The sequence below is a fragment of the Microbulbifer okhotskensis genome (assembly GCF_023895975.1).
GTDB classification, from domain to species: Bacteria; Pseudomonadota; Gammaproteobacteria; order Pseudomonadales; family Cellvibrionaceae; genus Microbulbifer; species Microbulbifer okhotskensis.
Genome location: NZ_JALBWM010000028.1, coordinates 1 through 47,504 on the forward strand (window position 1 = coordinate 1; position 47,504 = coordinate 47,504).

General features: G+C 50.4%; 41 protein-coding genes and 1 other RNA gene. 20 read left to right on the forward strand and 22 right to left on the reverse strand.

Features of this window, described 5'->3' with window-relative positions:
• Positions 1–89: 89 nt before the first annotated feature.
• Positions 90–1,316: a hypothetical protein gene (locus tag MO867_RS08740; RefSeq protein ID WP_252465967.1), complete on the reverse strand. Its 1,227-nt coding sequence runs from the start codon at positions 1,314–1,316 to the stop codon at positions 90–92.
• A gap of 1,363 nt (positions 1,317–2,679) precedes the next feature.
• Here MO867_RS08740 and csrA point away from each other — a divergent pair.
• On the forward strand, positions 2,680–2,868 hold the full coding sequence (csrA, locus tag MO867_RS08745; protein ID WP_252465968.1) for a carbon storage regulator CsrA: 189 nt from the start codon (positions 2,680–2,682) through the stop codon (positions 2,866–2,868).
• A 137-nt stretch (positions 2,869–3,005) separates the two neighbouring features.
• Here csrA and MO867_RS08750 read toward each other — a convergent pair whose 3' ends face one another.
• From MO867_RS08750 to MO867_RS08765, 4 genes are all read right to left on the reverse strand, one after another.
• Positions 3,006–3,416 carry a DUF6746 family protein gene (locus MO867_RS08750; protein ID WP_252465969.1) on the reverse strand — a complete coding sequence of 137 codons (411 nt, stop codon included), beginning with the start codon at positions 3,414–3,416 and terminating at the stop codon, positions 3,006–3,008.
• A gap of 407 nt (positions 3,417–3,823) precedes the next feature.
• A complete protein-coding gene (bioA, locus tag MO867_RS08755; RefSeq protein WP_252465970.1) occupies positions 3,824–5,095 on the reverse strand; it encodes an adenosylmethionine--8-amino-7-oxononanoate transaminase in 1,272 nt (423 codons plus the stop codon).
• Between the two features lie 40 nt (positions 5,096–5,135).
• Positions 5,136–7,586, reverse strand: coding sequence for an ABC transporter permease (locus MO867_RS08760; protein WP_252465971.1), 2,451 nt, complete (start codon positions 7,584–7,586; stop codon positions 5,136–5,138).
• On the reverse strand, positions 7,586–8,308 hold the full coding sequence (locus tag MO867_RS08765; protein ID WP_252465972.1) for an ABC transporter ATP-binding protein: 723 nt from the start codon (positions 8,306–8,308) through the stop codon (positions 7,586–7,588). Before MO867_RS08765 ends, MO867_RS08760 begins: the two co-directional genes overlap by 1 nt.
• 45 nt (positions 8,309–8,353) lie before the next feature.
• On the opposite strand from MO867_RS08765, the gene MO867_RS08770 reads away from it, so the two are divergent.
• Together MO867_RS08770 and ttcA are read left to right on the forward strand one after the other, a co-directional pair.
• Entirely contained in the window at positions 8,354–9,022 is a 669-nt protein-coding gene (locus tag MO867_RS08770; protein ID WP_252465973.1) for an arylesterase, read from the forward strand.
• A gap of 121 nt (positions 9,023–9,143) precedes the next feature.
• Positions 9,144–10,061 carry a tRNA 2-thiocytidine(32) synthetase TtcA gene (gene ttcA, locus MO867_RS08775; RefSeq protein WP_252465974.1) on the forward strand — a complete coding sequence of 306 codons (918 nt, stop codon included), beginning with the start codon at positions 9,144–9,146 and terminating at the stop codon, positions 10,059–10,061.
• Here ttcA and MO867_RS08780 read toward each other — a convergent pair.
• Entirely contained in the window at positions 9,946–10,551 is a 606-nt protein-coding gene (locus MO867_RS08780; protein WP_252465975.1) for a hypothetical protein, read from the reverse strand. The genes ttcA and MO867_RS08780 overlap by 116 nt on opposite strands.
• Before the next feature lie 210 nt (positions 10,552–10,761).
• Here MO867_RS08780 and putP point away from each other — a divergent pair, with 210 nt between their 5' ends.
• The 3 genes from putP to MO867_RS08795 all read left to right on the forward strand — a co-directional run bounded on the left by putP (position 10,762) and on the right by MO867_RS08795 (position 13,465).
• On the forward strand, positions 10,762–12,228 hold the full coding sequence (putP, locus tag MO867_RS08785) for a sodium/proline symporter PutP (RefSeq protein ID WP_252465976.1): 1,467 nt from the start codon (positions 10,762–10,764) through the stop codon (positions 12,226–12,228).
• Between the two features lie 151 nt (positions 12,229–12,379).
• Positions 12,380–12,892, forward strand: coding sequence for a macro domain-containing protein (locus MO867_RS08790; protein ID WP_252465977.1), 513 nt, complete (start codon positions 12,380–12,382; stop codon positions 12,890–12,892).
• Between the two features lie 108 nt (positions 12,893–13,000).
• Entirely contained in the window at positions 13,001–13,465 is a 465-nt protein-coding gene (locus tag MO867_RS08795) for an Mpo1 family 2-hydroxy fatty acid dioxygenase (protein ID WP_252465978.1), read from the forward strand.
• A gap of 63 nt (positions 13,466–13,528) precedes the next feature.
• On the opposite strand, the gene MO867_RS08800 is transcribed toward MO867_RS08795, so the two are convergent.
• A complete protein-coding gene (locus MO867_RS08800) occupies positions 13,529–14,014 on the reverse strand; it encodes an Lrp/AsnC ligand binding domain-containing protein (RefSeq protein WP_252465979.1) in 486 nt (161 codons plus the stop codon).
• 194 nt (positions 14,015–14,208) lie between these two features.
• Here MO867_RS08800 and ald point away from each other — a divergent pair, with 194 nt between their 5' ends.
• Complete coding sequence (gene ald, locus MO867_RS08805) at positions 14,209–15,354, forward strand: alanine dehydrogenase (protein ID WP_252465980.1); 1,146 nt, start codon at positions 14,209–14,211, stop codon at positions 15,352–15,354.
• A gap of 290 nt (positions 15,355–15,644) precedes the next feature.
• Here ald and MO867_RS08810 read toward each other — a convergent pair whose 3' ends face one another.
• The 3 genes from MO867_RS08810 to MO867_RS08820 all read right to left on the reverse strand — a co-directional run bounded on the left by MO867_RS08810 (position 15,645) and on the right by MO867_RS08820 (position 19,085).
• Positions 15,645–16,997, reverse strand: a complete 1,353-nt coding sequence (locus MO867_RS08810; protein ID WP_252465981.1) for a phosphate ABC transporter substrate-binding/OmpA family protein — start codon at positions 16,995–16,997, stop codon at positions 15,645–15,647.
• Between the two features lie 338 nt (positions 16,998–17,335).
• Positions 17,336–18,052: a 16S rRNA (uracil(1498)-N(3))-methyltransferase gene (locus tag MO867_RS08815; RefSeq protein WP_252465982.1), complete on the reverse strand. Its 717-nt coding sequence runs from the start codon at positions 18,050–18,052 to the stop codon at positions 17,336–17,338.
• Between the two features lie 175 nt (positions 18,053–18,227).
• The gene (locus MO867_RS08820) at positions 18,228–19,085 is read right to left on the reverse strand and encodes a 6-carboxytetrahydropterin synthase (RefSeq protein ID WP_252465983.1); all 858 of its coding nucleotides are present in this window, start codon (positions 19,083–19,085) and stop codon (positions 18,228–18,230) included.
• Between the two features lie 133 nt (positions 19,086–19,218).
• Here MO867_RS08820 and ffs point away from each other — a divergent pair.
• Together ffs and MO867_RS08830 are read left to right on the forward strand one after the other, a co-directional pair.
• An RNA gene (gene ffs / locus MO867_RS08825) (signal recognition particle sRNA small type) lies at positions 19,219–19,315 on the forward strand.
• Between the two features lie 250 nt (positions 19,316–19,565).
• Positions 19,566–21,428, forward strand: a complete 1,863-nt coding sequence (locus MO867_RS08830) for a M2 family metallopeptidase (protein WP_252465984.1) — start codon at positions 19,566–19,568, stop codon at positions 21,426–21,428.
• A gap of 77 nt (positions 21,429–21,505) precedes the next feature.
• Here MO867_RS08830 and MO867_RS08835 read toward each other — a convergent pair whose 3' ends face one another.
• From MO867_RS08835 to purM, 6 genes are all read right to left on the reverse strand, one after another.
• On the reverse strand, positions 21,506–22,822 hold the full coding sequence (locus MO867_RS08835) for a YlbE family protein (RefSeq protein WP_252465985.1): 1,317 nt from the start codon (positions 22,820–22,822) through the stop codon (positions 21,506–21,508).
• A 2-nt stretch (positions 22,823–22,824) separates the two neighbouring features.
• Positions 22,825–23,598, reverse strand: a complete 774-nt coding sequence (locus MO867_RS08840) for a type IV pili methyl-accepting chemotaxis transducer N-terminal domain-containing protein (protein WP_252465986.1) — start codon at positions 23,596–23,598, stop codon at positions 22,825–22,827.
• Positions 23,599–24,160: 562 nt separating this feature from the next.
• Positions 24,161–25,564 (reverse strand): OmpP1/FadL family transporter, encoded by a 1,404-nt coding sequence (locus MO867_RS08845; RefSeq protein WP_252465987.1) that lies wholly within the window; start codon positions 25,562–25,564, stop codon positions 24,161–24,163.
• A gap of 244 nt (positions 25,565–25,808) precedes the next feature.
• The gene (locus MO867_RS08850) at positions 25,809–26,513 is read right to left on the reverse strand and encodes a DUF3108 domain-containing protein (protein ID WP_252465988.1); all 705 of its coding nucleotides are present in this window, start codon (positions 26,511–26,513) and stop codon (positions 25,809–25,811) included.
• Between the two features lie 103 nt (positions 26,514–26,616).
• Complete coding sequence (gene purN / locus MO867_RS08855) at positions 26,617–27,261, reverse strand: phosphoribosylglycinamide formyltransferase (protein ID WP_252465989.1); 645 nt, start codon at positions 27,259–27,261, stop codon at positions 26,617–26,619.
• The gene (gene purM, locus MO867_RS08860) at positions 27,261–28,322 is read right to left on the reverse strand and encodes a phosphoribosylformylglycinamidine cyclo-ligase (protein ID WP_252465990.1); all 1,062 of its coding nucleotides are present in this window, start codon (positions 28,320–28,322) and stop codon (positions 27,261–27,263) included. Before purM ends, purN begins: the two co-directional genes overlap by 1 nt.
• Before the next feature lie 275 nt (positions 28,323–28,597).
• On the opposite strand from purM, the gene MO867_RS08865 reads away from it, so the two are divergent.
• The 4 genes from MO867_RS08865 to MO867_RS08880 all read left to right on the forward strand — a co-directional run bounded on the left by MO867_RS08865 (position 28,598) and on the right by MO867_RS08880 (position 33,579).
• Complete coding sequence (locus tag MO867_RS08865) at positions 28,598–29,695, forward strand: DUF2066 domain-containing protein (RefSeq protein WP_252465991.1); 1,098 nt, start codon at positions 28,598–28,600, stop codon at positions 29,693–29,695.
• A gap of 1 nt (position 29,696) precedes the next feature.
• Positions 29,697–30,410 (forward strand): DnaA regulatory inactivator Hda, encoded by a 714-nt coding sequence (hda, locus tag MO867_RS08870; RefSeq protein WP_252465992.1) that lies wholly within the window; start codon positions 29,697–29,699, stop codon positions 30,408–30,410.
• Positions 30,411–30,699: 289 nt separating this feature from the next.
• Positions 30,700–31,635, forward strand: coding sequence for a universal stress protein (locus MO867_RS08875; RefSeq protein WP_252465993.1), 936 nt, complete (start codon positions 30,700–30,702; stop codon positions 31,633–31,635).
• Positions 31,636–31,761: 126 nt separating this feature from the next.
• Positions 31,762–33,579, forward strand: coding sequence for a DUF885 domain-containing protein (locus MO867_RS08880; protein ID WP_252465994.1), 1,818 nt, complete (start codon positions 31,762–31,764; stop codon positions 33,577–33,579).
• Between the two features lie 76 nt (positions 33,580–33,655).
• On the opposite strand, the gene MO867_RS08885 is transcribed toward MO867_RS08880, so the two are convergent.
• Both MO867_RS08885 and MO867_RS08890 read right to left on the reverse strand, forming a co-directional pair.
• Positions 33,656–35,533: a DUF885 domain-containing protein gene (locus MO867_RS08885; protein ID WP_252465995.1), complete on the reverse strand. Its 1,878-nt coding sequence runs from the start codon at positions 35,531–35,533 to the stop codon at positions 33,656–33,658.
• 242 nt (positions 35,534–35,775) lie between these two features.
• A complete protein-coding gene (locus MO867_RS08890) occupies positions 35,776–36,357 on the reverse strand; it encodes a superoxide dismutase (RefSeq protein WP_252465996.1) in 582 nt (193 codons plus the stop codon).
• Positions 36,358–36,690: 333 nt separating this feature from the next.
• Between MO867_RS08890 and MO867_RS08895 the strand changes: the two genes are divergently transcribed.
• Positions 36,691–37,446, forward strand: coding sequence for a hypothetical protein (locus tag MO867_RS08895; protein ID WP_252465997.1), 756 nt, complete (start codon positions 36,691–36,693; stop codon positions 37,444–37,446).
• Between the two features lie 158 nt (positions 37,447–37,604).
• Entirely contained in the window at positions 37,605–39,113 is a 1,509-nt protein-coding gene (locus tag MO867_RS08900; protein WP_252465998.1) for a fumarate hydratase, read from the forward strand.
• Positions 39,114–39,174: 61 nt separating this feature from the next.
• Here MO867_RS08900 and MO867_RS23955 read toward each other — a convergent pair whose 3' ends face one another.
• Positions 39,175–39,366, reverse strand: a complete 192-nt coding sequence (locus MO867_RS23955) for a DUF3955 domain-containing protein (RefSeq protein WP_373565876.1) — start codon at positions 39,364–39,366, stop codon at positions 39,175–39,177.
• Positions 39,367–39,435: 69 nt separating this feature from the next.
• On the reverse strand, positions 39,436–40,347 hold the full coding sequence (locus tag MO867_RS08905) for a LysR substrate-binding domain-containing protein (protein WP_252465999.1): 912 nt from the start codon (positions 40,345–40,347) through the stop codon (positions 39,436–39,438).
• 126 nt (positions 40,348–40,473) lie between these two features.
• Here MO867_RS08905 and MO867_RS08910 point away from each other — a divergent pair, with 126 nt between their 5' ends.
• Positions 40,474–41,160, forward strand: coding sequence for a sterol desaturase family protein (locus tag MO867_RS08910; protein WP_252466000.1), 687 nt, complete (start codon positions 40,474–40,476; stop codon positions 41,158–41,160).
• Between the two features lie 40 nt (positions 41,161–41,200).
• On the opposite strand, the gene MO867_RS08915 is transcribed toward MO867_RS08910, so the two are convergent.
• On the reverse strand, positions 41,201–43,018 hold the full coding sequence (locus MO867_RS08915; protein WP_252466001.1) for a DUF885 domain-containing protein: 1,818 nt from the start codon (positions 43,016–43,018) through the stop codon (positions 41,201–41,203).
• Positions 43,019–43,264: 246 nt separating this feature from the next.
• Between MO867_RS08915 and MO867_RS08920 the strand changes: the two genes are divergently transcribed.
• From MO867_RS08920 to MO867_RS08930, 3 genes are all read left to right on the forward strand, one after another.
• A complete protein-coding gene (locus MO867_RS08920) occupies positions 43,265–43,609 on the forward strand; it encodes a 4a-hydroxytetrahydrobiopterin dehydratase (protein ID WP_252466002.1) in 345 nt (114 codons plus the stop codon).
• 193 nt (positions 43,610–43,802) lie between these two features.
• Positions 43,803–44,270, forward strand: a complete 468-nt coding sequence (locus tag MO867_RS08925) for an OsmC family protein (protein WP_252466004.1) — start codon at positions 43,803–43,805, stop codon at positions 44,268–44,270.
• 293 nt (positions 44,271–44,563) lie between these two features.
• Positions 44,564–45,304 carry an NUDIX hydrolase gene (locus MO867_RS08930; protein ID WP_252466006.1) on the forward strand — a complete coding sequence of 247 codons (741 nt, stop codon included), beginning with the start codon at positions 44,564–44,566 and terminating at the stop codon, positions 45,302–45,304.
• A gap of 265 nt (positions 45,305–45,569) precedes the next feature.
• Here MO867_RS08930 and MO867_RS08935 read toward each other — a convergent pair whose 3' ends face one another.
• The gene (locus MO867_RS08935; RefSeq protein ID WP_252466008.1) at positions 45,570–46,259 is read right to left on the reverse strand and encodes a pirin family protein; all 690 of its coding nucleotides are present in this window, start codon (positions 46,257–46,259) and stop codon (positions 45,570–45,572) included.
• A 141-nt stretch (positions 46,260–46,400) separates the two neighbouring features.
• On the opposite strand from MO867_RS08935, the gene MO867_RS08940 reads away from it, so the two are divergent.
• A complete protein-coding gene (locus tag MO867_RS08940; RefSeq protein WP_252466010.1) occupies positions 46,401–47,303 on the forward strand; it encodes a LysR family transcriptional regulator in 903 nt (300 codons plus the stop codon).
• Positions 47,304–47,504: the final 201 nt, after the last annotated feature.

Here is a 47,504-nt window from a genome sequence, read left to right on the forward strand (position 1 = left end):
GCATGATGGGTGGTGTGGGGGCCGGTAGCTAGAAACTACCGGCTACCCGATTTATGTGCTGGGCATATACCGCTATGCATACATCTTGTTTATATCTTATTGAATAAGTACATCGCATTTAGGGTGTCATAATCAATAATTATATATTTTTCACCAAGATCTTGCGCCTTATTAAGCATTCTTGATGCTTCCTCTATTTCATCTCTTTTGTAGTTTTCATGATTCCCTACTATTAAATAGAGCTTTGGTTCACTTACCTGAATATTGTGTTTTTCTAATGCATGGCTTTTGTTTTTTTCAAAATTAAAATAATCTTCATAGTTCGCCAGCTGGCACACACCTTCGTACACATAGTCATAAAATCTTCTTCGTTTATGCTTTCCTTTTGTCAATTTTTTATCCAGTCTTGGAAGCTTTAAATCACAAATATCATATAAATCTTCGTTTTTTCTCTTCAAAAATAAATCAGGGATTATACTTTTTTCACTAGGGTCGGAATTCCCTTCTGCCCATTCAAGTTCTTTCTCATACAAAAAGCTTTCACAGCGAAGTCCGTCCTTTACTATTTGAGGGTGTTTGTTTAGATACTCCCCGATGGCTGTTTCTCGAAAACTTGACAAATAAATATTTGCAAACTGGCTTGATATTATTCTTTTTTTTGCTTCTTCACCATCACAAACAATTAATCCGTAAAATTTTTTGTTCGACAAAGATTTGTTAAGCTCTTCTTCCAAGTGCTTCTTATATTCATTTTGTGAAGTACGTTTATTTGTCATCGACAAATTTATTATATATTTAAATCTGTAAAAATTATCTTTTGTGTTGATAAGCAGGAAGTTGCTCATTAATCCGTGTTGGAAATCCTCTCCAAGAGCAAAAGGGATTTCTGTATTAGTAGAATTTATTCCGTCAGTGCTAAAATCCATGAAATTAAAATGAGGAAATCTTTTCTTAACCTTGTTCTCATTGAAGTCGATGGAAATACGAATGTCATGGAGTTGTAGTGATCCACTTTTAGCTGTAATAAACGCCTTTTTTTCATGATCATCTGATAGGGTGAACTGGTAAAAATACTTATCTGATGATTTTTCTTTATTATCTTTTGGGCTCAAACCGCAATATTCTTCGTTCGCCCCAAAAAATTCGGCAATGTAATGTTCGCTTGTCTTTGTAAATATTATTGTGCTTGGGAATAGGAATTTATTATCTTTCTGGTTTTCAAAGTATAACTGACCATTTTCAATGAATTTCCACAAGTGCTCAAAGTATTGATGCCATATATCAACAGTAGTAGTTTTAAACTCTTTAAAATTCATGACTTCCGTTTGCTCTCGGTAGTTATTGCCACATAACAGTTAATTCAAAAGGAGCATCTATATATCACGCTTCTCTATAATTCCAAAGCCCATTCACTCCAATGATCAAAAAAGCATTTAAAATAAATGAGTTATAACCATGTGGTACAAAGGCGCAAGTATAGATATAGAGCAGCTGCTTTATAATTCTGTGCTCTCACTGCTATATATATTTTAGGGGGGCGTTGTAAATCAATGAGTTAGCCATTTTCTTCCAGAAATAGGAGAAGCTGCTTCTGAATTCTGATGTAAAGAGCAAGATTTAACTGTCGAAGCTGCCTAAACTCACACCTAGCAGGTGGCTTAACCACAAAGTAAGGCTGCTGAAAAATCTTGGATATCCACAAGTTGATTATAAGTTAACGTCCATTTTTCTGTGGATATGTGCGGCTGATCTGGATCTTTGATATTTGTGGCACAGAAAAACAACAAGCTGTATATAAAAGCAGCAAAATCAGAGTGTCATGGATAATATTTGCCCAAAACCATCTACAAAACCAGAGCGCTTGGTGGACATTCTGGGATAGTATATTTCCAGATTGGGGTTATCGTACCAGTTGGCCCTGGCCTTAAATACTGGGTGAGAGTAGTGCACTCACCACTCTTAGGGTGGTCACCTAAATTCCACAGTAATACCTTCAAAGCCTGTAAGATACTTAAGTTGTCGAGAGATCTTTTTTATCAATACAAGGAAGACGTTTCTAATAGTGGTATTAATAATTTACTATTTTGAACTCTAGCGTGAGAACCGATGAAGAGTACCAATCTAAACGGCCATTTTTACACTCAAGTGCAATTTCTCTAATCAATAACAAAAAATATAGGCACAAAAATAATCTTATTAGATTTTATTAGGTTTGTTTTAGTGTCAAAGCCACGTAAAATCGATAGATATTTATTGGTATTTTGGTCGTCATTGAGCAGCCTTCTGAAGGCCGATGACCAAAGCAATTCGAGAGAATCAAGAGACCCAAGGATTTTCTAAAAACCACCCCCTCAAAGGAGAACGGTAGCGTGAAGTAAGAATCAGTAAAAGGCGCTGGCCCTAGGTGCTGGAACACCTGGGGCCAGCTAACCAAATTGATAACAGTCCTATCAAGATGGCTATATGCATAGTACGCTAGAAACCCGCTCGTCTTCAATAAAGTGGAGCACAATCAGCGGCTTGGAGAGATTCCCCAAGCTCTGGGAGCGTTGCGTCTGCCTTTTCTTTTTCTATGCCTACCGTTCTCGCGCGCCACCCTCATTTCCTCAAACCGTTACTTTCCAAACTTTCCCATCGTGGAAGGCTTACCCATGGTTTGAATACCCGTAGGAAAAAAATATGTTGATCTTAAAGCGCCGCAAAGGCGAGAACTTACGGATTGGAGCGAATGTCTCAATCACAGTATTGGAAGTTAAGGGCAATCAGGTAAAGATAGGAATACTTGCTCCCAAATCCCTGTCCGTACACCGCGAGGAGATTTATGTGCGGATCAAACAGGAAGGAAATCTGGGCAGTGGGAATCGTTGAAAATCTGATCGAGGCTGTGGCGCTTAGCCATGAACGAGTGGTGTTGACATGAAAGCGCTAGCTACTGTGAGTTAGCGCTTTCAGTCGAGCCAATTGCGGCGAATAGGGCCGCTGATTGGGCTCGGGAATGAGCTTTATTAGTGATGCTTAAATCCGGCAGAAAACTTGTCGGCTAATTTGAAGTATTGGTTTAGATCCTTGCGGGTCTTTTCTGTACGGTTGTTTTCGGAGTTAAGATGGATACTTTCCACAACAACGGCAATGTCTTTTGCCAGCTTCTTTCTTTCACCCTTCAGGTTCTCAGCGAAATACTCAACACTTTTTTCGAGGCTGTAGGTGATGACATGTATCTGGTGAAGCTCAGCAGGATTCAGCTTTTTCTTGTTCTTAATTTCTTCTGTTTTCTCAATAAAAATCTTTCTCGCATCCTTTAACGAAGTAACTTTCGCTACTTTAAAGTGCTGGATGGGCTTTTCGCCTGATGCAGGGCTAGCTTGAGCCGCGGTAGCAAAAGTAACCGCAAAAAGTAATGCAATTAAAGTTCTCATTTTTCCTCTCTAACGCCCAAACTCTTAGGGTTGATAAGGCATTGACCGGGCGAAGTGAATGCCTAACATTTAACAGTGATCATTTTGGCTATTTTGATCGCTATCGCAAATAAGAATATCTATCATTACCATTCATGATGCAAGAATTTTTAGGTGCTCAAAACACTTCTTGCAAAAATTCCGATCGGGCTGATCGAAGTTTGCAAAGATTAAGGAAATTGAATCTGAGAGGGGGGCGTGCGGGAGGGGACAACGGAGGTCTTTAGCCGGGAAGAGGCGACCTCCGTGTTAAGGAGTTTGATCTGTTAACCCTCTATTTGCCGTAGCAACACTGTAGGTTATTGGCAGAAAGAACTGGTTAATCCGGCATTATTGAGACCGGCATCACCAATCAATTAGTGCAGAAGTTAGGAAAGCTCTCCCAATACCTCAACCATGGCCGAAGTTAACTGGCTAAGGTCTTCTTTAGAAATGACATAGGGCGGCATGGCGTAAACCAGTTTGCCAAAGGGGCGCAGCCAAACGCCGCGTTCGATGAGTGCTTCCTGCAGTTTGGCCATTTTTACTGGCTCGCGCATTTCCACTACGCCGATAGCACCAAGCGTTCGCACATCGGCGACATTCTGTGCGGATTTTAATGGGGCCAGCTGTTCTGTCATCTGCTGCTCAATCGCAGTTACTCGCTCCTGCCAGGGGCCGCTCAATAGCAGTTGAATACTGGCATCGGCGACAGCGCATGCCAGGGGGTTACCCATAAAAGTAGGGCCGTGCATAAAAACACCAGCTTCTCCCTGGCAGATTCCTTCGGCGACTTTATCGGTGCAGAGGGTGGCGGCGAGGGTCATGGTGCCGCCAGTCAGGGCTTTGCCGAGGGTGAGAATATCCGGGGTAATATCGGCGTGTTCACAGGCAAACAGTTTGCCGCTGCGGCCAAAGCCGGTGGCAATTTCGTCGGCGATTAGCAGCAGGTCGTGTTCGTCGCAGAGTTCGCGTACCCGGCGCAAATAGTCCGCTGAGTAAAAACGCATACCCCCGGCGCCCTGGACGATGGGCTCTAAAATAATCGCGGCCAGTTGATCGCGGTTCTCTTCTACTTGCTGGCGCAGTTCGGCGATATCGCGATCGCTACAGGTACTGCCAAAGGGGACCTGTGGGGCTGGGGCAAACAGGTGCTGGCTCAGTTGCCCGGTAAACAAGTGGTGCATGCCGGTGATGGGATCACAGGTGGCCATGGCTCCAAAAGTGTCGCCGTGATAGCCATTGCGCAGGGCGAGCAGTTTGCTCTTTTGGGGCTTGCCCTGGGAGTGCCAGTATTGGATGGCCATTTTGATGGCCACCTCTACCGATACAGAACCGGAATCGGCGAGAAAGACCCGGTTGAGGCCGGGAGGAGTGATTTCCACCAGCTTTTTGCACAGTTCGATGGCCGGTTCGTGGGTGAGGCCGCCGAACATGACGTGGGACATTTTGTCCATCTGTTCGCGCATGGCCTGGTTTAACTCGGGCACATTGTAGCCGTGCAGGGCACTCCACCAGGAAGACATACCATCGATCAGGCCGCGTCCGTCTTCCAGGTAGAGTCGCACTCCCTCGGCCCGGGCCACCGGGTAAACCGGGGGCGGGTCGATCAGGGAGGAGTAGGGGTGCCAAATATGTTTGCGATCGAAATCCAGGTCCATAAAAACGACATCTTTATTTTCTAGAGCCGGCAATCGCCGGTTAAGCCAGTTCCCGCAGTACTTTGAGCGGGGGTTGGCTGACGGAACTGTAACAGGCCAGGGTGCCGGCGGTGCCAACCAGTGCAGCACCGGTAAGAGGCCCTGTGAGCCAAAGGGCTGGATGTAATACCAGCGGCAGCTTGAATACCCACTGCGATAGCACCGCCAGGGTGGCTTCGGCACCGATGGCGGCGAGCAATCCGGCGGCAAAGCCCAACAGTCCGAATTCCACGATCAGGCTTTTCAGCAGCAGGCGTCTGCGCCCTCCCAGTGTGCGGATAATTGCCGCCTCCTGCAATCGCTCGGCGATACTGGCGCGCACGCCGGCTATCAACACCAAAACCCCAGCGATTAACATCAGAGCCATAACGGACTCTATGGCGAAGGAGACTTGGTTAATGGTGTCGCGAATGCGTTGGATAATCTTGTCCAGCTCGATCACGCTGACACTGGGGAAAGCGCGCACCAGATCGTTAACCAGCAGCTTGTCCTCCGGTGGCAGGTAAAAGCTGGTGATATAGGTGGCCGGGAGGTCGTCAATGGTGCCCGGCGCGAACAGCATATAGAAGTTCGGCCGCATGCTGTTCCAATCGAGTGAGCGGAAGCTGGCCACCGGGGCCTCCATTTCGAGCCCGCCGATGGAAAAGCGCAATTGGTCTCCCAGCGACAGTTCCAGTTGTGCTGCCAGTTCCACTTCCACCGAGACGCCCTCGCTGGCCTTATCCCACCATTCGCCTTCCAGGATACGGTTATCTGGTGCCAGGGTATTGGTGTAACTCAGGTTCAGCTCGCGGCGAACGCCGCCGGGGCGGTTTTTTTTCTCTTTGATCGAGGTGCCATTAATGGCCACCAGGCGGCCCCGCACCATGGGGTAAAACTCGGTGCTGCTCACCTGTCCCTGTGCCAGCATATTTTCCATAGCTGGTACATCGTGAGGTGCGATATTCAGGAGGAAGTGGTTGGGCGCTTTCTCTGGCAGTTGCATATGCCATTCATCAATCAGGGCGGTGCGGGCAAATACCAGGGCCAGCATGGCCAGTAATCCGGTGCCAAAAGCGGCGATCAGCAGGGTATTGAACGCGGCGCGGCGCTGTAGGCTGCCCAGGGCAATACGCCAGGCGCCTCCCAGTGAGGCCAGCTTGCCGCGCACCAGGAGCCGGTTGACCAGGGCGCTGCCGGCCACCAACAGCATCATGCCGACGAACAGCGCCAGGGTCATCAACAGGTTGCCGGACAGCCACCAGACCAATAGCAGCATGGCGCTGGGGCCGAGGACCAGTCCCAGCCATTCGCGCTTGTCCGGGTTACTCCAGTCGTGCCGTAGGGTTTGCATCGGGTCGGTGCGGGCCAGACGGAAAAGTGGCGGCAGGGCGAAACCCAGGGCGCAGGCGAGGCCGGTGGCGAAGCCAATCAGCAGTGGGCTCCAGCTGGTGGCTGGAGGTTGTACCGGAAAGAACCCTTGCATCAGGTTGACGGCCTGTGCCTGGATAAAGGTGCCCAGTGTCAGCCCGATGGCGGTGGCGATCAGGGTCAGGGCGGCCAGTTGTCCCAGGTAAATACCGAGGATTTTGTTGCGTCCGGCGCCGAGGCTTTTCATTACGGCCACATAAGCACCGTGGCGCAGTCCATAGCGGCGCGCGGCGAGGCCGACAGCGACACTGGCCAGGAGTACCGCCAGGCTGGCGGCGAGAAACAGGAAGGATTCGGCCCGGTCCAGGGCGGAGGCGACACGGGGCTGGCCTTCGCTTAGATTCAGTACCCGTTGGTGTTCGGTTAACTGGGGTTTGAGCCAGTCAAAGTATTCTTTCAGTGCCTGGTCATCACCGGCGAATAGATAGCGGTAGCGTACCCGGCTGCCGGGCTGGATTACGCCGGCGGCGGGGAGGTCGGCGGTATTGGCAAAAACCCGCGCGCCCATATCAAACAGGCTGGTGCCCCGGTCTGGCTCCCGCTCCAGCAGCGCGGTTACTGCCAGTTGGGTGTCGCCGAGGGCGAGGTTGTCACCGAGTTGGATTTCCATCAGCGGTAACAGGCGGGATTCAACCCAGGCTTCGCCGGGGGGCGGGCCCTGGGGCGCAACTTCCGTGGGGCCATCTACGGTGGTGCGGATCTCCAGTTGCCCCACCAGCGGATAGCCTTTATCGACGGCTTTGACCGAGACAAACTGGAATTGGTCGTTGGCGGACACCATGGACGAAAACTGGATTATCTGGCCCTGTTCCAGCCCCCTTCTATTGGCTTCTTCCAACCAGTCGCTATCCACCGGCTTGCTGCTGCGCAGTACCCGCTCTGCCGCCAGGAAGGTGAGGGACTGTTGCTCCATGGCGCGGGTGAGGCGGTCGGTAAAGTGAGCGATTGCGGTGACACAGGTAACCGCCAGAATCAGGGCCGAGGCAATTAGCGCCAGCTCACCGCCACGCCAATCCCTCAATAGTAATCGAAGAGGTAGCATCAGGCGGATACCTCCGACAGGCTGTCTCCATCGGACAGGGGGGCGTAGGATTCTACTGCGCCGGCGGCCATATGTAGGTGAGATGTGCAGCGTTGTGCGAGTCGCTGCTCGTGGGTGACCAATATCAGGGTGGTGTTGGATTCCCCGTTGAGCTTAAACAGCAGGTCGATAATTTTGGCGCCATTGCCCGCATCCAGGCTGCCGGTGGGTTCATCGGCAAAGAGAATAGCGTCTTCGCTGCTGAAGCTGGCAAAGGCCCGGGCGATGGCAACCCGCTGCTGCTCACCACCGGACAATTGGCGCGGATAGTGGCGCAGCCGTGGTTCCAGGCCAACTCGGGCCAAAAAGTCCTCTGCCCGCTTGGCCGCTCCGCGCTCGCCGCGCAATTCGCTGGGCAGCATCACATTTTCCAGAGCTGTAAGTCCCGGTAGCAGTTGAAAAGTCTGGAATACGAACCCCACACAGCGGGCGCGTACTGCGGCGCGCTGTTCCTCGTCCATAGCGTTGATTTCATCCCCGGCCAGCCAGATTTTGCCTGCGCTGGGTCTGTCCAGCCCTGCCAGCAGGCCGAGTAGAGTGGACTTACCGGAACCCGAGGCGCCTGTTACCGCGAGGCTCTCGCCGCGGGCGACTTCGAGGGAGATATTGTTTAACAGGGTCAGTGGTCCCTCACTGGTGGAGACTTGGTGAAAGAGGTTTTCTGCGGTGAGAATGGCGGACATACTGTATTCCCTGTGCGAATGCGCGAGATTTTTGGAGAGTATGACATGACGACAGCTTTTTTTCGGCGGCTACTATTTCCATTTGGCTTGGCGTTATTACTGTCGATCCCAAATGTGGCATTGAGTGCTGGCGGTACTGGGACGCTGCTGATCTTGGGTGACAGCATCAGTGCCGCCTACGGCATTGATGAAGAGTTGGGTTGGGTCAACCTGCTTCAAGTACGTTTGCAGGAAAACGGACGCCCGGTAAAAGTAGTCAATGCCAGTATCAGCGGAGAGACCTCAGCGGGAGGTCTGGCTCGGCTGCCGCGTTTAATGAAAGAGCACAGTCCACAATGGTTGATTGTGGAGCTGGGTGGCAACGATGGTCTACGGGGTTATCCACCACAGAGCCTCCAGCGCAATCTGCAGCAGATGGTAAAGCTGGCCAAAAACTCCGGTGCCGAGGTGTTGCTGTTGGGTATACGTATCCCTCCCAACTATGGCCGCGCTTATACCGAGGCCTTTGCCGCTGTCTTTCCCAAAGTGGCCCAGGCCGAAGCGGTAGCACTGGTGCCCTTTTTCCTAGAGACCGTTGCTCTTGAGCAGGGCGCCATGCAATCCGACGGTATTCATCCCACCGCAAAAGCGCAGCCCGCACTATTGAAGCATGTCTGGCCCTGCGTGGAATCGTTGTTGGCGGGAAGGGGAGATGGCGAACCCTGTACTCCGTGATCGAAATGCGTACAATCGCGCCCCCAGGAACAGGAAAGCCTGGCTCTGGTCCCGCTGTTAATGGTTTTTGTGCCGATGTTGTGGGCCTGGTTACTGGTTGCGAATGAGTTAGAGAGACACCATGCCCGAATTGGAAAACCGCCGCGAGCGGCTCGAATTTAATAAGCTGCAGAAGCGCTTGCGCCGCCATGTGGGCCGCGCTATCGCCGACTTCAATATGATTGAAGAGGGCGACAAGATTATGGTCTGTTTGTCCGGTGGTAAGGATTCCTATGCCATGCTGGATATACTGCTGAACCTGCAGAAAACAGCACCGGTTAACTTTGAGCTGGTGGCGGTCAATATGGACCAGAAGCAGCCGGGTTTCCCCGAACATATTTTGCCGGAATACCTTCAGTCCCTGGGCGTTCCCCATCATGTTGTCGAGAAAGATACTTACTCGGTGGTTAAAGAGGTGGTGCCCGAAGGCAAGACTACCTGCAGTCTTTGTTCGCGCTTACGTCGCGGTACCTTGTACGGGTTTGCCGAAGAGATTGGCGCCACCAAGGTGGCCTTGGGTCATCATAAGGACGATATCGTCGAGACCCTGTTCCTGAATATGTTCTACGGTGGCCGTCTCAAGGCAATGCCGCCGAAGCTGCGCGCCGATGATGGGCGCAATATCGTGATTCGCCCGCTGGCTTACTGCCGCGAGTCCGATATTGCCCGGTACGCTGAGTATAAACAGTTCCCGATTATCCCCTGTAACCTGTGTGGCAGTCAGGAAAACCTGCAACGTCAGGCGATCAAACAAATGCTGCAGGAGTGGGATAAGAAATTCCCTGGGCGCAGTGAGAACATTTTTGCTGCCACCACCCGCATATCCCCGTCACAGCTGGCTGACAGGGATATGTACGACTTTGAAAACCTGCTATTGGATCGCTCTACGCCGTCGGCTGCCGGGCGTCCTGACCATTCAATCCAGCGCCAGGTGAATTCTTGGACGCCGGAGGATGCTCAGGAAGCGGCGCCCCAGTATATCGAGGCGCGGAATCTGTAGGGTCGGCTCCACTGACCAGCTGTGCATAGCTGCACTCAAAATCCCGGGTACTCGCACTCGGCCCATGGTGGAAGTGTTGGTGCCACAAGCGTGCCATATTGGCCACGTCCGGTGCTTCCGTTTCCCGAAGTTTGTGTACATCGGCTGACCGATAAATCAACCAGGCAATGGCGGTGGCATAGCGCAGGTTGGTGGTCAGTTCGCTGTGGGGGTGGTCGAGAAAGTCCCGTTGACTGGCCAGCCCCCGCACTTTTGAGGCGAGGGTGGGGTGATCGATCAAGTATTGGTCCCAGATCTCCCGGTGGGTGTGAGGCTGGATTTGGTAAATGCCCAGCCCGTGTCGCCGTCCCTGCTTGAGGTGGAAGCCCAGTTGTGACTCCTGGGCAGCAGTTCCCAGAAGTAGATTCTCCATGCCCTGGCTCCAGGCTCTCAAGTGTTTGAGGGTTGGACGGATAACCTGGAGTCGGAGTTCATCCAGACAAATGCCCATAGTGTTGTCTTTTTTTCTGTAAGTGTGCCCAACATATATTTAGTTTGCAGATTGAGTCGGCGCCACCTAATGGGTAGATTTACGCGTAATAAACATAACAATTGCAACGTGGTGCCCATCCTATAGCTCATTTTGGCCAGAAATTGAGCAGGGATACGCAGGGTTTTCCAGCGCTGAGCGCCACTCCACATTGATCAGAAGGAATCCCCTATGTCCGCCGAGTGGCTGATCGCCCTTACTTTTGTCGCCTATTTGGCTTTGATTGTTGTCATTGGTATATACGCTTACCGGCGGACTAAAAATGCCAGTGACTATTTCCTTGGCGGCCGTTCCCTGCCGCCGGCGGTGGCAGCCCTTTCTGCTGGTGCATCAGATATGAGTGGCTGGTTGCTGCTGGGGTTGCCCGGAGCGGCTTATGCAGCGGGACTCTCCGCTGGTTGGATCGCCATCGGTCTTTTTTCGGGCATCGTCTTGAGCTGGGTGACGATGGGGCGGCGCCTGCGTATCTATACTTACAAGTTGGACGACTCGTTAACGATTCCGGCTTATCTACATCGCCGTTTTAAAATGGGGCACCCCTATCTGCGCACGGTCTGCGCGATTTTCATCTTGCTGTTCTTTCTTTTTTATGTGGCCTCGGGCCTGATTGCCGGCGGCAAGTTGTTTGAAACCGTATTTGGCTGGGACTACCGCTGGGCGGTGATTATCGGTGCTATAGCGGTGATTTCTTACACCCTGTTCGGCGGTTTTCTGGCCGTGTCCTGGACGGATGTGTTTCAGGGGTTACTAATGAGTGCCGCTCTGATCGCGGTGCCGCTGGTTGTTATCTCTGATCAGGGAGGATTTACTACCAGTTGGAGCCGTTTGCAGGCTGAGATGCCGCAACTGACCCATTGGCTGACGGATAACACCGGACAGACATTGAGCCTAGTGGCGATTCTCAGTTCCCTCGCATGGGGCCTTGGATACTTTGGGCAGCCACATATTTTGGCGCGATTTATGGCGGTGCGCAGCCCGAATGATATTCCCGCAGCGGCGACAGTGGCGGCGGTGTGGTCACTGGCGGGTTTCCTTGGTGCAATGGCGGTGGGTCTTTTTGCCCACCTGGAAATTCAGCAGGGCCTGCCGGATGGGGAGACTGTCTTTATGGAGATGGTGCAGGTGTTGTTTCACCCGGTAGTGGCCGGTGTTCTGTTAGCGGCAATTCTGTCTGCCATTATGAGCACGGCAGATTCTCAGCTATTGGTGTCATCGGCGGCACTGGCGGAAGATATATACCATGTTTGGTTTGGGCGAGAGATCAGCCCGGAGGCCATGGTTAAAGTCGGGCGCTGGGCTGTTGTCGCCCTATCGTTGATTGCGGTGTGGATCGCGATGGACCCGGACTCCAAAGTACTGGATGTGGTGAGCTATGCGTGGGCGGGATTGGGCGCTGCTTTTGGGCCGGCACTGTTGATTAGCCTCTATTGGTCTCGTATGACGGGCACCGGCGCGATTGTCGGGGTCGTGGTTGGCGGCGTGACGGTGGTGATTTGGGAGAAACTGTCCGGGGGCATTTTTGATGTTTATGAGTTGCTTCCGGGGTTCGTTTTTTCTTCAGCTGCTATCGTGTTAGTTAGCGCGCTGACGAAATGCCCGGAAGCCGTTGCCTCACAGCACCGAAAGTTGCTTGGTTGAGGGGGCAGGGCAGACTGGAAACCGAGCAATCTGCTTGGGCCTGAACGGACTGGTCGCGCTGGGAGCGCACCTCTGGCAAAGGTGCGACTGTTGTGAAGCGAAAGGGATTTCCATCCGCAGCAATTATTCAAATAGCGGTTGGAGATGCTGAGTGATTAAAGTTCATCTCGGTGATATCACTCGATTACATGTCGATGTAATCGTCAACGCTGCCAACAGCCGCCTCCAGGGAGGCGGTGGTGTCGATGGGGCCGTCCACCGCGCAGCGGGGCCCACCCTGCAAGAGGCTTGCCGTAAATTGGGCGCCTGTCCTGTTGGCGAGGTACGCGCTACCGGCGCTTACTCCATTCCTGTAAAGCGTATTTATCACACCGCCGGCCCGGTTTGGCGCGGTGGTAACTTGGGCGAGCCCGAGTTGCTTTCCAGTTGTTACCGGCAGTGTCTGGCTTTGGCTCGACGGGAAAACATGCGTTCAATTGCCTTTCCCGCCATTAGTTGCGGTGTCTACGATTATCCACCAGAGTTGGCGGTGGAAGTGGCTGTCGAGCAAGTACAACAGTACCAAGAGAGGGAGGGGGCGCTGCAGCAGGTTATATTTTGCTGTCTTAACGAGCAGATGGCCGATCTCTATCTTGCCCAGCTGGAAGCCTACATTAGGCGCTAAAAACCACGCTTTAGTTATTCGGTGATATTTTAGGCCATTGATTGATATCGGCAGGTTGGGGATTATTATTGTCCTGACAATAACAATATAAGAAAAGAGGAGACTGTCATGCGCAGTGCCCAGCAGTGGTTTTCAGAGTATGGTGAAAGTCACCAGAACCCGATTAACAAATCCATTCACTGGATTGCCGTCCCCGTTATTTACGCTACCGTAGCTGGACTCCTGTGGGCTATACCACAGCCGGAGTTTATGGCGGCTATTCCTTGGCTGAACTGGGCGGTGGTCATCACGGTACCCATTCTGCTGTTCTACTTTGCTCTGTCTTTCCCCATTGCCTTGGGAATGACAGCTCTGACAGTCGTTTGCTTCTGGGGTTGGTCGCTGTTGGAGCGCTTGGGAGTTCCCATTTGGCAGACGGCGCTGGGACTTTTTGTGGTGATGTGGGTATTTCAATTTATTGGCCACCACATTGAAGGTAAAAAGCCCTCTTTCTTTAAAGACCTTCAATTCCTATTGATCGGGCCTGCCTGGGTGATTGGTTTTATCTACCGTAAGCTGGGAATTCAGTACTGATTCGCAGCTGAGAGGCACTTTTCTACCGGTGAGTGGTGTGAGTCTCTCACCGGTCATGATTTATTATCGGTTGTAGTGAACCGGTACTTCCAAGGTTTCCTTTACTTCCTCCATGACCACATAACTGGTGCATTCCTGCACTTCCGGTAGGGTCAGCAGAGTCTCGCCGTAGAACTTGCGATAGGCGTTCATATCTGCAACGCGGGCTTTAATCAGGTAGTCAAAATTACCCGAGACTAGATAGCACTCCTGTACTTCTGGCAGAGCGGCCGCTGCGTGGCGGAACTCCTCGAAAGCGTCCTGAGCGGAGCGGTTTAAGCGGATCTGTACAAATACAACCAGGGCTGCATCTAAGAACTCCGGGTTTATGAGTGCGGTATAGCCCTGGATAATCCCATCATTCTCCAGACGCTTGACCCGTTCAACACATGGGGTCGCGGTCAGCCCCACTTGTCGGGCAAGTTCAGCGTAACTGGTCCGCCCATTCTTTTGTAATACTCGCAGTATGTTCCGGTCTATCGTACTGAGTTCTCCCGCACGCTTGCGCATAACACCTGTCTCCGAAGTGGTCGATACGATTAAAAACTAATCGTATCCATAGTTTAACTAGTGGATTCCACTAGTTTTATTTAAATTTTAGTAAATATCCACTCGTTATCTGTCCTTATACTGGGGAAAACATAGAAATTAGGTACTTTCTGTTGAATATGAAGTACCAAGCGCAGAGAGCGAGGAGAAGGAAAATGTTGATTGGCGTCCCTAAAGAGATTAAGAACCACGAGTATCGTATTGGCCTGACGCCGTCGAGTGTGCGTGAACTGATCGGCCACGGTCATCAGGTTATCGTGCAAAAGGAAGGTGGTGCTGCTATCGGTTTTCCCGACGAAATGTACGTTCAGGCCGGCGCGAAGATTATCGATACTCCGGAAGACATTTTTGCCACTGCCGATATGATCGTCAAGGTAAAAGAACCTCAGCCCCACGAGTGTGAAATGCTGCGCCCCGGACAGGTTTTATACACCTACCTGCACCTGGCTCCAGATCCCAAGCAAACCGAGTTACTGGTGAAGTCTGGCGCTACCTGCATTGCCTATGAAACCGTCACCGACCGCTTTGGTGGTTTGCCTTTGCTGGCTCCCATGTCCGAAGTCGCGGGCCGTATGTCGGTACAGTGTGGCGCGCACCACCTGGAGAAAGCTCAAGGTGGTCTAGGTGTCTTGCTCGGTGGTGTGCCCGGTGTTGCTCCTGCCAGAGTTCTTATTATTGGCGGCGGTGTTGTCGGTACCAACGCAGCAAAAATGGCGCTGGGTATGGGTGCAGATGTCACTATTCTGGATCGCTCGCTGCCGCGTCTGCGCCAGCTGGACGACATCTTTGGTGGCGCAGTACGCACCGAGTACTCAACCAACGATGCCATTGAAAAACACGCTCTCCAAGCTGATTTAGTGGTCGGTGCGGTATTGATTCCCGGCGCCGCAGCGCCAAAATTGCTGACTCGCGATATTATCAGCCGTATGAAGAAAGGTGCGGTTGTCGCAGACGTAGCTATTGACCAGGGCGGTTGCTTTGAAACCTCTAAAGCTACCACCCACCAAGAGCCAACATATGTGGTTGATGGTGTCGTTCACTACTGTGTCGCTAATATGCCCGGTGGTGTAGCCCGTACCTCTACTATGGCCTTGAACAATGCCACTTTGCCTTACGCCGTAGCTCTTGCAAACAAGGGCGCGAAGCAAGCGCTGCTCGACGATGCCAACTTATTAGAAGGTCTGAATGTTCACGCCGGTATGGTGACTTACCAGGCGGTAGCAGATGTACTCGGCTATGAATTTGTCGACCCGAAGCTGGCGCTGCAGAAAAAAGCGGTCGCTGAAGACGCGGTAGCCTGATGATTATGTGGCCGCTTCAGGCGGCCACAACTTGAATAGATAGAGATAAGCGGTAACGCGCTTGTTTTGGGAAGTTTCCCCCGGAGCGCTCATTGGCGTTCCTCTCTGTGAGACCTGGTGGCGGATGCCACTATATTGATAGCCGCGTTATTACGCGGTTTTTTTATGCGGGGAAAAAATTTCAGGTGGGGAGTGTTCAGCTTGCGGAAAGCTAAATACGGACGCTGAGGGACATCCTTGTACCTCGCCAACCTTTGCTTGCTGGTATTTAGCTCATCCGATGGGTCCGTTTAGATAACCCAGATTTCCACTCGGCGATTTTTAATCTTTGAGCTGGAAGTGTTAGAGGCAACGGGCAAGTAGGCACCGAACCCCTGCACCGGGGCAGTGTTAATCTGGTGATCCCTCAGGGCCGAGCGAACGGTGGCTGCACGTAGTTTTGAAAGTACGACGGAGCGTTCCCTGCTGACTTTTTTATCGCCAAAGCCAATTAGCAGTAGACGCCTATCGCGGTTCTCCGGCTTCTGCATAAAATGCACCAGGCGCTGGATGTCCTGCTGAGCTTTATTATCCAGAGAGGCGCTGCCCTCTGAAAAGCGGACATTAATACTCAGGCGTTCCGCATTTTTCGTAAGTTCTAGATATTCGCTGGGGCCATCGCGGTTTGCCTCTGCTTTTACTCCGATCGGTGTTTGTGCGACAAACCCGGTCGTTTTGACTTGCTCTTGGCCCTGCTCACTTTGCACGAATTGTAGGAACTCTTGTGCTGCGGGTTTTACAGCATAGGCGGCTGTGTATAAAAACAGGCGGCGAGAGAGGGGATAATCTTCAGTTGCAATGGTGAGATGTTCAGGAGCTTGTGGTTGGGTGTTTCCATCAGAAACTGCGATTGCTTTGGCCTGCCTGATTGAGGCCAGCCCGACAAAACCAATACTGTTGGCGTCCGCCGATACGCGGTCAGACAGTTGATCATTGGATTCAAAGCGTGCGGCACTCGGCGTGAGGGAGTAGTTCTTGCCGAGGATTAAGCTCTTGAAGGTATCCCAGGTACCGGATTGATTGTCCCGCGCCAGAACCTTGATACGGCCGTTCTGGCCGCCAAGTTGAGACCAGTTGGTGATTTTTCCAGCAAAAATTGCTGCAATTTGCTGTAGTGTCAATTTGTGAACAGGATTCTTTCGATGGACAATAATTGCTAAGCCGTCGATGGCAATAACATGCTCTGCACGATTGCTGCGCATATCACCGAAATGGCTCAAGGCTTGCTGCTCTTTGCTTTTTATTGGCCTTGATGCCATAGCGATATCGGCCTGTGATCGCTCCAGTGCTCTAAAGCCAGTGCTTGAACCATGAGCGGCAATGTCAACATGAACACTTCTACCATCTAGGGTTGCTTGCACTCGTATTTCATTCTCTCTTTCCAGAGGAATGATTTTGATATTACTGCCTCCCTTCGCGTTCAGATAGTCATTAATTAGATTGGGTGCCAGCTTCGCACCAATCGTATTTGAGCCATGCATAGTAAAAAGTAGGCTCGATGTTGCGGGATTGAAGCTGGGCAGCGCTGCTGAAACAGCCGTTGTCAGTGTCATTCCCGTAAGGAGAATGAATGCTTGCTTTAACCGACTAAAGAATACGCTCATAGTAACTCGACCGTAGGGTGGTAAAACGAGGGCGCAAAGTATGGCTTTTTTATTACAAAATAATGAAATCTTGATTAGTAAAGCGTGCAAATGTCTCATTGCCATGAAATCGTAAACTGTACTGGATTTTATTTGAACAAATAAAGTACATAGGGTGAAGAATTTATAAAATTACACGCCGATGCATGTCACCTAAAGGAGGGTATAACCGGCGCTCAATCTGCTAGAGGGGGAGCTTACGGTTTACACGGTAGGAAGGTTCAATGAAGGCCTATAGACAGGCCTTCATTCGTTGCTGAATATTTCAGTCGCTTTCCGGGAATCTTAGGGTTTGAGTTTTATGTAGCAGGAAATAGCCGGCTCACCAGCACTGGTAGTGCGGTTTCAACGCGTAAAATACGTGGCCCGAGATGTACAGATTTGAAGCCTGCCTCTTGGAGCTTTTTTACCTCATAGTCGATAAAGCCACCCTCGGGGCCTATCGCCAGAGTGGTGGGCTCGTCGATATTCACTGGACAGGCCTCTCCTCCCACCGGGTGTGCGACCAGTTTACGGGTTTGGCTTGCCATGTCCGGCAGTTCGTCCTCGACAAATGGCTTAAACCGTTTGCGCAATAGGATTTCGGGCATCTGAGTATCGACTGCCTGCTCCAGTCCCAGCAGACATTGATCGAACAATTTGTCCTCTTTTAGCCAGGGAGTTTGCCAGTACGATTTTTCCACGCGATAGCTATTGAGCAGGATCAGCTTTTTAACTCCGAGCGAGGTGAGGTGTTGAATCACTCGCTTAAGCATTTTCGGGCGGGGCAGGGCCAATATCAGTGTGAGTGGCAGCGGCTCTGGTGGGGGGGTTAGGAGTTCTACCTGAATTTCGATATGGCTATCGCTAAGAGAGACGACTTTGCCATGGCCTATCTTCCCGTTGAGCATTCCGATACGGAGTTGTTGTCCGATCGTCGCTTTGTGTACCTGGGAAATATGCTCAAGCTGGCGGCCGGACAGCCGCACAAGGTCGGGGCCGATAAAATCGTGCTCTTGTAAAACAATCAGGTTCAAAATCAGGTCGCCTTGAGAGGTCGGTTTACTATCGGGCTATTGGAAAGGCCTTTTGTGTCTTTTTCAAGCCGGGGTTGCCCGTTGCCCCGCCCACAACAAATCAAGCGCTCAGTAGTTTGATTTACGGCCCGAGCATCTCTGTTCGGGCTCGTAGGTTTTTATTGCGGCATCGTGTTTAATATTTGGCAGAGGCGATAGCGCCTTTGCCAATACCCTCATAGGCGCGCACAGTAATCTCTTGGCCCGGTTCTTCTGTACCCAGGGTGTTTGCAATATATTGAGCAAGTTGCTCCACCGTAGTGTCGCAGTCGATAATTTCGCAGAGAGCTGCAGGTATGGAAAGAGTGAAGTCTCCCTGCTGTGCCTGATAGGCAAAATTCAGAATTTCTTCGCCGTGTTTTCCCGGGCGGGTTGAGCTCAAATCTTCACGGGTTCCCACGTAGATATCTTCCCAGCGTTTGGCCCAGTCCTTTTCTTTCTCTGCACTGCGTCGACCGTTGATAAAGACCTGGATACGCGAGCGGTGGCCGTGGGCGATGCGCTGGCAATTGCCGAGATGTTTTTTCAGGCCGTGGCTATAGTGGTAAAAGGCGTCTTCAATGCATTCACTATGAAAAGAGAGCTTTAATTGTTCAACACTGGCGGGGAATGAGTTGGCCAGCTGTTGAACGCTCCAGATGGCGACGCTGTCTGTTTTGATTTCCTCAGTCTCCACTAGAGCGAAAGCCTGCTCGGGGCCTGATACAGAAATGGATTCCCCGCTGCCTAGTAACCAGTCCAGATTGACATGCCCTTCACTGTGATTAATCGACAGGTGAGGGGACAGTGTGGGAACAAGTAGGCGATGGTCAAGCTGGTCATCGAGCCAATGGCGAAGGGTCTTTTTCACCACACCAAAATCGCAAACCATGCCCTGTTCATCCAGGGCGCCATCAAGAGCAGCGTCCGCTAACCAGGTCTCTCCGACCAGGCCGCGCGAGTGGTCGAGGTAGCTGAAGTCAACGTTGGTTAAATTATCGACAAACAAGTGCATGGGTAACTCTTTGCAGGGATGAGATAGTGGTCGATTATTATAACCTGTTAATAGGACTGGAACTTATGCGTTTATACCTCTATAATCGCGCCCTCTTCGGATGCACCTGTACTGAAGATCGTTATGGCGGCCCTCCCGGTCTCCTCGCAATGAACAGCTGTGAACTCCGCCAGGCCCGGAAGGGAGCAACGGTAGCAGTGGTATCATGTGCCGAGGGTGTGCTGGTTGGGCTGCCTCCAATCTCTCTCTTTCATTCCCTTATTTTCATCCTGAAAAATCAAGCTAAGAGTTTTCTCTGTAGTTCTGCCTGAATGTTTTTAAGCTTAGCGCGGCCAAATTTTCCCCCAGAAAGGCGATCTTTAAGGGGATTTTGTGTCGATCTGCGTTCAACAGCCGGCTTTTCATCGCTGAATATATCGCCCTTATGCTATAAACGGCGTCAACTATAAGCAGATCTAATATTGATTATTTGAGGGGACGATGAAAAAAGTTGCTCTAGCGATTGCAGTGACGGTAGCGCTCTCAGCTTGTGATAGCGAACAGCAGGCTGCGAAGTCAGTCGGTGTGGCGCAGGCTGTCGCAGAAAGCCCTGCGGCGGATAACGCTCAACTGACAGCCAAGGATGCCGAAGCGTTTTTGCAAGGTGCGCAGGCGCGCCTGGAAAAAATGGCTCAAGAAGCAAGCCACGCTGCCTGGCTCGCTTCTACCTATATCAATCTTGATTCCCAGTATGTAGAAGCTTTGGCCTCCGAGCGTTATACCACTCTGGCTGTAGAGCTGGCATCGGAAGCGGCGAAATTTAATCATCTGGATCTGGCTCCAGATACCCGCCGCAAATTGACCATGCTCAAGCAGGGGCTGGTGTTCCCAGCACCCAAAGACCCTGCTGTGACCACCGAATTGGCTCAGATTGGTTCCAAGATGCAGGGCATGTACGGCGCGGGCAAATACTGCCGCGAAGATGCCGGTGCCGAGAAGTGCTACACCCTGACTGAGATGGGCCAGCTAATGGCAACTAATCGCGACCCTGAGCTACTCGAGGACTTATGGGTGGGTTGGCGCAAAGTTTCTCCTCCCATGAAGCCTCTATATCAGCGTCAGGTGGAAATCGGTAATGCCGGAGCGCAGGAGTTGGGGTATGACAATCTGAGCGTTTTCTGGCGCTCAAAATACGATATGGCCCCGGACGCTTTTGCGGCTGATATGGACACTCAGTGGGGTAAGGTGAAGCCACTTTATGAGGCTTTGCATTGTCACGTACGCGCCAAACTGAATGACCACTACGGCGATGATGTCGTGCCTGCGCAGGGCAAAATTCCCGCCCACTTACTGGGCAACATGTGGGCGCAGGAGTGGGGCAACGTCTATGACTTGGTCAAAGATGACGATATGCAGGCCCCTTATGATCTGACTCAACTGGTTGTTGATTCAGGTATGAGTGAGAAAGATATGGTTAAGGTGGGGGAGAAATTTTTCACTTCCTTGGGCTTTGAGCCATTGCCGAACACTTTTTGGGACCGCTCTCAGTTCACCCAGCCTCGCGATCGCGATGTAGTCTGCCATGCCAGTGCCTGGAATATGGATGGCCAGGATGATATCCGCATCAAGATGTGTATTAACAAAACTGGCGAGGATTTGGTGACCATTCACCATGAGCTGGGCCATAATTTCTATCAGCGCATCTATAAGGATCAGCCGTTCCTTTATAAGGAAGGTGCCAATGATGGCTTCCATGAGGCCGTAGGCGACACCATCGCACTCTCCATTACACCCAAGTACCTTAAGGAGGTGGGTCTGATGGATGAGGTGCCGGATGAAAGTAAGGATATCGGCTACCTGATGCAGCAGGCGCTGGACAAAATTGCCTTCTTGCCGTTCGGCCTTCTGGTCGACAAGTGGCGCTGGCAGGTATTCAATGGTGAAGTGATGCCGGCTGATTACAATAAGGCCTGGTGGGAACTGCGCGAAGAGTACCAGGGGATCGCTGCTCCGGTTGAGCGTTCAGAAGAAAACTTCGATCCTGGCGCCAAGTACCATATTCCTGGCAATACACCTTACGCGCGTTACTTCCTGGCACGTATCCAGCAGTTCCAGTTCCATCGCGCTTTGTGTGAAGCTGCCGGTGAAACCGGTCCACTGCACCGTTGTTCAATTTACCAAAATAATGAAGCGGGCGAGAAATTGCGGGCTATGTTGGCGATGGGCGCAAGCAAGCACTGGCCGGATGCGATGGAAGCTTTGACTGGCCAGCGCGATTTGGATGCTTCGGCCATTATTGATTACTTCCAGCCATTGATGGCGTATCTGGAAGAGCAAAATCAAGGGCGCGAATGCGGTTGGTAATTTGAGGCTTTTGCTTTGACGTTGCAAGAATGAAAAAAGGGGGCTATGCCCCCTTTTTACGTTTTTGAGGGCCTTTTTTAATGAAGCTTGGTTTGCTCCTCTTCCTCTTTTAAGAGGCGCGCTGCTGCCTTGGTGAAGGCCTCCATTGGGGGGTGAAGAGCTCCCACACCAGCCATATAGCGATTCATCGTTTTATTCGCCAGACTGGAATTAATGATTGGCGTAGTATCTAGTTTGATAATTTTTAAAAGGTCGAATCCGAGAGGGGGCCCGCGGTCATCGATTCCCGGCGTCAAGAAGGAATCACTCTCTGAATGAGCGATATTGTACATGCTCATTGTGTTATTGATGGTGTCCAAATTTGAGCCGGAAAAGGATCTCACTATTCCTCCGAAACCCACTGTTTCAGTAATGGCACTGTCTCCCATATCCCGGTTGACATCTGCTGGGGTGAGTCCCTGTGTCAGTGATCCGTGCCCAACCCCCGCTATTCCAGTAAACCAAGTGTCACCAAGTCCCGATACTTTAATTCCAAATTCTGTGCCATTTCGAGCCATGGTGGTAATAATACTGCTGTGAGGGATACCGTTTCCTGCATCGGCAATGGCTTTACAGGTAGCCATGATGGGGTTTAGGGAGAAGGTTCCGTCCTGATGGATTTGAGTCGCAATTTTTTCAATATCGTGTTTATTTTTACAGTTTTTGATTATTCCTGGCAGTAAAATTCCGGAAAGCAGTAGGGTGGCAGCATTCGTCATCACATGGCAATCGTCCCCCATCAGTAAGCTTCTGCCTATGATCGGCAGGAAATCAATCCCCCCCTTTTCTTTAATTACCTGATCGAGTACTGGTGCGATATGGCTTTCATTCCAGTGGAGTTGATCGATTGCGGCTTTATCATAGACGCCGAATCGCATTGAGCTTCCTAGGTTGTCACCGCGATCATCACTGAGATTGGAATAGGCCCGATAGCCGGATAGCCTGTCTTCCACAATATAAACTGACATGGAGTAGGTAATGATGCCTGCCATAGGTCCAGCAGCGCTGTGGTTGTGGCAGGGCTCCAAGTCGACACTGCCCTCCTTCATGATCTCTTCGGCTTCGCCCTTATTCTTCGCCAGCCCTTCGTAGATAAGGCCGCCAATAATGGCGCCTTTCAGTGCTCCCGATGCCCGTTGCCAGGTGATTGGGGGGCCGGCATGGAGGATCAGGTTTTTGCGCATTCCGGGAATGTTGTCCCCGGCCTTGCCTATTCCGATTAATATCGGAACGGCTTGCTTCATGCGCTTTATGGTTTCGTCATTTGCTTGTTGATTCAACGCCTGAAAATCAGGGGTCGCCAATTCATGCAGGATTTTCTCTGTACTGGGCCTAAATTCAAAATCCGTTTTCATTGTTACTCCCTTGAATTTAATAATTCGGCGTACTGTTCAGTAATAATATTCATGTTGCGTAGCATCAGGTCCGTGGTGCCGGTAATTACTTGGATCTGGCGTTTCTCGGAAATTTTCATCTCCCCATCAAACCCCCTGCTGGCGTAACTTAGGTGATCTTTGGCTTTGTGCAGGTTGTTGTTAATCTCGGGTGTGTTGAAAGGGCTGTCCAATAGTTGGTTCAAGCGATTGGAGTACTCGGAGAGATCCATTTGTAAACCGCTCTCGGCATCTTCCGGGGATATCCCCCAAAGTTTAGCAGCATAATTTTTGGCGATTCTTTGGGAGAGCATGCGCTGACGACCGGCAACATTTATCAGCTCGGCACTGTTATGTTGTGCCAGTTGTTGCAACTTGACTACGTAAATATGGGCGGCGGATAGGAGTGAATTACTGCGCTCAAAAAGTTCGGCGGCATTTTCCTTACTGACGGGCTGTTGGGCAATTTCCTCAAAAAATTCCCATTCTTTTTGCACGATTAATAGCTGGTTTTTTACTTTATTGGCACCGTGGAAGCGGTCTAATTTTTTGTGGTTTTGCTTGAAGTCCTGAATTGATCTTGTGAACACCTTCTCGTGGCGTTCAGCTTCAGGTTGGATTCCGCGTAAGATATAAGTCTGAGTGATGCGTTGGGATAGCATTCGCTGGCGCCCGGCAATATTAATGGCGTCTCCCATGGAAAACGCTGTGACATCCAGGCTTAGAATTAACAAGATAAATACTGCGGATAACTTCATGATTTTACTCTTGTAGTTTGACTTATTTCTCAAAATGGAATGCTGTGATATGTGCAAGGCATATGCCATTACTGTTAATTGGTTTGAAGTTTTTAGAGGGTGTTATTTGTACAACCCATACTCTCCTTGTTCTATTTGTATCAATCCAAGTAATACATTGTTTCTATTTTAATGGGTGCCTGCTGGAACGCAGTGACAAAATACAAGGAAATAGGAGAGCGCTCGCCATTTTTGAGGGGTTGGCGGATAGTACCCGGCTAGCCAAATAGGCTCTTTAGCTCCGTGATTATGTAAATTTTGATAATGGAAATGGAATAGCACGATATGTATTGCTGTGATTTCGACATATTTTTAGGATCTAAAGCCTATTTATACCAAATTTGTAGCGTCAGTTATCTAACCCCTTTTCCCGGCATTGGAGCTTTGGTGGTATTGATATAAGTTGCGCTGCCTTTATTTTCAGGGGGGCGGGCAAGGTGGCAGAGGGTGGGGGTGTTTTGAGGGTTGAAAATAAAAAGGCTCTACCACAGGTAGAGCCTTTTTCTCACAAATGTAAAATGGTTTAGAACTGGTAGTTCAAAGCCACACTGAACAGGTAAGCTTCGGTCTTGGTGGTGCCGCCATCGTAGTAGGTAATAATGGCATCATTAATGTTGCTGGCTTCCTGAATAACTTCGTCGTCGCCCCAGATGTAGGCGAGGCTGCCATCAACGGTTAGCTTGTCGCTGAATCGGTAAGTGCCACCAACCGTCAGCCACTGGCGATCGGTATCGGGGATTGACAAGGTGCGCCAGGTGATAGGCAGGTCTGTGCCGACCAGCTCGGTGAGCTCTTCGGTTTCTTCTCTATTCAAGCCATCGCGGGCAGCGCCTTGGTCGTAGGCGTAGCCGAAACGGAACGTCCACTCGTCGTTGCGGTAGTACTCACCGGCAAGGCTGTAGCGAGAACCGCTCTTGAAGTTTTCTTCTTTCAGCAGCAGCGGGTTGTACTCTTCGCCTGCGGAAGGGATAAAGGCTTCCAGGCGCTCGAAGCGATCCCAGTTGGTCCACATATAACCTGCTGCGATACCCCAGTTGTTATTGAAGCGGTGATAGAAACCCAGCTCCAAGGTGTCCGGCAGGTTTAGAGTCAGGTTTCCTGAAGTATCGTCAAATGGATCGAGAGGGCTTGGTGCGATATCAGAGCTTACTTCCCCTTTGATTTTGGGGTCGTATTTTGCGTGGTAAGAAATACCGGCGCGAGTATTGTCGCTGATGCGCCACAGGCCACCGATGGTCCAGCTCACATCCCAAGTATCACCTTTTACGTCCAAAAGCGTTGCGCCAGAGGGATTAAATCCCAACACCGGCGCCACAACATCCCCAATGAGAAAGTCATCGGGGAAAGTGGTGTTCAATTCGGCATCGACATAGAAAAAGTTGGCCGCGATGCCCACACTGAACTGGTTGTTAAAATCGTAGGCAATAGAAGGTTGGATATTTACAGTCAGTAGCGAGGTTTTGTTGGCGATAGTGGTTGCAGGAAAATTATCTGGGAGATCGGTTTCCAATCCAAAATCGGTATACATGGCCAGGCCCCATGACAAATTGTCATTGATAGGCGCTGCCAGGTAGCCATTGGGGATTACGGCGCTGGTGGCGTAGTTCTTGGCATTGGCTGGGGTTTCGAATGCCAGGTAGCCGGTTTCGGCACTTCCGACGTAGTAGGTGACATCACCTTCTACATCGATTTCGGGGTCGACATAAGTGGCACCAACAGAAATGGTGTAGGTATCGAACAGGGCTGAACCGGCAGGGTTGCGGGCGAGAATTGCGGCATTGTCACCGACGGTGTTTTCGGCGGCAAAAGCTCGGCCGAGACCGGATGCGCTGGTTTCCTGCAAGTAGAAACCGGCAGCCATAGCGCCTTGGGAAACGGAGCTGATCGCTGCGGCCAGAACTGCGTGTCGCAGGTATTTTTTATTCATGAGAACCCATCTCTAAGTCTGCTGATTACTGAAAGCCATAAACAGGTTGGAACAAACTCTGCCATGGCAGGAAGGCCTTTAGACTTATATAAGTACCTTCTACTTCCGTAGCAAATCCCTTACTAAAAAGTCTAGCAATACGAAATTGCTCGAGTGAGGGAGAGGAGTGACTTTATAAAGACAATGAGGACAAAAATCTATCCAAGACGGTGGATTTTTTTCTGTTAGCTGAAAATGTGGCTATTTATTGGCTAGCAGTGACTTTTTCTCCGTTGATGGATAATTTTGTCAGGTTAATTTGATATCTTTTGCCATTTTCTTCTCTCTGGATAAGTTTCACCAGAGCGTAATTCCACTGTGGCGCGATCCATACAGTCGTCTCTCTTCCGGACTCGGTATCTCTGACGCGGGCTACCTTTATGGTCTCAACAGGACCCAGTGGGGTTTTCAGTGTTTCGGTGCCAATTTGGTTGAATTTATAGTCACGAATTTTTTTGCCATCGGCAATTTTGTATTGCAGGTCTTTTTTTCCCGCCGCGATATCGAGGGCCAGCTGCATTTGGTAGCTCACCTTATCAAGAATATTCGGCGGGACATCCTTTAGGTCTCTCTCAGGATTGTGAACGTTGAAGACCAGACCTTTGGAAGGTTCAAAATTTAGAACCGTGGCGCGGTCGCGACCGAGTCCGGTCCGGCGATATTCATAGTGTCGGGGGGTGACAAGTCCATCTTGGCTGGTGAAGCGAGAATATTCTTTAATATTGGCGAACAGGGCGCTGCTATCGAAGTCCAGCCGCCAGTTGTCTTCCTGCCCGGACAGCTCCCGGGTTGCGGTAATACTGACGCCATTAAATCGAGCTGCATAAGTTGCTTTGAAGGGTTTTAATTCGGCGGCAATAGTTTGGCCGGCCAATACGAGGAGAAATAGGGTGGTAGCAAGAAGGCGCACTTTAAATATCCCGCAAAAACTGAATCCTCTTGAATATTAGCTGGCGAGGCGTGCAAAGTACATCGAAGGACTTTTGCCCCGCCAGCGATAAGAGGCATTCTTGCTAGGCCGAAATCTGAACTCCGCAGTGAGGCAATAATTCGCCATCCAAAAGAACGCGATCATCAGCCATTTGCAGGCGTTGCTGGGCAAACCAGGAAACTGCCATCGGGTAGATAGTGTGCTCCTGCCTTTGAACCCGCTTTGCCAGTAGTGCTGGAGTGTCCCCTTCCTTTATGGGAACAATGGCCTGGACAATAGAGGGCCCCCCATCCAGTTCTTCGGTCACAAAGTGAACGGTTACGCCATGCGTCTTATCCCCGGCTTCCAGCGCCCGCTGGTGGGTATTAAGCCCTTGGTATTTGGGGAGCAGAGATGGATGAATATTGATCAGGCGCCCGCCGTAGTGGCGTACGAATTCGGGAGTTAAAATTCGCATAAACCCCGCTAGCACAACCAGGCTCGGCTTATGTTGATCAATCTCCTTAATCAGGGCTTGATCAAACGCCCCCCTGTTGGGGAAGCTGCGGTGATCCACCACAATACCGGGTATACCGGCTTGCGTTGCACGGTTCAGGCCGTAGGCCTCTGCCTTGTTGCTGATAACCGCGCACACCGAAAAAGGAGCATCCGCTTGCGCGGTGGTATCCAGCAGCGCTTGCAGGTTACTACCGCTGCCAGAAATGAGTACGACGACTTTACAAGACATTAGAGTCCCGCCAGCTCGACAGTCTCAGAGCCTTCGCGGGCTGTTTCAATACTGCCAACGATAAAGGCATCTTCCCCCAGCTGCTTAAGAGTCGATAGGGCAGTTTCCGCTTGTTCGGCAGGGACGCAGATCACCATACCAACGCCGCAGTTAAAAGTACGGTACATTTCGTGGCTATCAATATTGCCGGCATCGCGCAGCCAGCTGAATACGGCTGGCATTTCCCAGCTGTTGACATCTATACGGGCGCTGCAGCCTTCGGGCAGTACACGCGGCAGGTTTTCCAGTAGGCCGCCACCGGTAATATGGCTGAGGGCGTTGACCTGGCAGGTTTTCATCAGCTGGAGCAGATTTTTCACGTAAATGCGGGTCGGAGCCATCAGGGCTTTAGCAAGGGTTTCTCCGCCGATATCCTGTTGCAGGTCGGCACTGCGTACCTCGAGGACTTTGCGAATCAGGGAGTAACCGTTGGAGTGGGGGCCGCTGGAAGCGAGGCCTATCAGCACATCGCCACTTTTGACTTTACTGCCGTCAATGATTTCGGATTTTTCCACAACCCCGGTGCAGAAGCCCGCCAGGTCGTAGTCATCGCCTTCATACATTCCGGGCATTTCAGCGGTCTCTCCGCCAACCAGGGCACAGCCTGCCAATTCGCAGCCTTTGCCTATACCGGTTACTACTTCTGCAGCAATATCCACATTCAGTTTGCCCGTTGCATAGTAATCGAGGAAGAACAGGGGTTCTGCGCCGGCTACGATCAGGTCGTTGACACACATTGCAACCAGGTCAATACCAATACTGTCGTGGATGCCCAGGTCCATTGCCAAGCGTAACTTGGTACCCACTCCGTCGGTGCCAGATACCAAAACAGGCTCTTTATAGCCGCTTGGGAGTTCACACAGGGCGCCGAATCCGCCCAGTCCGCCCATTACTTCCGGACGGGATGTACGTTTGGCGACATGTTTGATGCGCTCTACCAGTGCATTACCTGCATCGATATCGACACCGGCATCTTTGTAAGAAAGGGGTGTTTGCGCGGATAGCGGCTTGGAATCGTTCATGATTCTTCCTGCGGTGGGTAGTCGAAGGGCGCGTATTCTAGCCGGGTCTTGCCTTGGGAGCCACGCCCAGAGGGCTCCTCAAAGAAGGATTTCGCCACTTTCTGGGTGTTTGATCTGTAAAATCACTCCGATAGTGAGAACTCGGGGCTGAGAGAAGCGCCTGACGCTGATACAATAGCTCTAATTTTTACTCTGCCCTGAAATTTGGCACCTTGTACATCGACAACAATTTCGTGCAAGCTCAAGGGGTGGAAAGAGGTTTGGAGAGAAGTCCTATGCACAAGCTGCTCCGGCAGGGATTGGTGTTGCAGTTGCTGGCTCTGGTTATCAGTGTTCTAGTCTTGCCGGTTCAGGCCCGAGTCATCTCGGATTTGTACGAAGTTGTGGAGGCTGTGCCCAGTCGCGGAACCACGGATCGTGCAGCAGCCGGAAGTCGCGGTCTGGAACGTGTGTTCGTACGTGTAACAGGGGATGCTGCCATTGGCCGTGCCCCAAACCTGCAACCGATTTTGAAGAGTGCACAACAATTTGTGCAGGGTTATCGCTATACCCGTGAGGATAACCAGCTCTATCTTCATATCTCCTTTAATCCCCAGGCCATTTCACGCCAAGTCAATCAGCTGGGGTTGCCTATCTGGCCCAACAATCGCCCCGGTACTCTGGTTTGGCTGGCGGTGGATACCCTGCAAGAGGGGCGCAGCTCGCTCAGTGAAGAGACCTCCCCCGAATTGTTTGCAGTACTCGAGGCAATGGCCGTCGAACGCGGTGTTCCCTTGGACTTCCCTGTTTTGGATCTAAACGACCAGCGCAATATGCCGTTGGGCGCACTGTGGGCGCAGGACGAGCAGGCCGCTGAACGGGCCGGATTGCGCTACAGTCCCGATGCAACCCTGATGGGGCGTGTTTTGCAGGCTTCGGGCCGCCGTTGGCAAGCCGACTGGCTGTTGGTTCACGGTGGACGCAGCTATGCGTTCGATACCACCGGCGGCTCCCTTGAAGAGGTCGCTCTGCGGGGGGTCAATCAGTTGTCCAATATCCTGGCGCAGCGCTATGCTGTGCTTCCAGAAGGGCAGGGTAGCTCGTTGGGCGCAGTGGTTATTGAATTATCAGGCGTTGACAGTTTTGCGGACTATGCGCAAGTATCCGGTTATCTACAGGGATTGGCGCAGGTGAACAGTGCTAATTTACTCTCTGTGGAGGGCGACCGGATGCGCGTAGCACTTGTCTCCTCTGTAGACTTGAGTAATTTGCGCGATACCTTGGCGCTAAATCATAAACTGCAGGCACAAGCGGACGGAGATGCTATCAACTTGAGTGGATACCGTTCACCTTTGGGCAGCGCTGAGAATCCGTTGCGCTATCGCTGGGACTGAGATGAGTATTCCGCAACAGCTGCCGCTGGGAGTGTCCCTGCGGGACGACGCCACTTTCGACAACTTCTATCTGTCTGAGTCAGACCCCAACCGTCAGGTGGTGTCCCTGCTGCAGTCGTTTGCCAGTGGCGAAAACCCTGAATCTGTTATTTATATCTGGGGCGAGGCGGGCAGCGGTGTGAGCCACCTTCTGCAGTCAGCATGTCAGTGCGCAGAGGCCAGTGGCCGCTCCTTCCATTACATTCCGCTCGCTGACCTGATGGCGACGGATCCGGCTGTTATTCTCGATGGGTTGGAGCAACTGGATCTCGTTTGTATCGACGATGTTCATTTGCTGGAAGGCCAGCCGCAGTGGCAGACCGCTATTTTTCACCTTTATAACCGGGTGAAGGACGGAGGTAGACAGCTGCTGATGGGCGCGCGTCAATCTCCACGGGGGATGGATATTGCCCTGGCAGATCTACAGTCCCGCTTGCACTGGTCCCTGGTCTTCCACCTTCAAACCTTGAATGACAGCGATAAGGTTGCAGCCCTGCGTCGTCGCAGCCGCCTGCGCGGTTTTGATCTGCCGGAAGATGTTGCTCAATACATCCTGCACCGGGCACCCAGGGATACACGTGCGCTGTTCCTGTGTTTGGAGGAGTTGGACCGGGCTTCCTTAATGGCCAAGCGCAAGATCACCATTCCTTTTGTAAAACAGGTGCTGGACATCTAGCCTGGCCCCTGAGGAGTAATTTGTCACTCTCGGCCGCCCGCAGCCTGGAGTGACCGCTCACTTGCCGGGTGGCCCGGTTAGTACTTCACTTTACTCTGCTTCAAGGCCCATCGGACTCTTTTTTCCAACCCCCTCTAGCGTGAATGTACGCTTAGCCCCGCCTGTTGCTTGAGAGCTTATTTTCTTGTGAAATCTGCTCAGTCCACGATACCAATTGATGCAGTGAATAGATTTACGGGGGAATTCCATCCCTGATTGTTCCCAAATGGTACAGGTTGAGGACAGCGTTATGCCGAATATTCATAAAATCCTGTATGTGAGTCATGCTGCTGAAGACGAGAGTGGCGGCTTGATGCAGGCTTTTGCGGTGGCGCGCAACCATCAGGCGAAGATAAAGGTTCTTATGGTCTGCCCGGCGGTGCCGGAGGGGTTTGAGGAATTTAGCCAGCTTTGTATGGACACAATGCTGGAGCGGGTTAAGGGGGAAATTGAAGCAACCCGAATACGTATGGATTTGCCAGAGGATAAAACGAATCTAGAAATTGAATCGGATTGTGGCTCTCGTCCCGCTGAGCGGGTGATTCGCCGGGTGTTGAGGGAGGGTTATGACCTTGTGATAAAAAATGTTGAGGGGCGTACCCAGCTGAAGGGTTTCAAGGCGATGGATATGGACCTCCTGCGCAAGTGTCCCTGTCCAATCTGGTTGTGTCGATCTATCAAACAACCGCATACCAAAATCCAGGTGGCCGTGGCGATTGATCCCGAGTGCGAGGGGGGTAGTAGCTATGATTTGGCAATCAGATTACTGCGTTGGTCGCGGGTACTGGCAGATAGCTGTAGCGGTGTGTTGTACGTGATCTCCTGCTGGGACTTCGATATCGATGGGTATCTACGCCATCATTTTCCCTTGAACGCCTCGGAAGAGGAGCTGGACGAGGCCACTGACGCAGCTCGCGCCCAACATCGCTCCATGCTCGATGTATTGATACGAGCGTCTGGAATTGATGGAGAGATACAAGTTCATCACGTGGTCGCTCATCCCGATAGCTTTATCCCACTGTTGATTGATGAAGAAAATTTGGACCTTCTGGTCATGGGTACCGTAGGCCGTGCTGGGATCCCAGGTTTTATTATGGGCAATACGGCGGAAAATATTCTGCAAAAAGTCAGTTGCTCTTTATTGGCTTTGAAACCGAGTGATTTTGTATCACCCATTAAGGGATGATGGACTTCCAGTCAATATCATCTTATCCGCCCAATGAATCAGCTCACCTCTATTCTTGTGTGAGATGCTTGTGACGATTTCCGGATAGGCTCAAAATTATAAAGATTGGATAGCTGGAGAAAAAAAATGATTAAAAGAGTAGCCAAGTGGATTGGTGGTTTATTTTTGTTGGGTGTTTTGGGAGGGGCTGCTTTTGCGGTCAACGCAATCTATTTTAAGCCCTGGTCCATTGATGTATTTTTTGAACGTGCATTTATTAAGCTCGGTGGCACCAGTCCGGAAATCCTGTCCCAGCTGAGAGTGCTGGAACAGTTTGGAATAGATGGTCACAACGCACACCTCGATGATTTGTCAGAGGAAGAACAGCTGCGCCAGATGCAGATGATGGAAGATGAACTGGCAGTACTGCGCGCATACGATCGAGCTGGTTTGAATGGGCAGCAGGCAATTTCCTACGATGTGTTCGAGCATTTCCTCGGTAATATGGTTGAGGCGGGGCGCTGGAGGCATCACGATTACCCGCTTAACCAGATGCTCGGGGTACAAAATAGCCTGCCTGAGTTTCTTGCTGAGGTTCACCAGATCAATAATGTTAAAGAGGCCGATTATTATCTGTCCCGATTGGGGGAGGTGAAGCGCAAGTTTGACCAGGTACTCAGTGGGCTGGCGATCCGTGAAGAAAAACAGATCCTGCCACCGCGATTCGTGATCGACAGTGTTTTGGTGGAGATGCAGGGGTTTATTGCTGTACCTGTGCAAGAAAATATTCTTTATACCTCCTTGGTGGATCGACTCGATAAAATTGACGGGCTGGATATGCAGGAGCGTAACCGCATTCTCAGTCAGGGGGAGGCCCTTATTGATGCAGAGGTTTACCCTGCCTACCAGAGCCTGATCGATTATTATCGTGAGCTGCAGCCAAAAGTATCGAAAAATAATGGTGTTTGGGCACTGCCTGATGGCGATGCATTTTATGCATACCAGGTGCGCAGTCATACCACTACCAATATTTCACCGGCAGAGCTTCATCGTATTGGTTTGCAGGAAGTGGCGCGGATTGAAGGGGAAATGAATCAAATCTTTGCCTCGGTGGGACAGGATAGTGGCACTATCGGTGAGCGTTTTTCAGCGATAAACAATGATTCTCAGTTTCTCTATGAGGACTCCGAACAGGGGCGTGAAAACATTATTGCCGATTACCAGATGGTGATAGATGAAGTTAGTGCGGGTCTGGAAGAGTATTTTGATGTAAAGCCGGAGATGGGGGTCGAAGTACGGCGTGTGCCAGAGTTTAAGCAACAGGGGGCCCCCGGTGCTTACTACATTTCTCCGGCGATGGATGGTTCTCGTCCTGGGATCTTTTACGCAAACCTGCGCGATGTTCACGAGACCAAGAAATTTGGTATGCGTACTTTAGCCTATCACGAGGCGGTGCCTGGACATCACTTCCAGCTGGCGATTGCGCAAGAGCTAAAAGGCGTTCCTACCTTCCGTAAGCTGGGTCTGTTTACCGCTTATTCCGAGGGTTGGGCTTTGTATGCTGAAAAGCTTGCCAAGGAAGCGGGCTTCCAGGAAAACCCTTATGATGATCTGGGCCGGTTGCAGGCTGAGATGTTTCGGGCTGTACGCCTAGTGGTAGATACCGGAATACACTATAAACGATGGGGTCGTGAAGAGGCCATCGTTTATATGCTGGAGAAAACCGGTATGACAACAACTGAGGTCACCACTGAAATTGAGCGCTATCTGGTGAATCCGGGGCAGGCGTTGGCCTACAAAACGGGGATGTTAAAAATTCTGGAACTGCGTAAGCGGGCCCAAGAAACACTCGGCAATAAGTTTGATATTCGCCAGTTCCACAATATTGTACTTACCAATGGCGCGGTACCGCTGGCGGTATTGGAACAGCAGGTAGATCATTGGGTTGCCACTAAAAAGGGGTAAACGCAGCTTTCCCCAATACAAAGGCCGCCTTGAGGCGGCCTTTGTATTTTTTGGGTATTGCTTCAGCTAATAGAATTTAGCTTTGTGCTTTAACGCTAATGACCCACTCATTCACCAGCTCTTCCAAAACGTCCAGCGGTACTGAACCATTGGCGAGGATGGTGTCGTGGAACCCGCGAACGTCGAATTTATCACCTAACTCAACCTTGGCCTTTTCGCGCAGTTCGACGATTTTCAGCATACCGATTTTATAAGCGGTCGCTTGTCCAGGCATTACGATATAGCGCTCAATCGCTTTAGTTACGTCGCCTTTAGGGTTCGGGGTGTTTTCTACGAGGTAATCGATGGCCTGCTCTCGGGTCCACTTTTTAGCGTGGAGGCCGGTGTCCACGACCAAGCGCCCTGCGCGCCACAATTCCATCGCCAAGCGACCGAAGTCTGAGTAGGGATCTTCATAGAACCCAAGCTCTTTTGGCACCATTTCGGAGTAAAGACCCCAGCCCTCGGTATAAGCGGTGTAGCCACCGTACTTGCGGAACTTGGGAATATCCTGCAGCTCTTGGGCAATCGACAGCTGCATATGGTGGCCGGGGATGCCTTCGTGGTATGCCAGAGCTTCCATTTGGTAGCTGGGCATATCTTCCATGTTATAGAGGTTGGCGTAGTAAATACCTGGACGCGAGCCATCTGGCGCCGGACGTTGGTAGAAAGCTTTACCTGCAGATTTTTCCCGGAAAGCTTCAACTGCTCTTACGTCCAGCTCCGCTTTGGGCTTGGTGATAAACAGTTCGTCCAGGCGCCCCTTCATGGTGTCGATAATCGCCGAGGCTTTTTCCAGGTACTCTGCTTTACCCTCTTCAGAGGTGGGATAGTAGAACTGTTTGTCGGTACGCATGAATTCGAAGAATTCCTGCAAATTGCCTTCGAATTTCACTTTGCGCATGATTTCGCGCATTTCGTCGTGGATTCGAGCAACTTCTTTGAGACCGGTCTGGTGGATCTCGTCAGCCGTCATATCTGTGGTGGTGTAGACGCCCAGGCGGAACTTGTAGAAATCGTCACCGTCCGCCAGTTTCCAGGCGCCGTCATCGGTAGTGGATTTTTTCTCAAGTTCCTGCAGGTAGCTAATCAGTTTTTCGTAGGCTGGGCCTGCGCTCTCCGTGAGGGCGGTACTGGCCTTGTCGATCAGTGCTTTTTTCTGCTGGTCGGTAATCTCCAGCTTTTCCACCTTGCCTTTGAAGTCCGCAAACAGGGGGCTATCTTTTTCACCATCAAACGGAGCACCGCTGATCAGGTTTTGTGAATCGCTGATCACATAGGGGAATACAAATTTGGGTACGATGGTGCCCGCTGCGGCATTGGCCTTCAATTTGTTCTCTACTTGGGAGAAGTACTTTGTCATTGCCTTTAAGCGGGCAATGTAGGCTTCGGCATCACTGACGTCGTCAATGCGGTGCTGGCTAATCAGTAGGCTGGCTGCGCTGGTGTGGGTAGCGTACATCTGGTTGACCGGGTAACCATGGTTACGCCACTTGTAGCCGTCGATATCTTGCTGCCAGTTGCGTTTTGCCAGGCGCAGGCTCAGTTGGGTGGCTTCATCCAGAGTGGATGGGTCAATTTTGTTCAGCTCGGCCAGCTGGCGTTTGTCGATCTCCAGGGTTTCCCTGACAAACTCCGGAGAGAGGTCGTCCCACTTGTCGTAATCCTCTTTTTGTCCCAGGAAGGTTTTGTACTCAGGGCTGCGGGCGAGGTGCTCCTGGAAGAAGTCCTCAAACATCTGGTTGACCTGCTTGACGGCTTCTTGGTTCACTTTGCCGGCGCCATCTTGAGTGGCTACGCTTTCTGCGGCAGTGGCGCTTGCACTCTGCTCGGCAGCATTCGGGGCGCTGCGGTCACAGCCACTGATGACCAGCGCGCTTATGGCGGCTGCAATCAGAGTTGGTTTCAACTTCATGAGCATATTTCCAGTGTTTGGTTCTTCGTTGCTACTTTGTACCACTCAAGTGGCATTCTTTAGGTGTCCCTGCCTATATACCCCGAGGTATGTGCGGGATCAGTCGTGCAGGTCAGCAGGTATTGTGCTCACTTGAGCAGCATTTGGCCAGCGGTAGGGTTTTTTCGGTAAGACTTGGGTAATCTGTGGGGCAGGGAAAGAAAAAAGCGGGCACAAGCCCGCTCTTTTAAATGATCTCGCGATTAAGCGAAGTTCTGGTTTACAAATTCCCAGTTCACCAGGGCCCAGAAGGCTTCCATGTACTTGGGGCGCAAGTTGCGGTAATCGATGTAGTAAGCGTGCTCCCATACATCACAGGTCATCAGCGGAGTGATGCCCTCTTCGGTCAAGGGAGTGGCGGCGTTGGAAGTGTTTACGATGGCGACTGTACCGTCAGCCTTCTTCACCAGCCAGGTCCAGCCGGAGCCAAAGTTGTTCACAGCGCTGGCGGTGAACTCTTCTTTGAACTTATCAAAGCTGCCGAAAGCAGTATTGATTGCTTCGGCAATCGTACCAGTGGCTGCGCCGCCGCCATTGGGGCTCAGGCAGTTCCAGTAAAAAGTGTGGTTCCAAACTTGGGCGGCATTGTTGAATACACCACCGGAAGAGGACTGGATTACTTCTTCCAGGGATTTGCTGGCATCAGCGGTGCCATCCAACAGGCCGTTCAGCTTGTCTACGTAAGTCTTGTGGTGTTTGCCGTAGTGATACTCCAGGGTCTCCTCAGAGATATGTGGGGCCAGGGCATTCTTCGCGTAGGGGAGTTCGGGCAATTCGAAAGCCATGGTTTCTTCCTTCCTTTGTTTTCGGGTTATTGGTGAGGGCATTCTACACGCGCCGCATGCCAGAATTAAGCCGGCGCAGTGGATTAGGGGAGGTTGGGACGATTTCCTCAAACACAAGGGGCAGATGCTTTTTGTGTCGGCTCTGTTCGACTGTCGTCTATTATTACTGGCAGCCGCTTACTTTTTCGTCAGTTTTTGGTATAACTGCCGCAGAATTCGACGAATCTATATGGATTCTAGTGTCATAGATTACTGAAATGGCCGGGCCGGATAGGTCAGTCTAGTACTGGCGGGCACCGAACTTATCAGCACAGTTACCGGGTGTATTGAAACATGCAACGCAGAGAGCCCACGTTGGGCGGCAGTGCCGCCCTAGAACCTTCACTGGAAATGCGCACCAGTGAAGAAATAGCAGAAGCGCCAGAGCCTCAGGTTATCGTAGAGGAACGCCGCAGTGGCTTCTCCTTCCTTGGCCTGTGCGCCCTGATTCTGGCCATAGGTGGCCTTGGGGCCTCCGGCTTTCTCTACCAGCAATGGCAGGAGGGGCGAACTTTACTAAGTAATGCTGAGGCCCGTATCGACGATGCGGAAGGTCGCATAGCCGAATTAGAGAAGCGCTTTAGTCTCTCGGATGAAGAATCCACGGCTTCCGTTGAAGTGCTCAACGCCAAGGCCAAAGAAAACTCTGCCGAGATCCGAAAGCTTTGGGGCGTTGCCTATGATACAAATCGTAAAAATATTGCGTCTAATAAAACGGCGGTCACCGCTAACAAGAAGCAGGTTGCGGCACTGAAGACCAAGCTCAATGGTCTCGATGCTAGTGTGAAGAAGATCGCTGCGGTGGAATCTGCACTGACAGAACTGCGTAAAGGCAATACCGATTCCCAGCGTGAGATGTCTGATAAGCTGGCGCGTCTTGAGCGTCAGCTGGCCTCAGTGCGCAGTGATTTGACCATGCGCGTCGGTGCCAATGAAGAGGCAGTAGAGTCTATCGACGCTTACCGCCGCTCGGTGAATAAAGACCTGGTTCAGCTGCGTGATGCTATTCGTTCACTACAGACTAGCAATTCCACGGCTTCATCTATGTAGTCTCACAGGCTGAAGATATAGGGCGAATGGTGTTCGCCCTTTTTTATGCTCCTTTGTCAGGCAATCCGATGGGTGCCGGGAGTAGAGAGAATTACAGGGCCAATAACCCTATATTTCGTGTAGAATCGCCGGCCTCGTGACGTTAATCGGAGTTGGCTATGACCACTATCCGCCAGGATGATCTGATCGGCAGTGTCGCCGATGCGCTGCAATTTATCTCTTACTACCATCCACAGGACTTCATTCAGGCCCTGAATAAGGCCTATGAGAAAGAGGTTAACCCGGCGGCCAAGGACGCCATGGCACAAATACTGATTAATTCACGTATGTGTGCGGAGGGTCATCGCCCTATCTGCCAGGATACGGGCATTGTGACGGTAAAACTGAAAGTGGGCATGAATGTGCGCTGGGAAGCGGATATGAGTGTGACTGATATGGTGAACGAAGGTGTTCGCCGGGCTTACCAGAATGCCAGCAACGTGCTGCGCGCATCTATCCTGGATGACCCCGATGGTGCTCGCAAGAATACCGGTGATAACACGCCGGCGGTAATTCACTACGAGATAGTTCCCGGTGACACCCTGGAAGTATACGTGGCGGCTAAGGGGGGCGGCAGTGAAGCGAAGAGTAAGTTTGCCATGCTGAACCCCTCTGATTCAGTGATTGAGTGGGTTCTCAAGATGGTGCCTCAAATGGGTGCCGGCTGGTGCCCACCAGGAATGCTGGGCATCGGTGTCGGCGGAACTGCTGAGAAGGCTATGCTGCTGGCAAAGGAATCTCTGCTCGATCCGATTGATATCCAGGAACTGCAGGAGCGCGGTGCATCCAATCGTGCTGAAGAGCTGCGCCTGGAGCTGTTTGATTCGGTGAACAAGCTAGGTATCGGCGCCCAGGGGCTGGGTGGCCTGACTACGGTGTTGGATGTGAAAGTGAAGGATTATCCAACCCACGCGGCCAACAAAGCCGTGGCCATTATTCCCAATTGTGCGGCTACCCGCCATACCCACTTCACCCTGGATGGCTCTGGGCCCGCACGCCAGACGCCGCCGAAGCTGGAAGACTGGCCGGAAATCACTCGCGAAGCCGGAAGTAACACCCGTCGGGTGAACCTGGACAGCGTTACTGCGGAAGATGTACGCAGTTGGCAGCCCGGAGATACTCTGCTGCTTAACGGCAAGATGCTGACAGGCCGTGACGCCGCCCATAAAAAGATGGTGGATATCCTTGCTAAGGGTGAAAAGCTGCCGGTGGACCTGACGGGTCGCTTTATTTACTACGTGGGTCCGGTAGATCCAGTGCGTGATGAAGTCGTGGGACCGGCGGGCCCCACGACGGCGACTCGCATGGACAAGTTTACCCGCACCATGCTCGAAGAGACGGGCCTGCAGGGGATGATCGGTAAGGCTGAGCGCGGCCCTGTGGCGATTGAAGCGATTCGTGACAATAAAGCGGTGTACTTGATGGCTGTGGGCGGTGCCGCCTACCTGGTGGCTCAAGCCATCAAGGCCTCCAAGGTTGTAGCATTCCCGGAGCTGGGTATGGAGGCTATCTACGAGTTCGAAGTAGAAGATATGCCGGTAACCGTGGCGGTAGATAGTCAGGGTGACTCGGTGCATACCACCGGACCGCTGATCTGGAAGGCAAAGATTGAGGCAGGCGCGCTCTAAAAGCGGTTGCTATGCGAAAGGCCGGGTCCCGAGAGGGTTCCCGGCCCTTTTGTTGACAGCTTTATCGAATCCGACTCTGCGCTGAGTGGCGTTTACGGCGAACAAGCCTGGTCACTGCCATAACTGTTCCGATGATGACTATCAAAAAACCCAAAGGTAATAATGCAAATGGCTCACGCAAAATCCCTAATAAATCCACGCTGCTGCCAATAAGTTGAAGGCGAGCAGAGACAGGCCTCCCAGAATAATAAATAAGGCCTCAATCTTAAGCATAATTTCTCCTTCAAACTTACTATCCACTACTAATTGTTAGCAACGTATTCTACTTTCCTAAAACCGGATAAAGCTCCAGAATTTTTTCCCTTAACCAACGATGAGCAGGATTTACTGTCTGCGACTTATGCCAAGTCAACTGCAGTAATACCTTTGGAAATACCATCGGCAGCTTGAGCGTGCGCACTGGAACCCCCTTATAGTGGGGTGAGTCCATCATTCTTATTGGTACAACACCAATTAAGTCAGTAGTAGATACGACATGGGGAAAAGAGGAGAGGTGCGGGACTCGTAAACAAATATTGCGTTGTAATTTTTGGGGTCTGGCAAGCCTTTCCATCGGGGAGCCCATAGGGTTTCCCCTTAGTAGGGACACTTGTGGTAACGATTGAAAACTAGTTTCGCTGATTGTGTTACCCACTTTTTTATTATGCTTACCGACAATAATAACAAGCTCTTCTTCCGCGATCAGCTGGTTAACATAGTTGGGTGAATCGACAGGCTGATAGTCAATAATCAGGTCCACCTCGCCATTGCTTACCATTCTGGCCGTCATTTCGGATTCATCGGGGAGTACAGTAAGACTGATGCCGGGTGCAGTTTTTCGAAGCCATTCGCAGAAGCCGGGAATCATTAAGGTTTCTACCACATCTGGCATAACGATGGAGAATTCCTGTTCTGCCTTCCGGTAATCAAAAAGTGTTTTCTGAAAGCCGGAGCGTACCGTGTTGAGTGCCTGATGAATAGAGGGGTGTAGTACGAGCGCCCGTTCAGTGGGGCGCAACCCCTTTGTGGTCCTTATAAAAAGTTCATCTGCATAAGTGGCTCTCAAACGCTTAAGGGCGGCACTGACGGCGGGTTGGCTCATATGCAGCTTAACTGCAGCCCTAGTCAGGTTTTGCTCAATCATAAGCGCATCAAATACGGGGAGCAGATTTAAATCCAGCGATCTAAGATGCATTGACATTATCAGCCTGAAGAATAATGTAATTAATAATTATTTATTAGACCTTATATAGTGTTCCTAATTATATTGAGCGTCAAGAGATGAAAAACACCTTATTCACTAGAAAAGTAGAGGTGAAGTATGTCAAATATGCACGATGCGGCGGCTTTCAGAGAGCAATATAGAGCCTATGTCCAGAGCCGTTATAATGGCTGGCTCCATTTGGTAAATGTTCTCGTTATCAGTTTAACAGTGGCTATCTACTGTATTTTACAGATTAGGGGCTTGAAGGGGAGTGAACTTCTGGTAATTCCACTGGGAATTCTGGCCTATAATTTTGTAGAGTATGTTAGTCACCGCTGGGTCGGGCATAAAAAACTACAGCTTACCAAGCTGTTTTACAAACGGCATACTGGAGATCACCACAGTTTTTTTTCCGCACCATTATTGTCTTTTGAGTCTCCTCGCGATTGGCGTATAGTATTGTTTCCGATTTATTTGACAGCTTTTATTGCTTTTTTTTTGGCGCCGCTTTGTGGTTTTTTTCTGACTTGGGTGGTTTCAGGTAATATGGGATATATCATGACGGCAACTATGATATTAAACCATCTGGCTTTTGAGCTTTTACATGTTGGATACCATGAACCCAAGGAGCATTGGTTTCATAAGGTGCCTGTGTTTCGTGAATTGGCTCACTTGCACAGAATCCACCATCATCGAGGGTTGATGAAAGCTTATAACTTCAACTTGACCTTTCCCTTGTTTGATATTTTGCTAGGTACATTCTATTGGGAGCCGCTGGAATCTTTTGATGATTTTCGTGATTAATGTACTTTTTTATTATCTTCTCTCGTGTTGAGTCCTGATTTTAATCTCGGCCGTCTCCTTTTATTTTTGCCAGCATCAATTCCCGAATAACTGGCACAGGTGCATTCCCGAAACTGAGGAAATCCTCATGGAAGGCCTCCAAGTTGAAATTTCTCCCGAGTTTTTGCTTTATTTCTTTGCGCAAAGCGAGGATGTCGGTAAAGCCGGCAAAGTAACTGGTGAGTTGTACTTGGCTTAGCGTTGCTCTGCGCCATTTGCCTTCGGCCTCGGCTTGTTGTTGGAATGCCTCCCTCACCATAATCTTCATCGCTTGAGCCTGGTCGATACCTTTCACCTGCAATTCATAGTCCAGGATAGTATTGGTAATCGTGCGCAAACTCCATTTGTAATACATTAGCCACAGTTCTGGAGAAAAGTCACCGTAGCCGGCATCGAGCATCATTCGCTCTGCGTATACGGCCCAGCCTTCGATCATAGCGGTGTTGCCGAGGATATTTCTGATGATGCTCGGGGATTGGTTGGCATAGACCAGCTGGGTATAGTGTCCGGGAATGGCCTCATGGATGTTGAGAATTTGTAGGGTATAGTCATTATATTCGCGTAGTAAACTATCGGCGCGTTCATCGCTGTAGTTTTCAATTGGCATCACATTGTAGAAAGTATTGGCACCTTTATCGTAAGGGCCGGGAGCATCGATCGAAGCAACCGAAAATCCTTGCATATAGGGCGGCGTGGTACGCACTATTAAAGGCTTTTCCTTATCCAGGCTGAGTAGGTTTTTTTTTACGACGAACTCGGCTAGTTCCGGTATTTGCTCTTCAATAGCTCTCTTAAAATTCTCTTTGCTGGGGTGGTGCAGAGACAGCTTTTCCAGTAGATGCCCAATCCTGATTAGATGATTGGATGGGGGGGGATCTTCGGGGAAATACTTTGGCCAAAGTTTATCGGTAAGCTCGGTCATTTTTTTGTGTGTTCGTTGCTTTTCCGTAATGGCCAATTGATACAGCTCTACTGCGGTAATTCCAATATTGATATCGAACTGAAATTTCTCTTCGTAGAGTGTCTCCCCAATGCGGAAATCGCGAAAGTTACCCGATTTGGTGATTTTCATTTTTAGGTTTTTCAGGAAATCAATATAGCCTTGAATGGCGGCGCGCGAGTCTTGTAGTCGGTGGAGAAAAATAGCTTTTGCATCGGCCGGCATATGACTTTTCTTAACCGTTTTTACCAATTGCTCCCCAAATAAACTGAGAGCGCCTGTGTTTTGCTGTATTGCCAGTTCCAGTTGAGGTCTGGCAGGCCTGTGGATAGCTTTTGCAGCCGCTTTATAGTATTCCGGCACACTTGACATTCGAGTGCTAAATGCATGTAGGCGTTTCTCTACGGGGGCATAATTTGAGTTGAGAATTAGAGCGAAAGCGTGCGAAACATTATATAGAGAAGGATCCCACTGGTATGATTTAAAGCTCGTATATTGCCATTGCAGTCGGTCTAAGAAATTTTTAATTAATGCTAGGTTGCTGCGTGAATTAATACTGAGCTGGTTTTCGTTTAGGGCTGAAAATTTGCGTTTATAGATCTGTGCAAAGACTAAAAGGTACTTGCGATAATTTTGGTCGGGAACCTGTAAATTTCTAGCAACTTCATAATAGCCCTCACTGATGGCCCAGGAGGGGAACAGCTTCCACAGTCCCAAGATAAACTGTTCACAAAGCTGTTCGAATGCCAGATTTGTCTCAGAGCGCATTTCTTCCAGTACGGTACTCTCTGGAGGTGTAATCCGCTGCCGATCCAGGTCCTGGCGCTCACAGGCTCCCAGTAAAGCCAGCAGAATTAGCAGGCGAATATGTCCTCTCATAACCGTTCTCGCTTTATCCCAGTCGCCATCCGTGGTAGTCGTCCTATTGGCGTATTTATTGACCGCCGGGAGAGTTGATGTAGATAATGTAGTTCCTCCAATACTTTTAGCATGCCGTTCCATTTTGCGATGACAAAACCAGATAAACTGCGTTTTTGAGTTGTGAGCTTGTTTCGATGACAGTGGCCGGTTAGAGTGGGCCCGGCCCATTTGAGTCGATAATAAACATGGTTTTGAGGACCCATCATGACCGAACTAGCTCAACAACAATGTGAAGCCTGCCGTGCCGATGCGCCCCTGGTGAGCGATGATGAACTGCCTGGATTGTTGCGACAGATCCCCGATTGGACGCCGATGGCCCGCGATGGGGTTCTGCAATTGGAGCGTGTATTCAAGTTTCGGAACTTCAAACAGGCATTGGCTTTTACCAACCGGGTTGGTGCAATTGCTGAAGAAGTGGGGCACCACCCGGCACTACTTACCGAATGGGGTAAAGTCACTGTGACTTGGTGGAGTCATGAGGCCAAAGGTTTGCACAAGAATGATTTTATTATGGCTGCGCGCACTGATGCGCAAGTTGACGCTGCATAATTCCTGAGTCCCATTGATAGAGCGCCCACCGGTAGTCGCATAGCTGTATGCGCTGCCGGGAAGCCCCCCGATGTTGACTCGGGTTATCACCGGCGCCTTGTTGATCAAGGGCTGGTGATGCAACCGAATGCTTTAAGCCGCGAGATTGTCAGCTCCCATAAAGCGTTTTGCACTGGATAGAAGGAGATGAATCTTGTCTGAGTACACTTCAACGGTTACTTGGCTGCGTGATGAACAGATTTTCAGCGACAACCAGTACAGTCGTGCTCACACCTGGCAGTTTGATGGTGGTCTATCTGTTCCAGCCTCGTCTTCCCCCCACGTAGTACCAATCCCTTACTCAGTTGTTGAAAATGTCGACCCGGAAGAGGCGTTTGTTGCCGCGTTATCCAGTTGCCATATGTTGTTCTTTCTCTCGATAGCGGCGAAACGTGGTTTCATTGTGGATGAGTACTGCGATAAGGCACTCGGAGTGATGGAAAACAATGAAGATGGCCAAATGGCCATGACTAAAGTCACTTTGAGACCGCTGGTCCGTTTCTCCGGTGATAAGCAACCCAATCGCGAGCAACTGGAAAAAATACACCACCTTTCCCATAAGCAATGCTTTATCGCCAACTCGGTAAAAACAGACGTGGTCACTGAAATTCGTGAAATTTAGATCAGCATCCCTGTTATGGTAGTGGTGTTCAGCTCTAGGAGGTATTCAACGGTATCCTTAAATTTAGACTTCTAGTAAGTTCGCCTGGATCTTTTGCTGTTCGGCTTTTCTGCACCTGTATGCGCAACTCTCCTATAGTCTTTTAATGCTATTTACTTATTTTTTGATCCGAATTTTTGTGGATTGATCCGTTATTGAGCTCAATACACTTTTGATAGGTCGCTTGATTCGATAATGTGAAGTGACTTATGGTGTGCTGACGTTTAAGATTTATGTTATCCGGTAGTTTTCTGATGCTTGATCACACGCTAGATTCATTTGATGGGATTACTCTAGAGCTGGAAAAATTCCGTGGTACGGATGATCAGTTGCTGACTGAGCTTTGCGCCGTAATAGCGTTGTCCAGAATTAACCTTAAAAGATTAATTTGGGTGACTCTGCAAGGCAGTTTGACTCGTTTTATATCAGTATTTCTAGATTATGGATTTATATTTCACAATTGCCAGGGTTCCACTGCAGTTCTTGTGCTTAAGCTTCAGGATAGTGCCTATATCCCATTCTCTCCGACACATACGATAGGCGTTGGCGGTTTTGTGCTTAGTGAGGGAGAGCTTCTTTGTGTAAAAGGCCATAGTGCTTCATCAAATTTAAAATTGCCTGGAGGAACAGTTGACCGGGGCGAAAAGATTGTAGATGAAGTGATTAGAGAGGTGTATGAGGAAACGGGAATCACTTGTAAATTTTCCTCGGTGTTAGGTTTTGCTACTAAGTCGCCGGTCCAATTTGGGTATACAGATATGTATTTTGTCTGTGAGTTGCTTGCTTTAGATCGGGATATTTCCGTAAAAGATACCGTTGAGATCAAGCAGGCGCAATGGATCGATATTGACTGTTATTTGAACGGTGATCATAGTTCCCCATTCAACCAACAAGTTGTGCAAATGTCACTCAAAAAATTGGGTCTAGCACCGGTAAACCAAGAATCTTATGCCGATCCAATCGCAAAGCAGGAGATATTTTGGGCGAGTGCTTGAGTTATTAAAGTTGTGGTTGTCCCAGATTGACTAGGCAGCAATGGTATTTGAGGGGGGACGGCTAAATTAAGTTAAGTTTGTTGTTTTGCGGGTCAGGGTTTATCTCCTTCCTTGAGGATATTCTGGTAGTGTGACTAAAGTGCTACTTAGCCTTCTGGATCGCTATTGTTGAAGATGAATTTTTTTGGGTTTTGATTTAGGCGCCCTCATCAAAACGGGTAAAATTCATATCTTTGTTTAGGGTGGAACTGCTCTTATCAGGAGTTTAATTGTTTTGGCTCACAATGAGCAGGTGCAGTGCTTCTGTGCTGGTGAGTGCTAAGTTGTCCCCGCGGATCAAGTCCCCTTCCTGTATCTGCTTTGTGACATGCCCTGACACAGCTTGTGCAGTGCCACTGATGATGTAGATCAAGTGCGCTTTATCGAGTTTTAATTGTTCGCCTGCTTTGACATGAGCAATGTCCATTAAAGTGCCGCTATCAAAGGTAGCGCCTCTATCACTTCCGCCACCATAAATCCGGGTAGTGCCATTTAAGGACGGCTTGTAGGTTTTGTATCCTGCGGGTTGGCCAGCTTTTTCTGGTAGCGCCCAGACTTGCAGCATTCTGTTTTGTTGTTTGTCTGGGTTGATTTCATTGTGGGAAAAACCTTCGCCGCCGGCGCGTTGTACTTGAACTTCACCTGCCGCCAAGTCTTTACCGTGCTCCAAAGACCCCTCATGGCTGACCCGGCCTTCAATAATGATAGAGATGACATCGATTTCACTGTGCGGGTGCATGCCGGATGAACCCTGGGGTAGGTAACGGGCATCGGCCAAATACACCATATTACCTAGCCCCTCAAAAGTTTCTGCCTTTTTACGAGCGCCAAATATGCGGCTGTCAGTGACCAACCGATGCTCGGTAATACCTGCGAAGCCGCCTAAAGGTAGTGTATCTCTGGACAAAATTTCCATTGTGCTCTCCGGGTTGAGTTGTGAGTTGCTTGATTTGATGAAGCCATTCTAGATAGCAGGAACTGTTTGATATATAGTTGTTTTTTAAAATCACTGTTTCATTTTCAACAACAGTGGTGCAAGCTGTACCAGGGAAGCGAGATGACTCATAAAGCTGATTTGAATGACATGCTGCTGTTTATGGAGGTGGTGGATGCAGGTAGTTTTACCTCAGCAGCGGCAAGGCTGAACTTGCCTAAAGCGAATCTCAGCCGGAAGATCAGCAAGCTGGAACAAGTGCTAGGCGTCACTCTGCTAGAACGCACCACGCGGACACAAAACTTAACTGAGGCCGGTAGCGCCTACTTGCAGCACTGCCGTCAAATACAGCATGAAGTGGATTTGGCGGAAAGTAAGATCAGTAGCTTAGTGAGCAAGGCATGCGGCACATTGCGCGTGGGTGTGTCTGTCGGTGTTGGACATGCGGTATTGAAAGATGTGATGGGTGAGTTTCTGGAAGCCTACCCGGACGTTAAGTTAGAGCTAACCCTATCCAATCGAAGAGTAGATTTGATAGAGGAGGGTTACGACTTGGTTATCCGCGTGGGGGAATTAATGGACTCCAGGTTGGTAGCAAAAAATCTGGGGGAGATCAGGCGTCGTTTATACGCTAGTCCAAAGTACCTTCAGCGAAAGAACTTGAATGCCGCCTTTGAATCTGTAGCCGGCTGCGAATTTCTTGTTATGAGCAGTGCCCAGCATGGTGACAGCTTGAATTTAACTAACGGCACTGATATGCGAGAGATAAGGATAGTGCCGAGAGTGCGAGTCGATGATTTCTTAATTTTAAAACAGATGCTGGTTGATGGCTGTGGAATCGCAATTTTACCCGACTATATGTGTCGGCAAGAAGTGGCCCAGAATTTATTGATGCCGGTACATTCCGAATGGGAAATGTCACCGGTGGATTTATATGCACTCTATCCGCAGCATCGACAGAAGCTACCAAAAGTCAGCGCTTTTTTAACCCATATTCAACATGTTTTTACGAATCGGTTAAGGTGAAATCATGCTGTGTTTTGATGGGGTAAAAGAAAGGCAGGTTGTTTTGAGCTGTGCTGGGAGTTATCCCTGATTTTTCATAAAACAATCGCTGGGCACCATGTAGTTCAGGGGGGTGGCTTTCCTAATAAATAGCTTCTCTATCATATCAATACTTCGGACAGTTTTAGGGGGCGAAATAGGTAGGAACCACGGCCAGATACT

Coding starts and splice junctions, on each gene's coding strand:
- bioA (WP_252465970.1), bottom strand. CDS start 5,095: ATGGACCTGGATTTCGATCGCAAACATATTTGGCACCCCTACTCCTCC.
- csrA (WP_252465968.1), top strand. CDS start 2,680: ATGTTGATCTTAAAGCGCCGCAAAGGCGAGAACTTACGGATTGGAGCG.
- MO867_RS08810 (WP_252465981.1), bottom strand. CDS start 16,997: ATGAGCGTATTCTTTAGTCGGTTAAAGCAAGCATTCATTCTCCTTACG.
- MO867_RS08845 (WP_252465987.1), bottom strand. CDS start 25,564: ATGAATAAAAAATACCTGCGACACGCAGTTCTGGCCGCAGCGATCAGC.
- MO867_RS08780 (WP_252465975.1), bottom strand. CDS start 10,551: ATGGGCATTTGTCTGGATGAACTCCGACTCCAGGTTATCCGTCCAACC.
- MO867_RS08760 (WP_252465971.1), bottom strand. CDS start 7,586: ATGCTACCTCTTCGATTACTATTGAGGGATTGGCGTGGCGGTGAGCTG.
- MO867_RS08750 (WP_252465969.1), bottom strand. CDS start 3,416: ATGAGAACTTTAATTGCATTACTTTTTGCGGTTACTTTTGCTACCGCG.
- MO867_RS08890 (WP_252465996.1), bottom strand. CDS start 36,357: ATGGCTTTCGAATTGCCCGAACTCCCCTACGCGAAGAATGCCCTGGCC.
- ald (WP_252465980.1), top strand. CDS start 14,209: ATGTTGATTGGCGTCCCTAAAGAGATTAAGAACCACGAGTATCGTATT.
- MO867_RS08800 (WP_252465979.1), bottom strand. CDS start 14,014: ATGCGCAAGCGTGCGGGAGAACTCAGTACGATAGACCGGAACATACTG.
- MO867_RS08875 (WP_252465993.1), top strand. CDS start 30,700: ATGCCGAATATTCATAAAATCCTGTATGTGAGTCATGCTGCTGAAGAC.
- putP (WP_252465976.1), top strand. CDS start 10,762: ATGTCCGCCGAGTGGCTGATCGCCCTTACTTTTGTCGCCTATTTGGCT.
- MO867_RS08820 (WP_252465983.1), bottom strand. CDS start 19,085: ATGCACTTGTTTGTCGATAATTTAACCAACGTTGACTTCAGCTACCTC.
- MO867_RS08795 (WP_252465978.1), top strand. CDS start 13,001: ATGCGCAGTGCCCAGCAGTGGTTTTCAGAGTATGGTGAAAGTCACCAG.
- MO867_RS08830 (WP_252465984.1), top strand. CDS start 19,566: ATGAAAAAAGTTGCTCTAGCGATTGCAGTGACGGTAGCGCTCTCAGCT.
- MO867_RS08935 (WP_252466008.1), bottom strand. CDS start 46,259: ATGGAAATTTTGTCCAGAGATACACTACCTTTAGGCGGCTTCGCAGGT.
- MO867_RS08930 (WP_252466006.1), top strand. CDS start 44,564: ATGCTTGATCACACGCTAGATTCATTTGATGGGATTACTCTAGAGCTG.
- MO867_RS08910 (WP_252466000.1), top strand. CDS start 40,474: ATGTCAAATATGCACGATGCGGCGGCTTTCAGAGAGCAATATAGAGCC.
- hda (WP_252465992.1), top strand. CDS start 29,697: ATGAGTATTCCGCAACAGCTGCCGCTGGGAGTGTCCCTGCGGGACGAC.
- MO867_RS08905 (WP_252465999.1), bottom strand. CDS start 40,347: ATGCATCTTAGATCGCTGGATTTAAATCTGCTCCCCGTATTTGATGCG.
- MO867_RS08900 (WP_252465998.1), top strand. CDS start 37,605: ATGACCACTATCCGCCAGGATGATCTGATCGGCAGTGTCGCCGATGCG.
- purN (WP_252465989.1), bottom strand. CDS start 27,261: ATGTCTTGTAAAGTCGTCGTACTCATTTCTGGCAGCGGTAGTAACCTG.
- MO867_RS08895 (WP_252465997.1), top strand. CDS start 36,691: ATGCAACGCAGAGAGCCCACGTTGGGCGGCAGTGCCGCCCTAGAACCT.
- MO867_RS08885 (WP_252465995.1), bottom strand. CDS start 35,533: ATGAAGTTGAAACCAACTCTGATTGCAGCCGCCATAAGCGCGCTGGTC.
- ttcA (WP_252465974.1), top strand. CDS start 9,144: ATGCCCGAATTGGAAAACCGCCGCGAGCGGCTCGAATTTAATAAGCTG.
- MO867_RS08920 (WP_252466002.1), top strand. CDS start 43,265: ATGACCGAACTAGCTCAACAACAATGTGAAGCCTGCCGTGCCGATGCG.
- MO867_RS08940 (WP_252466010.1), top strand. CDS start 46,401: ATGACTCATAAAGCTGATTTGAATGACATGCTGCTGTTTATGGAGGTG.
- MO867_RS08915 (WP_252466001.1), bottom strand. CDS start 43,018: ATGAGAGGACATATTCGCCTGCTAATTCTGCTGGCTTTACTGGGAGCC.
- MO867_RS08770 (WP_252465973.1), top strand. CDS start 8,354: ATGACGACAGCTTTTTTTCGGCGGCTACTATTTCCATTTGGCTTGGCG.
- MO867_RS08840 (WP_252465986.1), bottom strand. CDS start 23,598: ATGAAGTTATCCGCAGTATTTATCTTGTTAATTCTAAGCCTGGATGTC.
- MO867_RS08835 (WP_252465985.1), bottom strand. CDS start 22,822: ATGAAAACGGATTTTGAATTTAGGCCCAGTACAGAGAAAATCCTGCAT.
- purM (WP_252465990.1), bottom strand. CDS start 28,322: ATGAACGATTCCAAGCCGCTATCCGCGCAAACACCCCTTTCTTACAAA.
- MO867_RS08765 (WP_252465972.1), bottom strand. CDS start 8,308: ATGTCCGCCATTCTCACCGCAGAAAACCTCTTTCACCAAGTCTCCACC.
- MO867_RS08865 (WP_252465991.1), top strand. CDS start 28,598: ATGCACAAGCTGCTCCGGCAGGGATTGGTGTTGCAGTTGCTGGCTCTG.
- MO867_RS08740 (WP_252465967.1), bottom strand. CDS start 1,316: ATGAATTTTAAAGAGTTTAAAACTACTACTGTTGATATATGGCATCAA.
- MO867_RS08880 (WP_252465994.1), top strand. CDS start 31,762: ATGATTAAAAGAGTAGCCAAGTGGATTGGTGGTTTATTTTTGTTGGGT.